This is a genomic window from Pantoea sp. AN62 (assembly GCF_050432985.1).
GTDB classification, from domain to species: Bacteria; Pseudomonadota; Gammaproteobacteria; order Enterobacterales; family Enterobacteriaceae; genus Pantoea; species Pantoea brenneri.
On the sequence record NZ_JBNPYB010000001.1, the window covers coordinates 113,766 to 169,339 of the forward strand.

60 protein-coding genes and 4 tRNA genes (2 of these 64 cut by a window edge) are annotated in these 55,574 nt (G+C 56.8%); 22 read left to right on the top strand and 42 right to left on the bottom strand.

What is annotated here, in order from left to right; all coding sequences use genetic code 11:
• The 4 genes from murJ to rimJ form a co-directional block, all read right to left on the bottom strand.
• On the bottom strand, positions 1-627 hold the 5' portion of the coding sequence (gene murJ / locus FHW04_RS00575; RefSeq protein ID WP_031376552.1) for a murein biosynthesis integral membrane protein MurJ. The gene continues 912 nt to the left of window position 1, outside the view; the window shows 627 of its 1,539 coding nt (coding positions 1-627); its start codon is at positions 625-627; its stop codon lies off the left edge, out of view.
• 122 nt (positions 628-749) lie between these two features.
• Positions 750-1,670, bottom strand: coding sequence for a Gfo/Idh/MocA family protein (locus tag FHW04_RS00580; RefSeq protein WP_089561049.1), 921 nt, complete (start codon positions 1,668-1,670; stop codon positions 750-752).
• 1 nt (position 1,671) lies between these two features.
• Positions 1,672-2,307 (bottom strand): YceH family protein, encoded by a 636-nt coding sequence (locus FHW04_RS00585; protein WP_089561050.1) that lies wholly within the window; start codon positions 2,305-2,307, stop codon positions 1,672-1,674.
• A 15-nt stretch (positions 2,308-2,322) separates the two neighbouring features.
• On the bottom strand, positions 2,323-2,913 hold the full coding sequence (gene rimJ, locus FHW04_RS00590) for a ribosomal protein S5-alanine N-acetyltransferase (protein WP_046288397.1): 591 nt from the start codon (positions 2,911-2,913) through the stop codon (positions 2,323-2,325).
• 294 nt (positions 2,914-3,207) lie between these two features.
• Here rimJ and grxB point away from each other — a divergent pair, with 294 nt between their 5' ends.
• The 9 genes from grxB to FHW04_RS00635 all read left to right on the top strand — a co-directional run bounded on the left by grxB (position 3,208) and on the right by FHW04_RS00635 (position 9,594).
• Positions 3,208-3,855, top strand: a complete 648-nt coding sequence (gene grxB / locus FHW04_RS00595) for a glutaredoxin 2 (protein WP_046288398.1) — start codon at positions 3,208-3,210, stop codon at positions 3,853-3,855.
• A gap of 115 nt (positions 3,856-3,970) precedes the next feature.
• Positions 3,971-4,534 carry a lipoprotein gene (locus tag FHW04_RS00600; protein WP_031376549.1) on the top strand — a complete coding sequence of 188 codons (564 nt, stop codon included), beginning with the start codon at positions 3,971-3,973 and terminating at the stop codon, positions 4,532-4,534.
• A 131-nt stretch (positions 4,535-4,665) separates the two neighbouring features.
• Positions 4,666-5,709, top strand: coding sequence for a dihydroorotase (gene pyrC / locus FHW04_RS00605; protein ID WP_089561051.1), 1,044 nt, complete (start codon positions 4,666-4,668; stop codon positions 5,707-5,709).
• Positions 5,710-5,771: 62 nt separating this feature from the next.
• On the top strand, positions 5,772-6,017 hold the full coding sequence (dinI, locus tag FHW04_RS00610) for a DNA damage-inducible protein I (protein WP_031376547.1): 246 nt from the start codon (positions 5,772-5,774) through the stop codon (positions 6,015-6,017).
• A 146-nt stretch (positions 6,018-6,163) separates the two neighbouring features.
• Entirely contained in the window at positions 6,164-6,436 is a 273-nt protein-coding gene (locus FHW04_RS00615; protein WP_031376546.1) for a hypothetical protein, read from the top strand.
• 249 nt (positions 6,437-6,685) lie between these two features.
• Positions 6,686-6,940 (top strand): biofilm formation regulator BssS, encoded by a 255-nt coding sequence (bssS, locus tag FHW04_RS00620; protein WP_031376545.1) that lies wholly within the window; start codon positions 6,686-6,688, stop codon positions 6,938-6,940.
• Positions 6,941-7,037: 97 nt separating this feature from the next.
• Positions 7,038-8,150: an N-methyl-L-tryptophan oxidase gene (gene solA, locus FHW04_RS00625; protein WP_031376544.1), complete on the top strand. Its 1,113-nt coding sequence runs from the start codon at positions 7,038-7,040 to the stop codon at positions 8,148-8,150.
• 294 nt (positions 8,151-8,444) lie between these two features.
• The gene (locus tag FHW04_RS00630) at positions 8,445-9,017 is read left to right on the top strand and encodes a cytochrome b (RefSeq protein ID WP_089561052.1); all 573 of its coding nucleotides are present in this window, start codon (positions 8,445-8,447) and stop codon (positions 9,015-9,017) included.
• Between the two features lies 1 nt (position 9,018).
• The gene (locus FHW04_RS00635) at positions 9,019-9,594 is read left to right on the top strand and encodes a YceI family protein (protein WP_046288399.1); all 576 of its coding nucleotides are present in this window, start codon (positions 9,019-9,021) and stop codon (positions 9,592-9,594) included.
• Positions 9,595-9,634: 40 nt separating this feature from the next.
• On the opposite strand, the gene FHW04_RS00640 is transcribed toward FHW04_RS00635, so the two are convergent.
• Complete coding sequence (locus tag FHW04_RS00640) at positions 9,635-10,684, bottom strand: rhodanese-related sulfurtransferase (RefSeq protein WP_031376542.1); 1,050 nt, start codon at positions 10,682-10,684, stop codon at positions 9,635-9,637.
• Between the two features lie 254 nt (positions 10,685-10,938).
• Between FHW04_RS00640 and FHW04_RS00645 the strand changes: the two genes are divergently transcribed.
• The 3 genes from FHW04_RS00645 (at position 10,939) to FHW04_RS00655 (ending at position 13,192) form a co-directional block, all read left to right on the top strand.
• On the top strand, positions 10,939-11,862 hold the full coding sequence (locus tag FHW04_RS00645; protein ID WP_031376541.1) for a Kdo(2)-lipid IV(A) acyltransferase: 924 nt from the start codon (positions 10,939-10,941) through the stop codon (positions 11,860-11,862).
• 545 nt (positions 11,863-12,407) lie between these two features.
• On the top strand, positions 12,408-12,674 hold the full coding sequence (locus FHW04_RS00650) for a hypothetical protein (RefSeq protein ID WP_031376540.1): 267 nt from the start codon (positions 12,408-12,410) through the stop codon (positions 12,672-12,674).
• Positions 12,675-12,790: 116 nt separating this feature from the next.
• Positions 12,791-13,192 (top strand): MysB family protein, encoded by a 402-nt coding sequence (locus tag FHW04_RS00655; RefSeq protein ID WP_031376539.1) that lies wholly within the window; start codon positions 12,791-12,793, stop codon positions 13,190-13,192.
• Here the strand turns inward: FHW04_RS00655 and FHW04_RS00660 are convergent.
• From FHW04_RS00660 to FHW04_RS00670, 3 genes are all read right to left on the bottom strand, one after another.
• Positions 13,183-13,422 (bottom strand): YceK/YidQ family lipoprotein, encoded by a 240-nt coding sequence (locus tag FHW04_RS00660; protein ID WP_069728188.1) that lies wholly within the window; start codon positions 13,420-13,422, stop codon positions 13,183-13,185. The two genes, FHW04_RS00655 and FHW04_RS00660, sit on opposite strands and share 10 nt — an antisense overlap.
• A gap of 149 nt (positions 13,423-13,571) precedes the next feature.
• Entirely contained in the window at positions 13,572-16,124 is a 2,553-nt protein-coding gene (gene mdoH / locus FHW04_RS00665) for a glucans biosynthesis glucosyltransferase MdoH (protein WP_046288400.1), read from the bottom strand.
• Entirely contained in the window at positions 16,117-17,652 is a 1,536-nt protein-coding gene (locus FHW04_RS00670; protein WP_176035886.1) for a glucan biosynthesis protein G, read from the bottom strand. Before FHW04_RS00670 ends, mdoH begins: the two co-directional genes overlap by 8 nt.
• 268 nt (positions 17,653-17,920) lie before the next feature.
• On the opposite strand from FHW04_RS00670, the gene mdoC reads away from it, so the two are divergent.
• Complete coding sequence (gene mdoC / locus FHW04_RS00675) at positions 17,921-19,045, top strand: glucans biosynthesis protein MdoC (RefSeq protein ID WP_031376536.1); 1,125 nt, start codon at positions 17,921-17,923, stop codon at positions 19,043-19,045.
• Positions 19,046-19,420: 375 nt separating this feature from the next.
• Here mdoC and FHW04_RS00680 read toward each other — a convergent pair whose 3' ends face one another.
• Positions 19,421-20,881 carry a phospholipase D family protein gene (locus FHW04_RS00680; protein WP_094106338.1) on the bottom strand — a complete coding sequence of 487 codons (1,461 nt, stop codon included), beginning with the start codon at positions 20,879-20,881 and terminating at the stop codon, positions 19,421-19,423.
• A 156-nt stretch (positions 20,882-21,037) separates the two neighbouring features.
• On the opposite strand from FHW04_RS00680, the gene FHW04_RS00685 reads away from it, so the two are divergent.
• The gene (locus FHW04_RS00685) at positions 21,038-22,201 is read left to right on the top strand and encodes a beta-glucosidase (protein ID WP_031376534.1); all 1,164 of its coding nucleotides are present in this window, start codon (positions 21,038-21,040) and stop codon (positions 22,199-22,201) included.
• Here FHW04_RS00685 and FHW04_RS00690 read toward each other — a convergent pair.
• From FHW04_RS00690 to FHW04_RS00805, 24 genes are all read right to left on the bottom strand, one after another.
• Entirely contained in the window at positions 22,189-22,362 is a 174-nt protein-coding gene (locus FHW04_RS00690) for a hypothetical protein (protein WP_162836817.1), read from the bottom strand. The two genes, FHW04_RS00685 and FHW04_RS00690, sit on opposite strands and share 13 nt — an antisense overlap.
• A gap of 38 nt (positions 22,363-22,400) precedes the next feature.
• The gene (locus tag FHW04_RS00695; RefSeq protein ID WP_167375082.1) at positions 22,401-22,544 is read right to left on the bottom strand and encodes a hypothetical protein; all 144 of its coding nucleotides are present in this window, start codon (positions 22,542-22,544) and stop codon (positions 22,401-22,403) included.
• A gap of 141 nt (positions 22,545-22,685) precedes the next feature.
• On the bottom strand, positions 22,686-24,908 hold the full coding sequence (locus FHW04_RS00700) for a TonB-dependent receptor (protein ID WP_089561054.1): 2,223 nt from the start codon (positions 24,906-24,908) through the stop codon (positions 22,686-22,688).
• A gap of 175 nt (positions 24,909-25,083) precedes the next feature.
• Positions 25,084-26,319: a beta-ketoacyl-ACP synthase gene (locus FHW04_RS00705; RefSeq protein WP_176035884.1), complete on the bottom strand. Its 1,236-nt coding sequence runs from the start codon at positions 26,317-26,319 to the stop codon at positions 25,084-25,086.
• Positions 26,316-27,047: a 3-ketoacyl-ACP reductase FabG2 gene (locus FHW04_RS00710; RefSeq protein ID WP_069728153.1), complete on the bottom strand. Its 732-nt coding sequence runs from the start codon at positions 27,045-27,047 to the stop codon at positions 26,316-26,318. The genes FHW04_RS00705 and FHW04_RS00710 overlap by 4 nt, the downstream gene beginning before the upstream one ends.
• The gene (locus FHW04_RS00715; protein WP_089561184.1) at positions 27,044-27,520 is read right to left on the bottom strand and encodes a hotdog family protein; all 477 of its coding nucleotides are present in this window, start codon (positions 27,518-27,520) and stop codon (positions 27,044-27,046) included. Before FHW04_RS00715 ends, FHW04_RS00710 begins: the two co-directional genes overlap by 4 nt.
• Positions 27,510-28,670: a beta-ketoacyl-[acyl-carrier-protein] synthase family protein gene (locus FHW04_RS00720; RefSeq protein ID WP_089561055.1), complete on the bottom strand. Its 1,161-nt coding sequence runs from the start codon at positions 28,668-28,670 to the stop codon at positions 27,510-27,512. Before FHW04_RS00720 ends, FHW04_RS00715 begins: the two co-directional genes overlap by 11 nt.
• Positions 28,667-29,239, bottom strand: a complete 573-nt coding sequence (locus tag FHW04_RS00725) for a DUF3261 domain-containing protein (protein ID WP_031376529.1) — start codon at positions 29,237-29,239, stop codon at positions 28,667-28,669. Before FHW04_RS00725 ends, FHW04_RS00720 begins: the two co-directional genes overlap by 4 nt.
• Positions 29,236-31,542, bottom strand: coding sequence for an MMPL family transporter (locus tag FHW04_RS00730; RefSeq protein WP_179420043.1), 2,307 nt, complete (start codon positions 31,540-31,542; stop codon positions 29,236-29,238). The genes FHW04_RS00725 and FHW04_RS00730 overlap by 4 nt, the downstream gene beginning before the upstream one ends.
• A complete protein-coding gene (locus tag FHW04_RS00735) occupies positions 31,529-32,137 on the bottom strand; it encodes an outer membrane lipoprotein carrier protein LolA (RefSeq protein ID WP_089561057.1) in 609 nt (202 codons plus the stop codon). The genes FHW04_RS00730 and FHW04_RS00735 overlap by 14 nt, the downstream gene beginning before the upstream one ends.
• Positions 32,131-32,544, bottom strand: a complete 414-nt coding sequence (locus tag FHW04_RS00740; protein ID WP_069728149.1) for an acyl-CoA thioesterase — start codon at positions 32,542-32,544, stop codon at positions 32,131-32,133. Before FHW04_RS00740 ends, FHW04_RS00735 begins: the two co-directional genes overlap by 7 nt.
• Positions 32,537-34,246: a glycosyltransferase family 2 protein gene (locus FHW04_RS00745; RefSeq protein ID WP_089561058.1), complete on the bottom strand. Its 1,710-nt coding sequence runs from the start codon at positions 34,244-34,246 to the stop codon at positions 32,537-32,539. The genes FHW04_RS00740 and FHW04_RS00745 overlap by 8 nt, the downstream gene beginning before the upstream one ends.
• A complete protein-coding gene (locus tag FHW04_RS00750) occupies positions 34,240-34,587 on the bottom strand; it encodes a 3-hydroxyacyl-ACP dehydratase FabZ family protein (protein WP_031377671.1) in 348 nt (115 codons plus the stop codon). Before FHW04_RS00750 ends, FHW04_RS00745 begins: the two co-directional genes overlap by 7 nt.
• The gene (locus tag FHW04_RS00755; protein ID WP_089561059.1) at positions 34,574-35,893 is read right to left on the bottom strand and encodes a class I adenylate-forming enzyme family protein; all 1,320 of its coding nucleotides are present in this window, start codon (positions 35,891-35,893) and stop codon (positions 34,574-34,576) included. Before FHW04_RS00755 ends, FHW04_RS00750 begins: the two co-directional genes overlap by 14 nt.
• Positions 35,890-36,450 carry a hypothetical protein gene (locus FHW04_RS00760; RefSeq protein WP_089561060.1) on the bottom strand — a complete coding sequence of 187 codons (561 nt, stop codon included), beginning with the start codon at positions 36,448-36,450 and terminating at the stop codon, positions 35,890-35,892. The genes FHW04_RS00755 and FHW04_RS00760 overlap by 4 nt, the downstream gene beginning before the upstream one ends.
• Before the next feature lie 6 nt (positions 36,451-36,456).
• On the bottom strand, positions 36,457-36,711 hold the full coding sequence (locus tag FHW04_RS00765; protein WP_089561061.1) for an acyl carrier protein: 255 nt from the start codon (positions 36,709-36,711) through the stop codon (positions 36,457-36,459).
• A gap of 16 nt (positions 36,712-36,727) precedes the next feature.
• A complete protein-coding gene (locus FHW04_RS00770) occupies positions 36,728-36,985 on the bottom strand; it encodes a phosphopantetheine-binding protein (protein ID WP_031377675.1) in 258 nt (85 codons plus the stop codon).
• 13 nt (positions 36,986-36,998) lie between these two features.
• Complete coding sequence (locus FHW04_RS00775) at positions 36,999-37,799, bottom strand: lysophospholipid acyltransferase family protein (protein ID WP_031377676.1); 801 nt, start codon at positions 37,797-37,799, stop codon at positions 36,999-37,001.
• Positions 37,792-38,523 (bottom strand): beta-ketoacyl synthase chain length factor, encoded by a 732-nt coding sequence (locus FHW04_RS00780; RefSeq protein WP_089561062.1) that lies wholly within the window; start codon positions 38,521-38,523, stop codon positions 37,792-37,794. Before FHW04_RS00780 ends, FHW04_RS00775 begins: the two co-directional genes overlap by 8 nt.
• Before the next feature lie 230 nt (positions 38,524-38,753).
• A complete protein-coding gene (locus FHW04_RS00785) occupies positions 38,754-39,140 on the bottom strand; it encodes a hypothetical protein (RefSeq protein ID WP_089561063.1) in 387 nt (128 codons plus the stop codon).
• A gap of 271 nt (positions 39,141-39,411) precedes the next feature.
• On the bottom strand, positions 39,412-40,806 hold the full coding sequence (locus FHW04_RS00790) for an efflux transporter outer membrane subunit (protein ID WP_031377679.1): 1,395 nt from the start codon (positions 40,804-40,806) through the stop codon (positions 39,412-39,414).
• Positions 40,803-41,897 (bottom strand): HlyD family secretion protein, encoded by a 1,095-nt coding sequence (locus FHW04_RS00795; RefSeq protein WP_089561064.1) that lies wholly within the window; start codon positions 41,895-41,897, stop codon positions 40,803-40,805. Before FHW04_RS00795 ends, FHW04_RS00790 begins: the two co-directional genes overlap by 4 nt.
• Complete coding sequence (locus tag FHW04_RS00800) at positions 41,894-43,579, bottom strand: MFS transporter (protein WP_031377681.1); 1,686 nt, start codon at positions 43,577-43,579, stop codon at positions 41,894-41,896. Before FHW04_RS00800 ends, FHW04_RS00795 begins: the two co-directional genes overlap by 4 nt.
• 2 nt (positions 43,580-43,581) lie before the next feature.
• On the bottom strand, positions 43,582-44,013 hold the full coding sequence (locus tag FHW04_RS00805) for a MarR family winged helix-turn-helix transcriptional regulator (RefSeq protein ID WP_089561065.1): 432 nt from the start codon (positions 44,011-44,013) through the stop codon (positions 43,582-43,584).
• A 145-nt stretch (positions 44,014-44,158) separates the two neighbouring features.
• Between FHW04_RS00805 and FHW04_RS00810 the strand changes: the two genes are divergently transcribed.
• From FHW04_RS00810 to FHW04_RS00825, 4 genes are all read left to right on the top strand, one after another.
• On the top strand, positions 44,159-45,004 hold the full coding sequence (locus FHW04_RS00810; RefSeq protein WP_089561066.1) for an AraC family transcriptional regulator: 846 nt from the start codon (positions 44,159-44,161) through the stop codon (positions 45,002-45,004).
• Between the two features lie 40 nt (positions 45,005-45,044).
• Entirely contained in the window at positions 45,045-45,452 is a 408-nt protein-coding gene (locus FHW04_RS00815) for a DUF2000 domain-containing protein (RefSeq protein ID WP_031377900.1), read from the top strand.
• Between the two features lie 387 nt (positions 45,453-45,839).
• Entirely contained in the window at positions 45,840-46,106 is a 267-nt protein-coding gene (locus FHW04_RS00820) for a biofilm/acid-resistance regulator YmgB/AriR (RefSeq protein WP_031377899.1), read from the top strand.
• A gap of 137 nt (positions 46,107-46,243) precedes the next feature.
• Positions 46,244-47,749 (top strand): SulP family inorganic anion transporter, encoded by a 1,506-nt coding sequence (locus tag FHW04_RS00825; RefSeq protein WP_089561067.1) that lies wholly within the window; start codon positions 46,244-46,246, stop codon positions 47,747-47,749.
• A 51-nt stretch (positions 47,750-47,800) separates the two neighbouring features.
• Here the strand turns inward: FHW04_RS00825 and FHW04_RS00830 are convergent, their stop codons facing one another.
• Positions 47,801-48,052 (bottom strand): DUF6404 family protein, encoded by a 252-nt coding sequence (locus FHW04_RS00830; RefSeq protein ID WP_227021872.1) that lies wholly within the window; start codon positions 48,050-48,052, stop codon positions 47,801-47,803.
• A gap of 137 nt (positions 48,053-48,189) precedes the next feature.
• Between FHW04_RS00830 and FHW04_RS00835 the strand changes: the two genes are divergently transcribed.
• A complete protein-coding gene (locus FHW04_RS00835; RefSeq protein ID WP_162836819.1) occupies positions 48,190-48,360 on the top strand; it encodes a hypothetical protein in 171 nt (56 codons plus the stop codon).
• Positions 48,361-48,421: 61 nt separating this feature from the next.
• Here the strand turns inward: FHW04_RS00835 and FHW04_RS00840 are convergent, their stop codons facing one another.
• Entirely contained in the window at positions 48,422-49,291 is an 870-nt protein-coding gene (locus FHW04_RS00840; RefSeq protein ID WP_089561068.1) for a substrate-binding domain-containing protein, read from the bottom strand.
• A 565-nt stretch (positions 49,292-49,856) separates the two neighbouring features.
• Between FHW04_RS00840 and FHW04_RS00845 the strand changes: the two genes are divergently transcribed.
• Together FHW04_RS00845 and FHW04_RS00850 are read left to right on the top strand one after the other, a co-directional pair.
• A complete protein-coding gene (locus tag FHW04_RS00845) occupies positions 49,857-50,132 on the top strand; it encodes a hypothetical protein (protein WP_143811569.1) in 276 nt (91 codons plus the stop codon).
• 80 nt (positions 50,133-50,212) lie between these two features.
• Entirely contained in the window at positions 50,213-50,512 is a 300-nt protein-coding gene (locus tag FHW04_RS00850; protein WP_089561070.1) for a hypothetical protein, read from the top strand.
• Positions 50,513-51,223: 711 nt separating this feature from the next.
• On the opposite strand, the gene FHW04_RS00855 is transcribed toward FHW04_RS00850, so the two are convergent.
• Positions 51,224-51,296, bottom strand: a tRNA-Arg gene (locus tag FHW04_RS00855).
• 373 nt (positions 51,297-51,669) lie between these two features.
• Between FHW04_RS00855 and FHW04_RS00860 the strand changes: the two genes are divergently transcribed.
• Positions 51,670-51,927, top strand: a complete 258-nt coding sequence (locus tag FHW04_RS00860) for a hypothetical protein (protein ID WP_031376083.1) — start codon at positions 51,670-51,672, stop codon at positions 51,925-51,927.
• 153 nt (positions 51,928-52,080) lie between these two features.
• Here the strand turns inward: FHW04_RS00860 and FHW04_RS00865 are convergent.
• The 6 genes from FHW04_RS00865 to uvrY all read right to left on the bottom strand — a co-directional run.
• Positions 52,081-52,167 (bottom strand) — tRNA-Leu (locus tag FHW04_RS00865).
• A gap of 10 nt (positions 52,168-52,177) precedes the next feature.
• Positions 52,178-52,251: transfer RNA gene (locus FHW04_RS00870), tRNA-Cys, on the bottom strand.
• 40 nt (positions 52,252-52,291) lie between these two features.
• Positions 52,292-52,367: transfer RNA gene (locus FHW04_RS00875), tRNA-Gly, on the bottom strand.
• A 150-nt stretch (positions 52,368-52,517) separates the two neighbouring features.
• On the bottom strand, positions 52,518-53,066 hold the full coding sequence (gene pgsA, locus FHW04_RS00880; RefSeq protein WP_031376084.1) for a CDP-diacylglycerol--glycerol-3-phosphate 3-phosphatidyltransferase: 549 nt from the start codon (positions 53,064-53,066) through the stop codon (positions 52,518-52,520).
• Between the two features lie 68 nt (positions 53,067-53,134).
• Positions 53,135-54,967, bottom strand: a complete 1,833-nt coding sequence (uvrC, locus tag FHW04_RS00885; protein ID WP_031376085.1) for an excinuclease ABC subunit UvrC — start codon at positions 54,965-54,967, stop codon at positions 53,135-53,137.
• Positions 54,960-55,574 carry the 3' portion of a UvrY/SirA/GacA family response regulator transcription factor gene (gene uvrY, locus FHW04_RS00890; protein ID WP_031376086.1) on the bottom strand. 45 nt of this gene lie beyond the right edge of the window, so the window shows 615 of its 660 coding nt (coding positions 46-660); its start codon lies beyond the right edge, outside the window; the stop codon is at positions 54,960-54,962. The genes uvrC and uvrY overlap by 8 nt, the downstream gene beginning before the upstream one ends.

Here is a 55,574-nt window from a genome sequence, read left to right on the forward strand (position 1 = left end):
TTTCAGGTGCGGCAGCTGATAACCGAGCTGCAGCACGCCGCCTGCCACCACCGCCCACGCCAGCGCCATCACCGGCGGATGGAAATGCGGTGCAGCAAACAGCGCGAAACCAATCATGCTGATATTCAGCAGGGTCGGGGCAAACGCCGGAACCGAGAAGCGGTTCCAGGTGTTCAGCACTGCACCCGCCAGCGAGGCGAGCGAAATCAGCATGATATAAGGAAAGGTCACCCGCAGCAGCGAACTGGTCAGCGCGAACTTATCGGCGCTGTCGGCAAAGCCCGGCGCCGTGACCATAATCACCCACGGCGCGGCGATCATCCCCGCCACCGTGACCAGCGCCAGCGCCAGCGTCAGCAGTCCTGAGACGTAGGCGAGGAACAGCCGCGTCGCTTCATCGCCCTGCTTACTCTTGTATTCCGCCAGAATCGGCACAAACGCCTGTGAGAAGGCGCCTTCAGCAAAGATACGCCGTAAAAGATTGGGCAACTTAAAGGCGACGAAAAATGCATCGGTCGCCATTCCGGCGCCAAACACCCTGGCCACAATGGCATCTCGGGCAAAGCCCAGTACGCGGGAAAACAGGGTCATGGAACTGACCGCTGCCAGCGATTTCAACAAATTCATAATTGACGGCGCATCCTGAAAAGAATCGGCAAAATGAGAGACTTAGCGCGGGCATCCGGATGATGCCCGGCGATAGTCTACTGCCACGGCGGGAAATGACCAGCACGGAGTGTTACAAGGCATTATTGTTGAGTGGCGTCACGCCACAGTTTTTCCACCACGCGCTGCGCCAGCAGGGCCTGTTCACCGCTGGTTTCGGGCATCGTCTGATTTTGCACGCACTGGATAAAATGGTGTGCCGCGCCGCTGAAACCGCGCTGCACCAGATGACTTTGCCAGGCGGGCGGCGGCGCGATCAGCAGGCCGCCTGCGGTTTCCTCCTGCCAGTCGCGCATTTCGCTGATATCGATGCATTTGCGCTCACACACCGCGCTGACCCGCTCACGCTGGCTGCCGGCACGCCGGTGCATGCTGGTGGTGATCGGCACGCCGCCCACGTTAAAGTGGTGTTCCGCGTAAAGCATCTCTCCCTGCGCAGTGGTGGTAATGCGCCCCTGCACTTCACTAAACGGCTGACCACCGAGCCACAGCGCGGTATCCACCACGTGCAGATAGTCATCCAGCAGGGTAAAACGCAGATCGTGCGGTCCGACGCTGTCGCTGCGGTGCTTTTCAATCCGCAACGAGGCGACGCTGCCCATCTCAGCTTTAAGCTGCTGATAGCGTGGAGCAAAGCGACGATTAAAACCCACCATCAATTTGCGCTGCTGCTGTCCGGCAAGCTCAACCAGCGCTTCCGCCTGATCGAGGGTTTCCGCCAGCGGCTTATCGACGCAGACATCTTTGCCGGCCAGCAGCAGCGTCCTGACCACCTGATAGTGGCTCGCGGTGCTGCTGTGGACGAACACCGCATCGCAGGCGGCGGCCAGTTCGTCAATCGAGCTGAAACAGCGGATGCGAAAACTGTCGCAGACTGGCCGGGCTTTGGCCTGATTGGGCGAAAAAGCCCCCACCAGCGTCCAGTCAGTCGCCGCCGACAACACCGGCAGCCAGGCTTTCTGCGCGATGCCGCCCAGTCCCACCACGCCAATACGTAACGTCATTTCAGCTCTCCGTTTGCAGCAGTTGGGTGAGTTGCGCCTGCAGTTGCGCCACCTGATGTTCCAGCGCCGTGACGCGTGCAGCCAGATCGCCCGGCTCTGCGGCGTCGCTCTCGTGTGGCAATTCCGCCTCATCGCTCAGCAGATGGATAAAACGGTGTTCGCGCCGACCCGGTTCCCGCGGCAGACGCATCACCGTGGCGCTGTCATCACGCTGCTGCAGCGCGTTGAGCGTCTGTTCTACCTCACTAACGTCGGTAAATTCATGCAGACGTCCGCTACGGGTACGCAGTTCACCCGGCGTCTGGGCACCGCGCAACAGTAGCAGTGTCAGCACCGCCACTTCCGCGCTGTTAAGCTTTAGCGTGCCAAAGGCGGAGTTGCAGAAGCGCTGAGCATATTTAACTACCCGCTGGCCCGATGCGCTGCTGGCGGTCACCAGATGCAATTTTTCCAGCTGATCGAGCTGATTTTGCACCTCGGTCTCGCTCAGGTTCATTACCGGCTCACGGTTCGATTTCTGATTACAGGCGCTGACCACCGCATTCAGGGAGAGCGGATACTGTTCCGGCGTCGTGACCTCTTTCTCCAGCAGACAGCCCAACACGCGCAACGCCTGCGCCGACAACGTCAATTTCATGCTGACTCCTTGTTATTATCCACGCCGATCAGACGTCCATTCCCGCCAGGTTAATGCCGTCAGGACGTGATCCTGCCAGCGGCCGTCGATCAACAGATAATCTTTGGCGTAACCCTCTTTTTCGAATCCGAGCCGCGCCAGCAAATCACCGCTGCGCTGGTTGTGTGGCATGTAGTTGGCCATGATGCGATGGATATGCTGTTGACGCTGCATATAGCGGATAGCCGACTGCAGCGCTTCAAACATCATGCCCTGCCCCTGCCATTTCTCGCCGAGTGAGTAACCCAGATAACAGGCGTGGAACGAGCCGCGCAACACGTTGCTGAAATTAGCCACGCCGCGCACCTCGGTTTCATCGCTGTCCATCAGAATGAAATAGAATGCCGATCCCTGCTTATGCATATCGGTAATCAGCCCTAGACGCGCCTGCCAGCCTGAGGGATAGCAGTGGCTTTCATCGCGCACCGGCTCCCACGGCTTTAAAAACAGGCGGTTTTCTGCGTAATAATCTGCCAGCCGCCAGGCATCACGCTCGTGAACCAGACGGACCACCAGCCGGTCGGTGGTTAATCGCACCCTTGGCGCGGCAGAACGATAGCCAAACATCCTGACTCCTGAAATCAAAGGCTGATAAAGATGAGCCGTAATTACCCTGCTTTCACTATAACCGTCGCCTGGGCTGCGGTAAAACGTTACCCGCGATCAAGCTGCAAACACCTTGATTTTGCTCTGTTATCACCATTGATTTTAACGGTGATTACCGGCCCGGACCCGCTCTGACGCCGATCGGTTCCGCATCCGGCGCGGGTGGGTTTGCCCTGCCGCTTAATCTCTTCCATACTTTTTGGCGAGTCCGAAAACAGGATGAATTGATTCATGCTGTCAACAAAGGAGATCAGGATGAAGCTGTATATCTATGAACACTGCCCTTTCTGCGTTAAGGCGCGGATGATTTTCGGCCTGAAAAATCTGCCGGTTGAGCTGGTGGTGATGCTCAATGACGACGAAGAGACGCCCAAACGGCTGATCGGTCAGAAAATGGCCCCGATCCTGCAAAAACAGGATGGCAGCGCCATGCCGGAGAGCATGGATATCGTGCATTATATCGATCGACTGGAGGGCGAACCGCTGATCACCGGCGCCCTCAATCCGGCCATCGCTGACTGGCTGCGCCACATGAACGGCTATGTTAACAAACTGCTGTTACCGCGCATCGCCGAGGCCCCTTTTGCAGAATTTGCCACACCAGAAGCGCGCGACTATTTCCGCAACAAAAAGCAGGCCAGCATTGGAGATTTCACCGAGCTGAAAAGCCATGCTGCCGGGATGATCAAAAATGTCAGCGGCGATCTGCGCCAGCTCGATAAATTAATTGTTCAGCCTAATGCGGTGAACGGTGAACTCTCTGAGGATGATTTTAACCTGTTCCCGCTGCTGCGTTCGCTGACGCTGGTTGCCGGTATCGACTGGCCGGCCAGAGTCGCAGAGTACCGCGATAATATGGCCAAGCAAACCCAGGTCAATCTGCTCTCCTCGATCGCCCAGTAACCCCTAACGGATGAGAAACCGAACGCGTTTCTCATCCCTTTCCTGATGACACCTGAGATGCATTCAGGCACGCTATGCGCTGTTCAATTAGCTTCGTCATTTAGGATGAATATCGATGAAAAAGGGTTTTTCCGGCCTTGCCGCTCTGTTACTGGTGCTGCTGGTTAGCGGCTGTAATCAACTGACGCAGTACACCATCAGCGAACAGGAAGTGAATCAGGCGCTGCAAAAGCACAATAACTATGAAAAAGATATCGGGCTCTCCGGACTGGTTAATGCCCATATCGTGCTCAATAATCTCACCAGCCAGATTGGCCGCGAAGAGCCGGGCAAAGTGACACTTTCCGGTAACGCGAAGATCAATGTTACCTCTCTCTTTGGGCCACAGCAGGCCGATATGCAGCTGAAGATGCGCGCTCAGCCGGTGTTCGATCAGCAGCAGGGCGCCATCTATCTGCGCGATCTGGAGATTGTTGATGCGCAGGTCACACCGGAAAAAATGGCCTCGATCATCAAGACGCTGACGCCTTATCTGAATCAGTCGCTGAAAAGTTATTTCGATCAGAAACCGGCTTACGTGCTGAGTACCGATCGCAGTAAAGGTGAGTCGCTGGCGAAGAAATTTGCCAAAGGCCTGGAAGTGAAACCGGGTGAGCTGGTGATCCCGTTTACTGACTGATCAACCGCCGCGCCTGACGGCGCGGATTTTCATCCGGCTGCAAAAAGCAGGTGCAAACGGTTGCCTGAATCCTTATGCTTAGACCCCGGCCTAAACGTGCCTTTCGTTTCCTTTCTGCCGGAGCCTCATTAATGACTGCACAACCTCAGCAACTTACTATCCGCCGCCCTGACGACTGGCATATTCATCTGCGTGACGATGAAATGCTTAAAACGGTGCTGCCGTATACCAGCGCGGTGAATGGTCGTGCCATTGTGATGCCCAATCTGGTGCCGCCGGTGACCAGCGTGGCGGCAGGTGAAGCCTACCGCGATCGGATTCTGGCGGCGCTGCCCGCTGACCACGCCTTCACACCGCTGATGACCTGCTATCTCACCGATTCGCTTGACCCGGATGAGCTGGAACGCGGCTTCACTGCCGGCCTGTTTACCGCCGCCAAACTTTATCCGGCGCATGCCACCACTAACTCCAGCCACGGCGTTACCAACATCGCCGCCATCGCCAGCGTACTGGAGCGGATGCAGCGACTCGGTATGCCGCTGCTGGTGCACGGTGAAGTTACCGATGCTCACATTGATATTTTCGATCGCGAGGCGCGCTTTATTGAGACGGTGATGATGCCGCTTCGCCAGCAGTTTCCGGCACTGAAAGTGGTGATGGAGCATATCACTACCCGTGAGGCAGCGGAGTACGTTGCCGCGGCCGATGAGACGCTGGGCGCGACCATCACCCCGCAGCATCTGATGTTTAACCGCAATCACATGCTGGTCGGCGGGATCCGTCCACACCTCTATTGCCTGCCAATCCTCAAGCGCAATGTGCATCAGGAGGCGCTACGCAAGGTGGTGGCCAGCGGCCATCCCCGCTTCTTCCTCGGCACCGATACCGCGCCGCACCTGCGTCACCTGAAAGAAGCGAGCTGCGGCTGCGCCGGCGTCTTCAGTGCGCCGACGTCGTTAGCGGCCTACGCCACGGTATTTGAAGAGCTGGATGCGCTGTCGCATTTTGAAGCATTCTGCTCTGAAAACGGTCCACGCTTTTACGGCCTGCCGCTCAACGACAGCCGCATCACGCTGGTACGTGAATCGTGGCAGGTGCCAGAGAGCATCGCACTCGGCGCGCATTCGCTGGTGCCGTTCCTCGCCGGTGAGACGCTGAACTGGCGTATCGCATAATTTCGCTTGCCTCCAGCCTGTTGATACTGTAAATATATACAGTATCTTATCTGGAGGCTCCCATGCGTGTTGAAATTACCGTATCGAATACCCGACCTCTTCCTGCGGGCGCGATAGAAGCGCTGAGCGACGAGCTGTCGCGCCGCATTGATGAACAGTTCCCGGACAGCACCAATCAGGTTAAAGTGCGCTACGCCAGTGCCAATAACCTGAGCGTGCTGGGCGGGGGCAAAGAGACTCGCGATCAGATCAGCGAAATCCTGCAGCAAACGTGGGAAAGCGCTGACGACTGGTTCATTACCGATTAACCGCCTCTGTGCTGTTTTTACCGGGTTTCGCCACCCGGTTTTTTTATCTTTTCTCCCCTCTCGCACTTCCCTATTCCTGCATCTAGACTCTGAATGATCAATGCCCTATCCTTGCGCTCGTCATGCATAACAGGAGGTGCGATACCATGACTACTGATAAACCGGAAGAGGCGATGACCTTTGGTGAGTTGTTAGCACTGATTGGTGATCAGCAACGTCGGCTGACGGTGCTGGAAAATGCCTTTTCCAGTCTGATTTTCTGTCTTGACGATCGTGCCAGTCAGTTGCTGGTGCACAATCTGTCGCTGGAAGCCCAAAACCAGAACCATGATGAGCAATTGCAACAGCATTTTGCCCGTCTGGCTGAAGCGCTGCAAAAGCGCGGTGGCGGCATCGCACCGGAAACTCCGGCGCTTTAACCGCAGCCCCAGGCTCTCTCCCTCGCGTTTCTGGTCCTGAAGAATCACTGATTAAAATGCCTGATCGTCAGGCATTTTATTTTTTCATCCGCCACCTTTTAAACACAAATATTCTGTGAGAAGCTGAGTGCAGGCATTTTTTCATCAGTAATAGCCCGCTTTACTGTTATAATAGTTTCGCTATTGGAATAAAAAAGCCGCATTGAACCTCATCATGCACTTCGTTTAACGAGTAATAAGGAGGTTATAATGGACAGAAGAAAAGATGTGATTCAGACCCATCCACTGGTGGGTTGGGATATCAGTACCGTTGACAGTTATGATGCCATGATGATCCGCCTGCACTCGTTATCGTCGCAGGATCAAAAAGAAGAAGAAGCGGATGTTGGCCCGACCTACTGGCTGACAACGGATGTGGCAAGGCAGTTCATCTCGATCCTCGAAGCGGGTATCGCTAAGATTGAATCAGCCGAGCAAGTAGAACGACTCCTTAAGAAGCACTAATTCCTGCCACATCAAAGAGGCGCCCTCAGGGGTGCCTTTTTCGTTTCTGTTTCTGTTATGCTTTTGATTATCTGTCTTTTTCAGGAGCAGGGTTACCATGATTTATGATCTTATCGTTGTCGGCAGCGGCTCAGTGGGCGCGGCGGCGGGCTACTATGCAACCCAGGCGGGCCTGTCGGTTTTGATGATCGACAGCGCTCATCCGCCGCATAATCAGGGTACGCATCACGGTGAAAGCCGGCTGATTCGCCACGCTTACGGTGAAGGCGAACGTTATGTCCCGCTGGTGCTGCGCGCGCAGACCCTGTGGGATGAGCTGGAACAGCACGCCGGTGAGCGTATCATGCACCGCAGCGGCGTGCTGAACCTGGCACCGATTCAGTCAGCGTTTATTCAGAACGTTATCGACAGCGCCAGGCAATGGCAGCTGAACATTGAGGTGATGCAGCCTGATGAGGTGCGCAAGCGCTGGCCGCAGATCAACGTACCCGAAGGCTATCTGGGCGTCTTTGAGCCGCAGTCGGGCTACCTCAAATGCGAACAGGCGGTCCGCAGCTGGATCAAGCTGGCAGAACAGGCAGGCTGTGCCCAGCTGTTTAACTGCCCGGTGTCCGGGATTGGGCGCGACGGCGATCTGCAACAGGTGACCACGCTCGACGGCATTTACCGTGGCCGCAAGATGCTGATCAGTGCCGGCACCTGGGTCGGCAAACTGGTGCCCAACCTGCCGGTTGCGCCGACCCGTAAGGTATTTGCCTGGTATCAGGCGGATGGTCGCTACAGCGAGAACAACAAGTTCCCGGGCTTTACCGTTGAAATGGCGGATGGCAGCCAGTTTTACGGTTTCCCGGCGGATAACAACGCGTTGAAAGTGGGACGTCATGATGGTGGCCAGTTGATGCAGCAGCCTGAAGATCGTAAACCCTTTGGCACCGTTGCGGCAGATGGCAGCGAAGCGTTTGGTTTCCTGCGTCAGTTTTTGCCGGGTGTTGGTGTGTGTCTGCACGGCGAAGCCTGTAGTTACGACTTCAGTCCGGACGAAGATTTTATTATTGATACGCTGCCAGACGAACCGAATCGGTTACTGATTACCGGTTTAAGCGGCCACGGCTTCAAATTCGCCAGCGTACTGGGCGAACTGGCAGCCGAGTTTGCTCAGCAAAAACCGTTCTCGTTTGATATTTCCCCCTTCCGGCTTTCGCGTTTCTGACTCTTGTTGCGGGTGGTATCGTCTGATAGCACCCGACTGACAAAAATTGAAGAAAATTGAATATTACTGACATTCACAGCCTGATTAATTCGCACTGAAAGTGAATTAAGCGCTTTTTTGATTGACGTATCGCGCGGTGAAAATAACTTATTCAGTAATATTGCGCATCTGTCGCGATTTTAATTCACCCTTTTCACTATCCCGACAGAAAGTTATAGAAGCGTAAGGTCGATTGCTTTTATATTTCATAATGTAGATGCTTATTTCAGATTATTTCACCTGAATAAACAGACTATGTTACGAAATACCCCTCATCAGTTTGGTCTGATCGCCGTGCTGCTGCACTGGTCGATGGCGCTGGTTATCTATGCCATGTTTGCGCTGGGATTATGGATGGTCGGACTCGGTTATTACGATAGCTGGTATCACGATGCGCCGGAAATCCATAAAAGTATTGGCGTGATCCTGTTGCTGACATTAGTGATTCGCCTGTTGTGGCGAATTATTTCACCGCCGCCTCAGCCGTTAAGCAGTTATTCCCCACCGGTGCGGATCGGGTCGATGGTTGCGCACTGGCTGCTCTATACGCTGCTGTTGGCCATCCTGCTCAGCGGCTATTTCATCTCCACCGCCGATGGCAAGCCGATTGCGGTATTCAACCTGTTTTCTCTGCCGGCCGTTCTGAGTGGCGCAGGCGCACAGGCCGATCTGGCTGGCGATATCCACCTGTGGCTGGCCTGGACGGTGGTGATCCTGTCGCTGCTGCACGGTCTGGCGGCGTTAAAACATCACTTTATCGATCGCGATACCACCTTAAAACGGATGTCAGGTTTGCGCATCCCTTTACCCGCTGAAAAGGAGAAGTAATATGCTAAAGAAGACGCTACTGGCCATGACGGGTGCCAGCCTGCTGCTGGGTTCACTGACCGCTAACGCCGCTGAGTATAAAATTGATAAAGAAGGCCAGCATGCCTTTATTCAGTTTCGTATTCAGCATTTAGGCTACAGCTGGCTGTACGGCACCTTTAAGGATTTTGACGGCCGTTTTAGCTTTGATGAGAGTAACCCTTCAGCCGATAAAGTCGACGTCACCATTAACACCAACAGTATTGATACCAATCACGCTGAACGTGACAAGCATCTGCGCAGTGCGGATTTCCTGAACGTCGGCAAAAATCCACAGGCCAGCTTCAAATCAACCTCAGTGAAAAAAGAGGGTGATGAGCTGGAAATTACTGGCGATCTGACGCTGAATGGCGTTACCAAACCGGTTACGCTGGAAGCGAAACTGCTGGGTGAAGGCAAAGATCCGTGGGGGGGATATCGCGCAGGCTTTGAAGCCGAGGGTGAAATTACGCTGAAAGATTTTAATATTACCAAAGATCTCGGCCCGGCCTCGCAAAAGGTTCAGCTGATGATTTCGGTAGAAGGTGTGCGTCAGTAAACGGCTAAACCGCCTGAAGCCGGGCTTCAGGCGGGATCACTTATTTTTTAACCGGTGACGGGATGGTCATGTTTAACAGGCCACGCGACTTGTTAAAGATCTTATTGCCGTTTTCACGCCCGGCGCGACGGGCACGCTGCTCTTCCGGCGACAGTTTTGCCTCTTCCTGACACAGCGGGCTACAGCAGTTCTCAAACTTCTCTGCGCAGCTTTTACACTGAATAAACAGCAGATGGCAGCCATCGTTGACGCAGTTGACGTGGGTGTCGCACGGCTCACCACACTGATGACAGTTCGACAGCACATCATCAGAAATCCGCTCGCCCATCCGCTCGTCAAAGACAAAGTTTTTACCTTTGAATCGGACCGGTAACCCCTGCTCACGAGCACGGCGGGCATACTCGATAATGCCACCTTCAACGTGGTAAACATCTTCAAAACCGTTATGACGCATCCAGGCGCTGGCTTTCTCACAGCGAATTCCCCCGGTGCAGTACATCACGATCTTTTTGTCTTTCTTATCCTGCAGCATATCAACCGCCATCGGCAGCTGGTCGCGGAAGGTGTCGGCCGGCACTTCCAGCGCGTTATCAAAGCGTCCGACTTCATATTCGTAATGGTTACGCATATCAACGAACACTGCATCCGGATCGTCCAGCATGGCGTTCACTTCTGCGGCTTTGAGGTATTGCCCCACATCGCTGGCATCGAACGTGCCGTCAGCAATGCCGTCTGCCACAATCCGGTCACGGACTTTCAGGCGCAGCACCCAGAAGGATTTACCGTCGTCGTCCAGCGCAACGTTCATTCGCAGATTATTCAGCGCCGGATCAAAGCCGTAAAGATAGGCTTTCATCTTTTCATACTGGCTGGCGGGAACGCTGATCTGGGCGTTAATCCCTTCATGCGCAACGTAAACCCGGCCAAACACCTTCAGGGCGGTCAGACCAAGATAGAGCGCATCGCGAAACGCTTTAGGATCGGCGATCTGGAAGTACTTATAAAAAGAGACAGTGGTGCGCGGCTCGGTTTCAGCCAGCATGCGCGCCTTCAGCTCTTTATTGGAAACGAGGTTATGTAACACTGGCATGGTGTTCGTTCCTGTCATCAATAGAAGAAATTTAGCGCGCACATGATACCTGATTTCAACGGGATGCAAAGACCACCGGCCAAATTGATCGCCGGTTGGCTGTTTTTCCCGCACTGCCGGCTCGCTTATAATACTTACCGGGTGAATTGCCGCCGACAGTAATATTTATGCGCAGGATAAAAACTGGCACAATAGTGAAAATCAACGAGATATCAGCACCGCACGGTGCGCGACGCAGGAAAAAACAATTTCACATGACCCAGTTGCCTCAATTTTCACGAGAACTGCTTCACCCCCGCTATTGGTTAACCTGGTTGGGCGTGTTCTTCCTTTATCTTTTGGTGCTACTTCCTTATCCCCTGCTTTATGTGCTTGGCTGTAATATTGGCCGTATTGGCATGCGCTTTATGAAGCGACGCGTCAACATCGCACGCCGTAATCTGGAATTAAGCTTTCCGGATATGCCGCCCAACGATCGTGAAGCGATGGTTAAGCACAACTTCGAATCCGTCGGCATGGGCTTGATTGAAACCGGCATGGCATGGTTCTGGCCCGACTGGCGGATTAACAAATGGCATAAACCTTCTGGCTTAGAGCACATTCAGCAGGCGCGCGACACTCAGCGCGGCGTGCTGTTGATTGGTATGCACTTTCTGACGCTGGAGATTGGCGCCCGTATGTTTGGTATCCATAACCCGGGCATCGGCGTCTATCGGCCGAACGACAATAAGCTGATTGACTGGCTGCAGGTGCATGGCCGGATGCGTTCCAACAAAAGCATGCTCGATCGTAAAGATCTCAAAGGGATGATTCGCGCCCTGAAGCGTGGCGATATCATCTGGTACGCGCCTGACCACGATTACGGTCCGCGCAGCAGCGTGTTTGTGCCGTTTTTTGGCGTCGACAAGGCAGCTACCACGGTCGGCACCCATCTGTTGATCCGCATGGGTAAACCGGCAGTGATTCCGTTTGTACCGCGCCGTCTGCCAGAAGGCCGTGGTTATGAACTGATGATTCTGCCTGATATTAGCGACAGCTTTACCCTGGCAAGTGAGGAAGAGACCGCTGCCCGGATGAATAAAGTGGTCGAGGAAGGCGTCTTACTGGCACCCGAACAGTATATGTGGCTGCACCGCCGCTTTAAGACCCGCCCGGAAGGGGAACCTTCACGCTATTAAGTTACCGGCGCTAAACGGTGGCAGTGATGCCGTTTAGCGCTTTTTTCGCTGTTTTCCTCCCCTGCTAAAACAATCCATTCCTCCCGCCAGCCCGCGCCGGTCCGATTACCGGTCCAGTGATTAATCAACGGCGCGCCAGAGTTTACTGATAACCGTGCGATATAATTAGCATCCTTAACCAATCCACCGGACATTATCTGCGCTGACGCCCTTTTAGCGGCCGGATAAATTAATTTCCCATTATTTTATTATATTCACTGGCGGTGCTAATTTATTTGAAAGCCAGGCCAATTCCTATTTAGCCAGGCTTAATCATTTCCCTCTGCTTATTAATCCAGTAAAATTAACTTAATTTACAAGCAATTGTAGCTACATGGCAGGTCATATTCCTTTTTACAAAATTTTAACGTCCTGATAGACCGTTATTGCATTTGAAGTTATGGGTGCTTGTCGGTAATTTCAGCTGTGACAGTTAGATGCTTAACTGCGAAGACAAAAAACATAAAAAGATGACACACAGCAACCTTCTTAGCAGGACTTATAATATGAATAACGGTCTCTACTATTATGTGACAATCAGCACCGATCAGGACAATTATCATGCGCTTCACCGGAAAGGATGCCGCCGGATGCCGGATAAAGAAGACATAATATTTATCGGCACCTTATATAATCTGAGTCAGGCATTATCGATCGCCCGCATTAACTTCAAAAAAGTTAAGCCCTGTATAAAATGCTGTATTCGCTACTCCGCACCGGTAATTCATGAATCGGTGCGCCCGGTCCTGCACTTCCCGCAAAAAGGAGTCTGACCGTGAATGGCGGGAAGTGCGTTATTTCCCGCCAATCAAACTGCCCCGCCCTTTCCCTCCGCCAGATTTCGTCTATTCTTCACTGAAATCAAATCAACCAGGCAAGGAGAAGAGCGATGAGCATGTACAGTACCTTAGAGGAAGCGATTGATGCTGCACGTGAAGAGTTTCTCGCTAACCACCCGGAACTTGAGGAAGGCGATGCATCGGTAAGCCAGTTTGGCCTGCAAAAATATGTCATGCAGGACGGTGATATTATGTGGCAGGCGGAGTTTCTGGCTGACGAAGGTGATGCGGGTGAATGCCTGCCGATTCGCAGCGGTGAAGCGGCCCAGGCGATTTTCGATGCTGACTTCGATGAGGTGGAACTGCGTCAGGAGTGGTTAGCGGAAAACACCCTGCACGAATGGGACGACGGTGAGTTCCAGCTGGAGCCGCCGCTGGATACCGAAGAAGGTGAAGCCGCTGCGCAAGAGTGGGAAGATGATAACAGCGACTCCGATCGCGGTTATTCGTAAGGACCGTGGCTGGCGTCGACCGGTAACAGCAGGGTGTCCACCACCAGCGACAGCGGCAGGTCAAGGATAGTCAATACCCGCCAGGCGCCGTCGCGCACATCCCACTGTACGCCCGGATAGTACTGATTACCGTGCCCCTGACCGGGCACGGTACGGCTGATAATACTGCCGCAGCCGCTCAGACAGATCACCGCCAGCGCTAACACACCTGTTTTCAGACACCGTTTCACCACTGATACCCGCCCTTTACAACCATTATCGTTATCCTGCGCTACGCGCTCTGTTGGCCCGATTTAGCCTGCCGCAACAGAGATCTCCCCTGCTGCTCTGACCGCAAATAACCGGCAAAAAAAAGCGGCATCGCTGCCGCTTTTTCATTTTACGCGTTTTTGACCAGCGCATTGGGGTTGAGGGTGAGTTTTTGATAACTCTCCACCCACTGATGATACTTCTCAGCGTTCTCCCACAGCCGGGTATGCACACGTGCCAGCACCACCGGATCGCTGATCAGCTGTAAGCGCTGTTCACGATTCAGTTTTTCTGGCGAATCGCTCAGCGCCTGATCGACGCGGCGATCGCGGGCATAGTCGAGCAACTGACTCTGCTTATGACGTGACGTCGCCAGTGCCGTCGCCAGCGCGTTAAACGCCGGATGGAACAGCGCGTGCATAAAGCCATTTTCCAGCGCCCGCTCACGGTTAAGCTGCAGGTAGTGATCGGTATCCACCAGCTCTTTTGGCGGCTCATACTCTTCCGGGATCAGGAACAGTCGGGCCTTCTTGCTCTTGATACCGATGGTTGCCCGGCTCGACATCACCGACACAAACGGCGACAGAATCAGCGAGAAGACAATCGGTGACAACCACCACAGGAAGTTGAGATCCAACAGTCCCATACCGATTGCCCACACCAGTCCCAGTGCCATCTGCGAACCGTGACGTTTAAACGCCTCGCTCCACGGCGTGGCATCATCGTCACGCTGTGGCGAATTCCATACCACTTCCCAGCCGAGGAAGGCGCTGACCACGAACACGGTGTGGAACAGCATGCGCACCGGTGCCAGCAGCACGGAGAACAGCATTTCCAGCATCAGCGAGATGAACAGACGGATCGCGCCACCGTAGGATTTCGCCCCCTTGCACCAGATTAATATCACGCTCAGCAGTTTCGGCAGGAACAGTAATATCAGCGTGGTGGAGAACAATGCTATCGCCAGTTCAGGACGCCACTGCGGCCACACCGGGAACAGCTGCCGCGGTTGCAGGAAGTAGGTCGGTTCCATCAGCGTATGCACCACCTGCAAGGCGGTAGAGAGCGCCAGGAACATGAACCACAGCGGTGCTGACAGATAAGACATCACACCGGTCAGGAACACCGCACGGTGAACCGGGTGCATCCCTTTCACCAGGAACAGTCGGAAGTTCATCAGGTTACCGTGGCACCAGCGACGGTCACGCTTCAGCTCATCCAGCAGGTTCGGTGGCAGTTCTTCATACGAGCCCGGCAGATCGTAGGCAATCCAGACGCCCCAGCCGGCACGGCGCATCAGCGCAGCTTCAACAAAGTCGTGCGACAGAATCGATCCGGCAAAGGAGCCTTCACCCGGTAACGGTGCCAGCGCACAGTGCTCGATAAACGGTTTCACCCGGATTATCGCGTTGTGCCCCCAGTAGTGGGATTCCCCCAGCTGCCAGAAGTGCAAGCCAGCGGTAAACAGCGGACCGTAAACGCGGGTGGCAAACTGCTGACAGCGCGCATACAGCGTGTCCATACCGGATGCTTTCGGCGACGACTGAATAATACCGGCGTTCGGGTTGGCTTCCATCATGCGAACCAGACCGGTCAGACATTCACCGCTCATGACGCTGTCGGCGTCCAGCACCACCATGTAGCTGTAGTTGCTGCCCCAGCGACGGCAGAAGTCATCGATGTTGCCGCTTTTACGCTTCACACGACGACGACGACGACGATAGAAAATCTTGCCCGCACCGCCGACGTCACGCACCAGCTCCATCCAGGCTTTCTGTTCGGCGATGGCGATATCGGCGTCGTAACTGTCGCTGAGGATATAAACGTCGAAATGCTCAGCGTTGCCGGTCCGCACCACCGATTCCCAGGTGGCACGCAGGCCAGCGTAAACGCGCTCAACATCTTCGTTACAGATTGGCATGATCAGCGCGGTACGGTGCGCAGGGTTAAGCGGCTCATCCCCCACGGTAGAGTAGGAAATACTGTATTTGTCACGACCAATCAGCAACTGCAGGAAGCCCATCAGCGCGGTCCAGAAACCGGCCGAGACCCAACAGAACAGAATGGCGAACAGGAACAGGATGCCGGTCTGCAACACGTACGGCAGGATCTGCATCACCGACTGCTGCCAGTTCTGATTGATCATCTCCATCGGATCCAGCAGCGTCCAGCCCTGATACGGCAGAATGGTCTTCATGTACCAGGTGGCAACCACGGTCTGCATGATGGTGAGGATCAGCAGAATATAGCGGCGAATCGATCCGACATGACGCCATTTTTCTTCGGCACGCTGCTCTTCCGCGTTAGCGTAGCGCGGCACCGATTTATGGCCACGCAGTGAGTCCCAGGCGCGAGCGACCGGGTTGGTCCGCCAGGCTTCCGGGAACATCAGGGAGCGTTTGACCTTCGGCATCGCCTTCAGCGTGGTACGATCCAGGTCATCTTTACCCAGCTGCTGACCATTGGCGAGCGAGTCGGGCCAGGCCATTTCGACCCGCGATGACACCGATTTTAACGGTGCATCGTCGGGACGATCGCTGGCGGCCACATCCTTGCCCAGCGCATCATGAATGAAGTGAAACGCTGCAGCATGCTGCAGCGAGGCGCTAAGGCGCGCCTTCCCCGCCGCATCCAGCGGCAGGGATTCCACGTAACGTTGAGGTGTAAAAGTCGATTTATTCATTGGCAGGTAACTGATAGCTCCAGGTTTCCGTCAATGTCTTGTCGCCGCTAACCAGCGCCGCACGCATTTCGGTGGGCTGCTTGTTGTCTTTCACACGCAGACGCAACACCAGACGCCAGCCTTTAGTGACCGGGTTATAACGTACGCTCTGCTCAACCACGTCCGCGTTTTTACCCACGCTGACCTGCGGTGCCACCTGACTGTTCTCCGCCATCTTGCTCATGTCTTTACCCACGAAGTCGATGGTGAAAGCCACGGTGCCATCTGGCTGACGCACCAGATTAGACTGCTTCACGTCACCTGCAGAACGCAGGGTGTTTTTCACCCATGCCGTGTCGTCAGAGTGCAGTTGATTTTCATCACGTGAGAAGTGCAGGCGATATTTGAAGTTCATCTCTTTGCCCGGCTCCGGCAGCGTCTCCGGGGTCCAGAACGCAACGATGTTGTCGTTGGTCTCATCAGCCGTTGGGATCTCAACCAGTTCTACCCGGCCTTTACCCCAGTCGCCTAATGGCTCAACCCAGCCGCTTGGGCGCAGATCGTAGCGGTCGTCGAGATCCTGATAGTTGTTGAAGTCACGCCCGCGCTGCAGCAGACCAAAACCTTTTGGACTCTCGATGGTGTAGGTGCTGACCGCCAGATGACGCGGATTGTTCAGCGGACGCCAGATCCATTCACCGTTGCCGCTGTGAATCGACAGACCGTCTGAGTCATGTAATGCCGGACGGAAGTTGTTCACGGTAGACGGCTGGTTCTGACCAAACAGGAACATACTGGTCAGCGGCGCAACGCCCAGCTTACCAACGTTGTCACGCAGGTAGACTTTTGACTGCACATCAACGGTCGACGCCTGGCCCGGACGCAGCACAAAGCGATAGGCACCCGCCGCACGCGGCGAATCGAGCAGTGCATAGATCACCAGCTGTTTATCCTGCGGCTTCGGACGCTCAATCCAGAACTCTTTGAAACGCGGGAACTCTTCACCGGACGGTAGCGCAGTATCAATCGCCAGGCCACGGGCTGACAGACCATACACCTGGCCGGCACCGATCACCCGGAAATAGCTGGCACCGAGGAAGCTGGCGATCTCATCGTCTTTACCCTTGCTGTTTAACGGGTAGAGCACTTTGAAACCGGCAAATCCGAGGTTTTTCACCGCGTCGGCATCATGTTTTACATTGCCGAAATTAAAATAGTCGGGGTTATATTTGATCTCACGCACCGCGTTAGCGGTCACTTCATTGATTTGCACCGGGGTGTCGAAATACATCCCCTGATGGTAAAATTCCAGCTTGAACGGCGTGCGCAGCTTGCCCCAATACGCTTTATCGTGGTTAAACTGGATCTGCTGGTAATCAGCAAATTTCATTTCACGAAATTGAGAGGGTAAATTGCTTTTTGGCGCTTCGAAGCTTTTCCCTGCCAACGCTTTGGCTTGTCTGGCAACATCATCGATGTTAAACGCCCAACTGTTATTGGCGTATAACGCCAGCAGAACCGCAGTACCAATCCAGCGTACCTTCATCAGTCCGGCTTTATTTTTTTCTTTAGTCAGCACATCCCCCCCTTTCGTGTGCTTAAATCAAACCCGCTTATCTTAAAGGATTATTCGGTTTTCCGACAGCTTATGCGCAACTTTGTTCCCGCATTTCGTCAGGCAAAGAGCCGCTTTTAGGACAATTAAACACTACGGATTCCACTGATAGTATACCTTGTTTATCGCAGGTAGAATTCCGCCCGAGCATAATCCGGTTTCAGGGCGAAACCGGTCAAACGTACTAACGAACTGGAACTTTATGAGTACAGCAAAACCTGAACGTGAATACTTCCTCGACTCAATCCGGGCGTATCTGATGTTACTGGGGGTGCCGTTTCACGTCTCCCTGATCTACTCGACGCAGAAATGGGCAGTCAACAGCCAGGAAGCCTCGCTGTGGCTGACGCTGTTCAATGATTTTATTCATGCGTTTCGTATGCAGGTGTTTTTCGTCATCTCGGGCTATTTCTCCTACATGCTCTATCTGCGCTACCAGCCGCGACGCTTTCTGAAGGTGCGGCTGGAGCGGGTTGGCATCCCGTTACTGACCGCTATTCCGCTGATTACCCTGCCGCAGTTTTTTATGCTGAAAAACTGGACCAGCAAGCTGGCCGACTGGCCGCGCTTCAGCCGGTATGAAAAATTTAATAACCTGATGTGGGAGCTGATCTCGCACCTGTGGTTTCTGGTGGTGCTGGTGATGCTGACCACGCTGGGGATGGTGACGTTCCGCTGGTTGCGCGATCAGCACCGCAGCATTGATTACAGCCGGGTCGGCTGGGGTTCGCTGGCTGCCGGCGTAACGGCCTGGGCGTTGCTGTGGTGTCTGTTCCGCCGCCTGATCTTTCTGTTCCAGCCAGCCTGGCTGATGGATGGCCTGTTCAGCATTATCGTGATGCAAACCCTCTTCTACCTGCCATTCTTTATGCTGGGCGCGCTGGCGTGGAAACATCCGCCGCTGAAGCAGTTGTTTGTCCGTTTCAATCCGCTGATGTGGGTCGGCGCGGTGGTGATGTTTATCGCCTACTGCGCTAATCAGCGACTGAGCAGCGGCGAAGGCTGGCTGTATGAGCTGGATGCACTGATTTCAACGCTGATGGGATTGTGCATGCTGAGCGTCTGCTTCTGCTTTGGCCACAAGCTGCTGAATGCACATTCGCCGCGTATCATGTACCTGGTCAATGCGTCGTTGTTCATCTATCTGGTGCACCATCCGCTGACCCTGCTGTACGGCATCTACGTGACCCCGCGCATCGAAAACAACACGCTGGGCTTCTTCCTGGGCCTGCTGATGGTGTTCGGAATCGCCTTCCTGCTGTATGAGATTCATCTGCGGATACCGCTGCTGCGCTTCCTGTTTTCCGGTAAGTTTGAGCGCAAATAACCTGGCGTCAGGTGATCGATGGGTTTGGCTTCCGTCTGCTGACGAGTTCAGGCGATTGATGGGAGCAGGCCCCCAATAGTGTTAGCCAAAGATAGCTGACAAACATAAAGCGATGGGAACATACGCCAGTAGCAAAGCATAGCGGACCAGGGACAAAAACGCCGGGAGCGTTTTTGAACAACGCAGAGCGTTGGCCCGGCGACGGGCGCACCTCAGGAATGAGGTGCGTAACCGTCCGCGCTGAGCCCGCCAGGGGTGGCGGGTTTCGCGTTTTTGCGCACGGCGTAGGCTCCCTGAGCCTGAGCCTGAGCCTGAGCCTGAGCCTGAGCCTGAGCCTGAGCCTGAGCCTGAGCCTGAGCCTGAGCAGCGTCCAGCTTACAGCAGCCACTCAATCGGCAAGCGCCACACCAGCCGCACCTGCAGCCGCTGCCACCACGAGCAGCCGGGCTCGTGCTTATGCACCACCTGCTGCGCTTCATCCGGATACTCCAGCCAGTTGACCCGTCCCCACTTATCCAGCCGCAGCGTCCAGGCACGATCGCGCATCGACAGGCTGAAACGCTGATGGGTTTCCTTCGCCAGCGTCTCGCTCTCAATCACCAGCCCCATTTCGGTATTGAGTACCGCCGAGCGCGGATCAAAGTTGAACGAGCCGATGAACAGCGTTTGCTGATCGACCGAAAAGGTTTTGGCATGCAGGCTTGAGCCGGAATTACCGGTTAAACCGCGGTCGTGAGGCGCATCCTGCAGCGCCGCCTGCGGCTTCAGTTCATAGAGGGCGATGCCGTGCCGCAGCAGCTTCTTGCGCCATTTAGCGTAACCGGCATGCACAATCGACACATCATTGGCGGCCAGCGAGTTGGTCAGAATGGCAATCTTCACCCCTTTGCGCTTCAGCGACAGCAGCTGCGCCACGCCCGCGCGGGTCGGGACAAAATAGGCGGAGATGATGTCAAACTGCCGCTGCGGCGTACCGATCACCTCCAGCATCCGTTGTGGCAACAGCGTTTTCCGACGCGCTTTGCCCAGCCCTTTACGCGGATCGTCACTCAGCAACCGGGTTCTTGCCCAGGTCAGCGCTAACCTGCCCTGCTCCAGCTCCTGGAGCAGCGAAGCGCTTTCAAGGCGCTGCAGATAACGCTGCACCGCCTCGCTGTGACGCCACTCGGCCGGCAGGCTGACGCTGTCTTCCTCCAGCTCATGCTCGTCCAGCACCTGCTGCAGCGGCGAGACCGGGCGGCTGTTCCAGTAGCGCTCAAAATCCTGTGCTACCTCATCGACCACCGGGCCAATCGCCAGCACGTCGAGATCGGCAAACAGCGGCTCATTGCCGGTACCGAAATATTCATCACCGACATTGCGCCCGCCGACCACCGTGGTGACGCCATCAACGGTGAAGCTTTTATTGTGCATGCGGCGATTCAGCCGGGCGAAGTCGGTCAGGTAGCCCAGCGCCCGCAGGGTGCGAAATGAGAAGGGATTAAACAGCCGCACCGCAATATTGGGGTGACGGTTGAGCTGAGCCAGCGTTTCATCCAGGCCCGGCGTATTATTGTCATCCAGCAGCAGGCGAACTTTAACCCCGCGCCGCGCCGCCTCCAGCATTGCGCTGAACAGCAGCCGGCCAGAGAGGTCGTTTTGCCAGATGTAGTACTGAATATCGAGCGAACGCTCCGCTTTTTGCATCAGCAGATAGCGCGCCGCAAAAGCGTCCAGCCCGTCGCTGAGCGGATAAATCCCGCTGAGTCCTGGATGGCGCTGGCACTGCGGCACCAGCTGCGCTTCCAGCCAGCTGGGCTGTTCGGATTGCTGAGACAGCTCAAACGCTTCGGTCATGACCATTCCCTGTAAAATGCAGTTATTTTTATTATTCCCCGGCCCGTGGTCTGACGCTATACGATCCTTCCGACTTCGTAAAAACGCTGCGACAGTTTTTTAGTCTAGACTTAGTCGGACGATCTGTGACCGGCATCGGCCCGGCAGGAGAGGAATATGTCACATCAACCCCTTACAGACGCCCGCCAGCGCCATCATCCCAGTCTGTTCCGCAGTTTTTTCCAGGGCAGTTTTCCCTGTTCCACCGCCTGCCGCACGCCGGGAAAACGACTCGACATGGTGATCAGCAGCGGCCACGATATGCTGCTGGAGAAGGATTACGCCGCCCTGGCAGAACAGCATCTTTTCACCGCGCGTGACGGCGCACGCTGGCACCTGATTGAAAAAATTCCCAATCAGTACGACTGGCAGAGCTTTCTGCCGATGATCGCCGCGGCGCAGCGCCAGAATTTACAGATTATCTGGGAACTGGCGCACTTCGGCTATCCCGATCATCTTAATATCTGGAAAGCGGAATTTGTTGACCATTTTAGCCGTTTCGCCCGCGCGATGGCGCAGCTGATGCGCGATGAGGGCATCGAACAGCCGTTTTTCACACCAGTTAATCAAATCTCTTTCTGGTCGTGGGCCGGTGCCGATGTCGCCTGGTTTAATCCACACGCGGCGGGACGCGGCAAAGAGCTGAAGCGTCAACTGGTTCGCGCCTCGCTGGCGGCCATTCATGCCATTCGTGAGGTCTACCCGGATGCGCGCTTTGTGCTGACCGATCCGCTGGTGCAGATTGCCCATCATGCCGACAATCCGGACAGTAAACCCTACGCCGACGCCCAGCATCAGGCGCAGTTTGAAGCCTGGGACATGCTGGCTGGCCGCCTCGACAAAGAGTTAGGCGGCAGTGAAGATTGTCTCGATATCCTCGGTCTGAATTACTATCCCGATAATCACTGGTTCTTCCCCGATCGGCCGATGTCACTCGACGATCCGGCGCGGGTGCCGCTGCATATTTTGCTGGCACAGTGCTGGCAACGCTTTCAGCGGCCGATGCTGATTGCCGAAACCGGTGCCGAAGGCGAGGCGCGTGCGCCCTGGCTGCAGGAGATCAGTGAGAATGTGGCGGTGGCGCTGGATCAGGGCATTGCGGTGGAGGGAGTGTCGCTCTATCCGGTGGTGGAATACCCGGCCTGGGCTGACGATCGGCGTTCACCTGGCCCGCTGTTCGGCCTGGCCGATCCCAACGGTAACCGTAATCTTCATGAGGCGCTGGCGCTGGTGTTGCGCAGTCAGCAGATCAAATTTACCCGGCGCGATCAGACCGGCTGAGACGGTGGTTTTTTCGGGTAACAGGACTGGACATCAAGGGAAGGATCGGTGGGATGGCGCACATCGGTTAACCAGGTCATGGTGAACAGAAACGTGACGCCAATCAGACAGGCCGCCAGCAGGCCGATAATTGCGATCAGTTTGTCATCTCTGGATTCCATCGCCTTCTCCTTTTCCATTCCCTTGAATTACGCCGGGGTCAGCTCATCCAGAGCGTAATCAACAGGACAAAGATTATAAGCGTAACTGAGGTCACCGCAAGCACCACAATCGCAAAGTGAGCATCGTCGAGCGACTGGCGAATTGGCTCATCCTGATCGTCGGGTGGCGAAGGTAACGACATGGGCTTCCTGTAAAATTCGGTGAACGGGGCAACTATGCAGCGCGTCACAGTGTAGATGAAAGCTTGTTTTTCGTCCGGTTCTTTCGCCCGAAATAAAAACGGAGCGCGTGCTGCGCTCCGTTATCCTTTCAGCCACGCCGATCAGAAGTCGTAGGTGACCCCGACTTTCAGCGTGCGGCCATCGCCCTGCGACAGATAAGTGCCGGTATCGTCAACGTTGGCCCAGTACTTCTCATTGGTCACGTTTTCGACCCCGACGCGCCACACCATCTCATTCTGGTTAAGCCGGGTGCGGTAACGCAGTCCGAGATCCAGCGTGGTATAGCTGTCGATTTTTTTACTGTTCGCCGCATCAGCCCACTGTGAACCGGTATGGGTGATCAGCGCGGTAGCGGTCAACCCGTCCAGCGGTTTGATATCATATTCGGCTCCCAGCGTGTAGTTGTCACGTGGCACCCCCACTGCCTGTTTGCCGTCATAGGTGCCGCCGGAGGTTTTGGTCATCACCGGATCCAGCCAGGTAGCGCTGGCGTTAAGGCGGAAGCCTAATACCGGCTCGCCAAACAGGTTGGTTTCAATGCCGCGATGTCGCTGCTCCCCGTTCATGCCATACGCCCCATCCGCGCCAATCATCCCCGACGGTTTTTTAATCTCAAACAGCGACAGCGTGCCGCCGATTCGACCGAAATCCCCTTTCACCCCAACTTCATTCTGTTTTGAATGGGCGATGCCGGTGATGGCACCCGGATTGGTTACCGTATCATTACGCGGCGCGACCGCGCCTGGCTGCAGCGCTTCGGTATGGTTGGCATACAGTGAAATCGACTGCCACGGCTTGTAGACCACGCCATAGGTCGGCATCCAGCGGCTATTGGTGTAGCGTGACGCGGTATCCTCTGCACCGCTGTTGTAGTTGTAGTTACGCACCCACACTTTCTGATGGCGCGCGCCGACCGTCAGCAACAGCGAATCATCAAACAGGCCCAGCGTGTCGCTCAGCAGATAGCCCTGGGTGCGCGAACGTGCAGTGGTCAGCGGATCGGAGAAGTTTCCGCCGGCAAAGTTCGCCGGCGGCGCGGCAACGTCATCCGGATGATAGATGTTGGTGTTCGCACTGGTCAGCGACATGTTGTAGGCATTTTTCGCATTGGTGGTCAGCGCGGAATAACCAACGTTGACCTTGTGCGAAATAAAGCCGGTATCGAAATTGCCGCGTAGCCCTGCCATACCGCTCATGTTGTCCTGCACGCGGTTGGTATTGAAGGTACTGATGGTGGCGTCGCCTTCACGGTTAAGCAGCTTTGGCGTGCCGTAGTTACCGGTTTCATGGGCATGCTGCGCGCCTAAACCGGCATACGCGGTCCAGCGATCGCTGAGATCGTATTCCGCCCGGGCAATACCAAACTCCGACTCCATGTCGCTGTAGACCCATTTCTGGCTGTAGTTGCGCGAGTTGGACGGCACGGCGGGAAGAAAATCGACGCCGCTAATGTTGATGCCCTGCAAACCGTCATGGAAGGTCTTTTTCTGGTAGCCAACATCCAGCGAAGTGCGTAACCGGTCACCGTGGTAGTCGAGGCCGATTGAGGCGGCGGTAGTGCGCTTTTTCTCATCATCCACCCCGGTTTCACCCTCACGATGTACCAGGTTAACCCGCACGCCAAACTGGTCGTTATCACCAAACCGGCGTCCCGCATCCACCGTTGTGCCGATCTGCGCATCGGAAGTGTAATCCACACCGACTCGCGCCTGCGGCGTAGCGCCGGCATGTTTAGGCTCAAGGTTGATAATGCCGCCGACACCGCTGCTGGCCGCGCCGTTCAGCAGGCTGTTAGCGCCTTTGAAAATTTCGACCCGATCCACCAGCGAGGCATCCATCACCTGACGCGGCACCACGCCCGGCAAGCCGCCATAGGTCATATCATCGCCATCCAGCAGGAAGCCGCGGATACGATAGCTTTCGGCGAAGTTGCCGTAGCCTTTGACGTTCTGCACGCCGGCATCATTCCGCACCACATCAGCGATAGTTTTGGCCTGCTGATCCTCAATCATTTTTGCGGTAAAGCCGATAACGTTGAACGGCACATCCATTGCCTTTTGCTCACCCAGCATGCCCAGCCGGCCGCCGTGGGCAACCTGCCCTTCCAGATAAGCCGGGACCGGTTGATCGCCGCCCGGCGTAAAGTCATCGTCGGCGCTGGCGGTTACCGTCATGGTTTGTCCGCTTTGGCTGGCGTCCTGCGCGGCATCACGCGGAGCGGCAGATGAGGCCGGGGTTGCCGCCATCACGGGCAGACAGCTGGCACCGATCAGCATTGCCAGCAGTGTCGGTTTACATCCTGGGGTTAAAAGGCGCTGACGCATGGTTGTTCCCTGATTTGAATTAGACTGAGAATCATTATTATTGCGGTTTGCGATTATGCGCAGGGCGTTGCCAATTGCAAGCAAAATCAGCAGTCAGCCCAGGCAATAAACAGACGGGAACAGCCGCGGTATGGCGAAGGCAGAATGCCCATGCCCAAGCGGCATGGGCAGCGGATCAGACGCCGCGCCAGCGTTTGAAGATCAGAGAGGTATTGATGCCGCCAAAGGCGAAGTTATTGCTCTGGATGTAGTCAGTCTCAATCTGCCGTGGCTCAGCCATGATGTAATCCAGCGCGCCGCAGCTGTCAGCCGGTTGCGAAAGATTAAGCGTCGGGGCGAACCAGCCCTCACGCATCATCTCAATGCTCATCCACGCCTCCAGCGCGCCACAGGCTCCCAGCGTATGGCCGAAGTAGGATTTCAGTGATGAGATCGGCGTGGTCGCGCCAAACACCGCGGCGGTCGCCAGGCTCTCGGCCATGTCGCCGCGCTCGGTCGCCGTGCCGTGGGCATTGATATAACCGATCTGAGCTGGCTCAATCCCGGCGCTTTGCAGCGCCCGCTCGATGCAGACCTGCATGGTTTCACGCTGCGGCTGGGTGATGTGGGCCGCGTCGCAGTTGGTGTGAAAGCCGGTCAGCTCAGCGTAGATGGTGGCACCACGCGCCTGGGCATGCTCCAGCGATTCGAGGATCAGCGTGCCAGCACCCTCGCCAATCACCAGGCCATCACGCTGTTGATCGAACGGCGCTGGCGTGGTGTGCGGCGCATCATTGCGCTGGCTGGTGGCAAACAGGGTGTCAAACACCGCCGCTTCCGACGGACAAAGCTCTTCCGCCCCGCCCGCGACCATCACCGTCTGGTAACCGTGACGAATGGCCTCCCACGCATAGCCAATCGCCTGGCTGCCGGAGGTGCAGGCGCTGGAGGTGGGGATCACCCGACCGCGCAGGCCGAAAAACAGCCCGGCATTGACGGCGGTGGTGTGCGGCATCATCTGCACATAGGTGGTGCCGGTAATATTGTTGGTATGCTTCTCGGTCAGCATGGTGGCGAACTCACTAACCGGGCCGGTGCTGCCGGTCGAGGAGCCGTAGGCGATGCCGGTATCACCGCTGGTTAATACCGGATGATCGATCAGCCCCGCCTGGGTCAGCGCCAGCTCGGTGGCGCGCGTCGCCAGCAGCGAGACGCGGCCCATGGCGCGAATGCGTTTGCGGGTGTAGTGCGCAGGTAGCACAAAGTCATCCACCGGTGCGCCTAATAATGTATGCAGGCCCTGATAAATCTGCCATTCCGGCATAAAGCGCACCGCATTGCGGCCAGCGCGAATACGCGCCGAGACCTGCGACCAGCTTTCACCAAAGGCGGTCACGCCGCCCATGCCGGTTACCACTACGCGCTGGATCACAGCATGCCTCCATTAATTGAGATCACCTGTCGGGTCACATAGCCGGCGATGTCAGACATCAGATAACTGGCCAGCCCGGCCACCTCTTCTGCTGCGCCCATCCGCTTCATCGGAATGATCTTCATCGCTTCATCGATCACCTGCGGTTCCAGTCCCTCCATCCCGGTATCAATCAGGCCTGGGGCGATGCAGTTGACGGTAATCTTGCGTTTCGCCAGTTCGATTGCCAGCGCTTTGGTCGCGCCGATAATGCCAGCTTTGGCCGCGCTGTAGTTGACCTGACCGCGATTGCCCATCATCCCCGACACCGACGAAAGCGTGATGATACGCCCGCCGCGCCGCAGTCCGATCATCGGCATGACGCAGGGCTGAATCACGTTATAAAAACTGTCGAGGTTGGTGTGAATGACGCTGTCCCATTCATCATCAGTCAGCGCGGGAAACGCTGCATCACGGCTGATACCGGCGTTGCTGACCACGCCGTAATAGGCACCGTGCTGTTCGATGTCGCTCTCCAGCGCGGCGCGAGCCGCCTTCCGGTCGGCTACATCAAAGCCCAGCAGTCGGCCGCTGCCACCCGCCGCCGTTAGCTGTTGCAGCGTCTGCTCTGCCCCCGCCCGATCGCGGTTAAAATGTACGATGATCTGATAACCATCCCCGGCGAGGCGCAGCGCAATCGCGCGACCAATGCCTTTACTGGCGCCGGTCACCAAAACGGAAGCTGTCATGGCTGTTTTCCTTGTGACATCAGTTGCTGTAACTCTGCTTCATTGGGTTGATATGTGTTGAGACGCCCGCTGGCTAATCGCTGTGCGCCGTGGCAAATTTCGCCCTCAAAACTGCCCATGCGATCGTCGCGCATCAGCAGGGTCATGGTGATATCCAGCGTGGCGTCAGCCGGAAAGCGAGGCTGATGCGCTTTCCAGCCGCGTCCGCCCAGCAGCATACCGGGTGGGATCAGGGTGACGCCGCGCTGGCTGGCGTGCCAGCCCGACCATACGCCAACCGTCTGGGCCATGATTTCGACGCCAAACCACGCCGGTAATTCACCCTGTGGCGTCAGGAACGGCGCCAGTACGCCGGTGCGGCAGGTCGATACCTGACAGTGAACCTGCTCATCAGTTACCGCAATCAGCTGATCAAGCAGCATCATCGGCGAACCGTGCGGCAGCCAGACGGCGGCAGGTGAATTAATCAACATCATGGCGTCCTACTATCAGACAGGTGTTATTGCCGCCAAAGGCGAATGAGTTCGAGGCGATCACCGGCCGCTGCAGCGCCTGCGGCTCAGTCAGCAAACCGCAGTCAGGCAGCGTCTCATCCCGCGCGGCACAGCTAAAGTCCTGCGCCGGCAGCAGCAGGTTTTGCTGCAGTATCAGCGCACTGAGCGCAGCTTCACAGACCCCGGCGGCTCCCAGGGTATGGCCGGTCAGGTGCTTGGTCGAACTGCAGGGCACGCTGTTGCCCGTGACACGCTGGATGACTGCCGCCTCCATCTGATCGTTCAGCGGCGTCGCGGTGCCGTGCAGGTTGATGTAGCCAAGCTGCTGCGGCGTGAGGCCGGCCTGTTGCAGCGCCATGCGCATTGCCCGTTCCGCCCCTTCCCCCTCCGGATGCGGGGCGGACATATGCCAGGCATCCGACGATTCGCCCGCGCCCAGTAGCGCCAGCGGCTGAGGTTCACGCGTCAGCAGCATCAGTGCCGCGCCTTCTCCGATTGAAATCCCATCGCGGTCCCGGCTAAAGGGCGCGCAGCGGCGGCCGGACAGCGAGGCCAGGCTGTCGAATCCATTAATCGGCATCCGGCTCAGCGAATCGGCACCGCCGACCAGCGCCACATCAGCCAGACCGGCGGCAATCAGCCGTTGTCCGCTGATAATGGCGCGGGCGCTGGAGGAACAGGCGGTTGAAATGGTGTAGGCCGGCCCATTGAGCGCCAGATAGTGCGCCAGAAAGCGCGACGGATCGCCCAGCTCCTGCATCTGGTAATGGTACGCAGCCAGTTCGCCACGCACCTGACGATCACCTTCGTCGACGCCGGAGGTGCTGGTGCCCAGTACAATCGCAACCCGCTCGCTGCCGTAACGCGTTATCGCCAGGTCAAGTGCCGGACGGATCTGCGCCAGCGCCGCCAGTAGCAGTTGATTATTACGGGTGTTGTGGGCACTGAACGCCGACGGCACCGCTGGCAGCTCGCCGTCGACCCGGCCGAGCCAGCAGGCTTTGTCGCCGTTCAGCCAGCCGTGACACAGCTGCATACCCGGCGCAACGCCGTTGCTGAGGTTGGCGGCAATCTGTTGGTTGTCATTACCCAGGGCGTTAAGCATGCCCATAGCAGAGATGTAAATCATGAAGCGTCCAGATGTTGAATGCGGATCAGATAGCCAAACGCATGCTGCTGAATAGCGATCGGCTGACGCTGGTTGCCGCGTTGCAGATAATCAATTTCGGTCACCAGCTGGTTATCGGCATCCCTGAGCTGGCGCTTTAACGGCTGATCCTGCAGGGTCCAGCCTGGCGGCAACTGTTTACGCCAGGCCTCAATCGGCCAGTAGCTGAGCATGATGTCCGCCAGCACCTGACTGGCGGGCGGCAGCTGTGGCAATGGCATCAGCTGCTCGGTGTGAATACCCTGGCCATCGTAGCGCAGGCTAAACAGACGAATCCCGACCGACGATAGGCCCGCCAGCTTAATCTGTTGTTGATCGGCGCTCAGCAGTACCAGCAGCGACTGGCTCCGGCCCTTTACCTGACCGGTCAGCAACTGCTGCTGCTGAAAAGCGGGCTGAATGCCGGGCGGCGGCAGCGTAATCTGCACGCCCGGCTTGAGCCAGGCGGTAGGACGGCTGTTGTCCGGTGCCTGCTGCGCGCAGGCAGTCAGCAGCAGGCTGGTCAACAAAATCAGGGCGGCGCGCATCATCGTTTGCTCCTCGATCGGGTGGGTCGCATCGCCAGCGGCGACAGCAAAAAGGCGGTAAAAATGCCGCTGCACAATACCGTACCAAAACTGGCAATCGCACTGGTGCTGCTGAAGACCAGCATGCCCAGAGTTAATAAGGTGGTGATCATCGCCAGCGAGACCGCCAGTAAGGAGGTCAGCGGCGTGCCCTGGGGGTTGCTGAAAAACAGGCTGTAGTTAATTCCAATCCCCAGCACCAGAATCAGCGCCAGTAGCGCAAACAGATTGAGCGAGGCCCCAATCCAGCCGAGCGTCGCCAGTGCCGCCGCCAGCGATAGCAGCGAGGGCAGCGCGCTGCGCAGTCCTGCCCGGAGCCCAAGACGCAGCACAAAACTCAGGGCGATTAGCGCCAGCGCCAGCATCAGCAAGCCACTCAGCAGGGTGCGCCAGAAGCTAAACAGCGTATCGTAACTGGCTTTACGGTCGATCCAGCTCACGCCGGTGTGACGTTGCGCCAGCGCATTGAGCGCGGGGCTGTTTTTTACCCCGCTGGTCGGTATCAGCACACCGCTGCGTCCGTCAGGCAGGGTCAGCCACAACAGACGCCAGCCTTCGCTTAACGGACTGGCGAGCCAGGCTTGTGGCGTAACCGGCATTGCACTGAGATCCGGCGCGGGCAGCGTAATCCCCGCCTGCTGCAGCCGTGTGGCGATAGTCGGCACCGCCTGACGCAGCAGTTTCAGATCCTGTTGCTGCTGCATCAGCGAAGGTAAAGGTAACAGCCGATAGCGCTGCAGCCAGCCCTGCTGCTGCGCCTGTTGCAGATCCGGTGCCAGCCGGGCCAGCCGTTGCAGGGTCTGCTGCGCGTCGTCTCCCCAGACCACAAACCAGGTCTGGTCGGCGCGCTGACCGGTTAAGACTGCCAGCTGACGATCCTGTTCCAGCAGACGCGCCGGGGCGCTTTGCAGGTGGGCGATATCATCATCAACCCGCAGCTGCGCGATGCCCGTCACGGCAAACACCGCCACGGCCAGCGGTAATCCAACCCGCAATCCGCGCTGACGTCGCCACGCCGCCAGCCAGCGGGCCAGCGGTACCATCAACGGCACCGGACGCACCGGCAAACCGCGCACCAGCCACGGATAGAGCAGGATCACCGTCAGGCAGGAGGCGGTTAAGCCGCTGGCGGCAAACACCGCCAGCTGACGCAGGCCCGGAAACGGGGCCAGCAGCATCAGCAGCCAGGCGATAGCGGTGGTTGCCAGCGCTAACAGTAAGGTGCCGCGCACTTTGTGCAGGCTCTGCCACGGCGTCTGTTCACCGCCGTGAACCATCCGTTCAGTCAGATAGTAGAGCGTGTAATCGGCCGAGATACCGACGATGCTCAGGCTCATTACCAGCGTCATCAGGTGCAGTTCACCGAAACAGATCAGCGTGATGACCGTTCCCGCCATCGCCCCGATCGCGACGGAGGTGATGCACAGCAGCAGCGGCCGCAGCGAACGGAACACCAGCAGCACCAGCAGCAGTACCCCGCCCAGCGTCAGGCTGCCGAGGGTTTTTACGTCGTGCTGCGCGCGCTGGCTGGCGTCATCGCTGAACAGTACCGTGCCGCGGGTCAGTAATTTCGCCTGCGGAAAGCGGCTTTTCAGCTGCTGCTCCAGCGCATTGAGCTGGCTGACCAGCGCGTGACTTTGCTGCAGGCTGAAGGCGTTAGTAGCCAGTTCGCCATGCAGAAAATACCAGCGCTGTCCCTGCCGATCCTGCGCCGTCAGCCAGCCGTTATGGAGCATCATGCGATCGGCATTCTGCTGCAACGCCAGCTGCGATCCGCGCACCAGCATCAGCGGATCGCCCTGCAGCTCTTTGCTGCCGACGCCGGAAAAGGCAGAGAAGAGCTGCGCCAGCTGCCAGTCCGCCTGGGCGTTGCCGCCGTCCTGTAGCCGGTTGCGGGTCGCGTCATCGATCAGGCCGTTACGATGTTGCCAGGCAAAGCGTCCCCACTGTTGCTGCTGCTGCGCATCGAGATCGCCCTGCACCTGTTTCAGTGCCGGCAAGGCGCGCAGTTGTGACAGCCACCATGCCGCCACCTGCGGATCGTCAGTCGGACCCGGTGACACCAGCCACACCAGCTGGCGATCCAGCCGCTGTAAAAAAGCCTGCTGTAGCGCAGGCGGGGCCGCGCCCAGATTCTGCTGTGGCAGCAAGGCCAGCACGCTGCTGTTGAGCTGGCTGCGCGGCAGCAATAGCGCCAGCGCCACCGCCAGCAGCAGGCAGAACGCAATCCACAGTGCGGCCAACCGGCGTGCGTTACGGCCCGGCAAAACGCGCCTGCTCCTCATCGCTTAACTGCGACGGCTCAATCCGGGTATGGCTTAACAGGATCTGCGTCCGATCGCCCTGCTTATCATCAAGGTCGATCCGCTCCAGATACTCGCTGCCCGCGAGGTCGATGCGGTTGAAAATTTTGTTCAGCGGCGCGGCTTTCGGCGTCAGGCTCAGCGTCCAGTGGCCGTTACCGCCATCGCTGAAATCGACCCGGAAGTTTTCATTCAGCACCTTCTGGTCGGCCTGAAACAGCGCGCGCAGCAAATGGTTAAACTGGAACATCTGCGGATTGCTGTCGGCCGTGATGACCTGCGGCGGCTGACCGCTCAGGCTCTGCACCATGCGCTTATCATCCAGCAGCAGTGTCATCACAAACGGCGTCTGCTGATGCCACCACAGACCCTGTTGGCGGGCGATCAGCATCTGTCCATGCGACACCAGCGGCTGACGCATCCCGGCAATGTTTCGGGTCTGGGTAAAATCGGCACGGATCACCGGCTGGCTGGCAAATCGCTGCTGCAGCTGGTCGAGCGTCACCGCGCTGGCAGCGCTGGCCCACAACAGCAGGCCGGTAAGCATTACTTTTAGCATCCCTTCACTCCTAAACGTTCCAGTAAAATGTCTGGTGAGACAAAGCAGAGCGCCTGGGTTGCCTGCTCCACCGCCACCTGCAGCGTATGTGCTTTGGTGGTGATCTGACCGGCCGCGTTACGGACCTCGTAGTCAATGCGCAGGCGATTTTCATACTCAGTAATGCGCGCGCTGACCGAGATGGTCTCTTCACAGCGCAGCGGCTGACGGTATTTCACCCGGGTATCGACCACCGGCCAGACGTAGCCGCTGGCGGCCATCTCGGCGTAGCTGTAGTTGATGCTGCGCAGTAACGCTTCGCGTGCCTGCTCAAAATAGCGAAAGTAGTTACCGTGCCAGACCACGCCCATCGGGTCGCAATCGTGAAAGGAGACGGTCAGCGCTATTTCAGCACGATGTTCAGGCATGGTCGGACTCCTTGTGGCAGGTCTGCGAATCAGGCAGCGTCCAGAAATCGAAAAAGTTAAACCAGTCAAGCGGGGCCAGCAGCGCGTAGTGCGCCAGCCGCGCCGCATAGCGATCGACCGCCTGCTGCAGCGCCTGCTGTCGTTGTGCCCGCGGCAGCAGCAGCGGGTCAGCGAACGCTTCGCAATGAATGCGCAATTTACCCTGCTGACGCAGGGCAAACATCAGCAGTACCGGGCAGCGTAAAGCGGCAGCCAGCACAAACGGTCCCTGAGGAAACGGCGCAGCCCGGCCAAGAAACTCACTCCAGATCACCCGGCGTTCGCCACCGCGCTGGCGATTAACCGCGGTGCGATCGCCGACAATCGCCACCCATTCGCCAGCATCCAGCTTTTGCTGCAGCAGAATGGCGGTATCCGGGCCGATATCGCTAACCGGCATCAGGTTTACTCCGGCCTGCGGTGCAATGGTTTCCAGCACCGCGCGAAAGCGCTGAGCATTGTCGGTAAACACCAGCGCATTGATGACCAGCCCGCTCACCTGCTGAGCCATGGCGCGACAGGCTTCAATGTCGCCAAGGTGCGAGGCCAGAATCAGCTTGCCCTGCGGCGACGGCATGCGGATCACCGCTTCGGCACCGGGTGCAAAATCGATATCGCGTCCCCAGTGAAGATCGCCCCGCCAGCTGGCAACTTTATCCAGCATCGCCCCGGCAAAACGCAGAAAATGACGGTAGCTGTTGAGCGGCGCAGGCAGGGAAATCTGCCGCTGCTGCGCAATCAGACGAACCTGGCTTAGCCACTGCTGCGAGGCGCGACGGGCACGCTGTCCACTCAGCCAGTAGACCGCCACCACCGGCCATAACAACAGCATAAACGGCAGGCGGCCGCCGTAGCGATAGACCGCCAGCATCAGACGTAATCCCCACTGCCCGCGGCGTTCCGGTTCGGCCGACCAGTGAGCTGTCTGCCGGCGCATCGCCAGCAGACGCGGGATTCGCGGCAGCATGCCGAAAAAGAGTCGGGTATGCATCCAGGAGATGCGCAGGTTGTCATAGAGCGCATCAAAGTGCGACAAACCACTGGCCGGATAGGTCACCCGGGTGGAAATAAAGCGGCTGCGGGTGCCCTGCCAGTAGAGCCGGACCATGATCTCGGTGTCGAAATCCATTCGCTGGCCGATCGCGCGGCGATCGCACAACGCCAGCGCCGGCGCCAGCGGGTAGACGCGGAAGCCACACATGCTGTCGCGGATCGACAGCGACAGCGTCTCAACCCAGACCCAGAAATGGGTGATGTAGCGGCCATAGAGGCGTGATTTGGGAATCGAATCGTCATACAGCGGCTGACCGGAGATCAGCCAGTCAGGATAGCGCTGCGCTTCGGCCAGCATCAGCGGCAGGTCTTCTGCCTGATGCTGGCCGTCAGCGTCGATCTGTACCGCGTGGGTAAAGCCCCGTGCGGCGGCGGCACGCAGGCCGTGGATCACTGCTGCGCCTTTACCCTGATTGCTGTCGAGACGCAGCACGCTGAGCTGCGGGGCGTGCAGCGTCGCCAGCTGGAGCTGAGTGGCGGCATCGCTGCCGTCATCAACAACGATCACCGGTAAATTAAACGGTGCCAGCCGCGTCAGCACCGAGGCCATCATCGCCCCGTGGTTGTAACACGGGATCACCACGCAGGGAGAGAATGTCGCCCCTAACACAGCGTAATTTTCCCGCTGCTGGCGCTCTGCTCCGTGCCCTCACCCAGCAGACTGTAGCGAAAACTGAGGCGTGATTTTTCCGCATCCCAGTCAAGACGCAGTTGCAGCAGCGAATCGGGCGGCACCGGCTGCTGGAATTTGATGTTATCAATGGCGGCAAACTGTTTGCCGGGCGCCAGAATGCCGACGCCGTAGTGCATAACCCAGTCGAGCTGGGCGACACCGGGCAGAATCGGTAAGGTGGGAAAATGGCCCTGAAACCAGAACAGGCTGGCATCAATCTGTAGCGTCAGCGTGACGCTGTTATCCTGCAGCAGGCGATTGCGTTCAATCGGCAACATCGAAAAGCTCCTCAATTTGCAGCCAGGCGCGTTTGCTTTGGCTGGTCACCGGAATGGCGGCGACCACCCGCCAGTAGCGCGGTATCGCCAGCGGTTCCAGCCACTGCTGCAGCTGTCGTTTCCACTGCTGCTTGTGCTGATGCAGCGCGGCGTCATCCAGCACAGCGTTGAGCGCCACCACCACGCCAATCGCCTGTCGTCCCTGTCGCGTCACCGCCAGCGCCGCCGCATCAGTGATTTCCGGCAGGCTTAACAGACGCCGTTCAACCTCACTCAGCGAGACGCGCTTATCGCCGATTTTGACAATCCGATCGTGGCGTCCCGCCAGCTGAAACTGGCCGTCCGGCTGCATCAGCAGACGATCGTCAAGCCGCCAGCCGTCAGATCCGGCGATCAGCGGCGACCAGACCTGCCAGCGGTCGGGCGTGACGGCTGCCAGTCTGACCTGGGGCATACAGCGCCAGGCCGCGTCGGGCCGGTCAAACTGCCGTGCAGCGATCACCCCGGTTTCGGTGCTGCCGTAAATCTCGCTGACCGGGCAGCCGAATCGTTGCCGGACGCGTGCGGCATCAGACCACGGCAGTGCGCCACCGGCCGAGACGATCAGCGCGCAGTCGGGCGCATCGAGTCCGTCATCCAGCCGGGATAAAAACGCCGGGCTGCTGATAAAGGCGTAGCGCCATTGACGCGTCAGTTGCGCCAGTTGTTCGCCATAAAACACCGGCTGCGCGGCAAACGGCAAGCCAAGCGCCATCGGCAAAAAAATGCGAAACGATAAACCATACAGATGCTGATGACTGACCGAGGCGATAATCCGACACTGCTGCAGAGGCGTGCCCCACAGATCGATCAGCCAGCGGGTTTCCTGCTCCATTATCGCTAGTGATTTCACTACCTGACGTGGCGCACCGGTGGAGCCGGAGGTGTAAAGCACCAGCCCGGCCTGCGCCGACAGCGGTGGCAGGATGCCTGGCGCTTCCGCATCGTCGCAGTGCCAGAGCGGCAGGTCGAGGCTCAGCGGCATATCGGCGATAACGCCATCCAGCCGATCGCGCATCTCATTGAGCAGCGCGGCGCGACAGTGCCCCGGCAACACCGGGGTTTTACCGGCGTACCAGCAGGCCAGCAGCGCCACGCAAAAACGGTAGCTGTCATCGAAGCAGAGCGCCCAGCGCATCCCGGGGTCGGCGGCCAGACGCTGACTCAGCGCCCGCACCTGCGCACGCATAGTGCTGAGCATTAACGGCCGATCGCCGCGCCACGCGACTTCGCGTTCGGGCCCGCTCAGCCATTCGGCTACCTTCATGCTTTTCGCCTCACCCGCTGACGCACCAGCCACTCCCCCGCCATCAGGGTGCCGATCAACAGGTAGCTGATCGCGCCGTTCCACAGCGTCCACAGCCGCAGATCGCCCAGCAGGCAGGTCACCAGCGCCATGCTGCCGTTGCCGATAAAAAACAGGCACCACAGTTGGGTAACACGCCGGGTGTAGCGCACCGCCGCGAGCGGCAGATGCGGTTCACGCAGCCGCGCGATGCGTTCCACCAGCGGCATGGCACTCCACAGCGAGGAGCCAAACACCAGCAGCATCGCCAGATTCACCGCCAGCGGATACCACAACAGCAGATGCTGACTGCGCAGTAACTGGCTGCTGATACACAGCAGCGCGCCCGCCAGCGCCAGCCAGCCCATCACGTGACTCAGCGCATTGTGCTGGCGACGCAGCACCTGCCAGCGCAAGCCAAACAGCAGCGCCAGCAGCCAGAACAGCCCTTGCCAGCGCGGTTGCGTCAGCGCCAGCCAGACCAGCAGCGGCCAGGCCAGCAGAGTGAGCAGATTCAGCAGTCGGAGGGCGGCAAGCACGGCGGATCAGGCGTCTTCGCGCATCAGTTGTTCAACCGCATCCACCACATCCTGCACGGTACGCACCGCGCGGAAGGTTTCCGGTTTAATTTTACGGCCGGTACGTTTCTGCAGGTGAACCACCATATCAACCGCATCAATGCTGTCGAGTTCGAGATCTTCATACAGACGCGCCTCCGGATGAATGTCAGCCGCATCAATTTCAAACAGGCTGGTCAGCAGTGACGCAACTTCCTGGTATATCTGGTCTTGGGTCATCATAATTTTGTCTCAGCGTTCAGGCGCGTTGTTGATCAACAAACGCGGCCAGAGAGGCAACAGAGAAGAAGTGCGCGCGCAGGGTTTCACTCTCGGCGGAGAGGGCCACACCGTAACGATTTTTTACCGCCAGACCGAGTTCAAGCGCATCGATTGAATCCAGCCCCAGCCCCTCGCCAAACAGCGGGGCCTCGGTGTCGATATCATCGGGACGGATATCTTCCAGGTTGAGGGTGTCGATAATCATCTGTTTGATATCGTTGATTAATGAGTCCATACCGGTTTTCGTATTACCTATTCAGGGGAACCAGCGCCTGTTGTAAATGGCGGGTCAGGCGACGCGCGGCCAGCGGCTGTGCATCTTGGTTGCTTTCGCAAAACGACTGGCTGTCGATTCGCGCTTGTACGCGCACGGTAAACAGCGGTTTAACCGGCGGAATTTGATACCAGCGACTCTGTTTATCGAGCATACGCTGGCTACAGGTGATGTGAACCACCCGCAGATCGCACCCGGCACGGACCGCGATATTGGCGGCACCGCGCTGCAACTTCAGCGCCTCGCCATAGCGGGTGCGGGTCCCTTCCGGGAAGATCAGGATGTTGTCGCCGCGCGCCAGTCGTTGCTGGCTGTCAGGCAGTAAGGTTTCGGCTTCGCTATTGATCAGATAATCGGCGGCGCGGATCACACCCCGTAAGAACAGGTTGTTTTGCAGATCGGCTTTCACCAGACAGTCCATCTCCGGCAGCACCGAGGCGATCATCACATAGTCGATCAGCGACGGATGATTGGCGACGATCAGGCAACCGCGATCCTGCTGCAGCAGTTCTGCCCCTTCAATCCGGTAGTCGTAGACGCCGACGCCGCGGCAAAAGCGCAGAAAGCAGCGGAAGCTGCAGGCAATCGCGCGTCGGGCCAGCTGGCGGCGACGCAAGGTGTCACGCTGCACCAGCAGCAGCAGATTAAAGCCGATCAGCGACAGCAGCAGGCCGCCGAGGCTGAAAAGGGTAAAACTGACCGCCGTCATCACCAGCCGCCAGTAATAGTTGATGCTGCTGCAGCGCGGCTGCGCCGGTTGTGAGCAATCAGCCATGATTTTTCTCCCAGTGCCACTGCAGGCGCTCGCCTGGCAGGCTGAACTGCGTCGTTCCAGCGAGAGACTGTTGCAAAAAGCAGAGACTTTGCGGCAACGCGGCGGGGATCATCTCGCCGGGCTGAGGCTGACTGTGGCAGCGCCACTCATCGCCAGCGGCTAGCAGCAGCGCCACCGCATACGGCGCGTTAAGGGGGTTTTTGGCTAACCACGGCAGATAATAATCGGGCAGCAGACCCTCGAAATCGACCAGCAGTACCTGCTGATAGCCCGCCTGATGTAATGCACTGACTTCAATCAGCCCTTGCTGAAAAGAGTCGATCCCGGCCGCGATGGAGGTCGATACCAGCGGTGCTTTCGCTGCGATAGTGAGGCTGCCAACGGCAGAATTGTGTACCGACATCGCAAAATCAGTGGGCGACAGTGGCTGCTGACTGGCCAGTGCGGTCAGGATACGCAGATTACGCTCCAGCTCGCCGTGACGGCTGGTGAACACCACTGCATCCACCGTCTGACGTGCCAGCAGTGCCAGACCGCACTCAACTGCCGCACGACTGCCGCCGCTCAGACGACGCGCGGTCATCATCGGTAAAAATTGCGGCTTTGCCATGGACTGGTTGGGGTCGATTACCGCGCCCTGTAGCGCCCAGCGTTGCCAGTCATCGTGTCCGGCCAGCCCGGGAGCCAGCGCCTGCCAGTCGACCAGAGAGTAAGCGAGTCTCATTTCAATTTTCTTTTAGCAAAACGGGTGGCGTTGCGTCCATCAGGTCGTCAACGCCTTCCTTGCGTTAGCAAAGATTCATCCCTGAAATATCTGCCGACCCGGCTATTGCCGATCACGGTAGTGGTTTAGCCGGCGATGCAGCAATAGCAGGTCATCTGATTTGTCGGCCGGCAGCGAAAGATCTTTATTTTATTGTTCAATACCGACAGATAAGTGCGACAACGCGCGGCTTATTTTGCCGCCAGCGCTGACAGGCGTAGCTGAATGTCCTGATCGAGGTTGGTGATCCAGCGGTTATAGTTATTGTGGATCTTGCCCTCTCCCGCTTTCAGGTTTTCGCTGCTGAGATAATCGATGCGGTAACTCTGGCTGGTGTAGGAGATGCGAATGTTGGCTGCGAAACCACGCTGTGCCAGTCGACCGTTGATAACACCCGGCAAAACCGGCGTCATCACCCACTTGCGGCTGATGCCCGCTTCGATGATCGCGGTTTTCATCTGATTATCACTATAACGCTGTGAGAGTGTCTGATTCACATTGTGAATCGGCGCAGTACGGGCACAACCGGTTAATAAAGCTGCGGTCACCACCAGTGTAAAAATTAACTTTTTATTCATCACGATTCCCTTTTATTCCCCTGTGTTATCAGGCGGTTAAAAATACAACTCGCCTGGCGCAGCATAAACAATCCGTGCGCTTTTCCATCTGGCCAGTCTAAAACCCGCGCATGATACCACCTAATGTAAAGACAGGTAAGCGGAAGTATGCGGGGCTTATTTAACCGATAACGGTGTCAGGCGGAACACAGCGGCGCGGGACGCAACAGCGCCGATCCGGCGAGCAGAATCTCTGACTGCTGCTGGATCGGAACCGTATGAAGGGAAAGGGTTATTCAGAAGATGACGTGGCGTTTGCTGACCAGCCGCCACCCAGCGCACGATAGAGATCAATCTGCGCCAGCAGCAGATTATTTTTCACCGTCACCAGATTTAGCTGAGTTGTAAACAGGGTACGCTGGGCATCCAGCTCATCAAGATAGGAGGCGTAACCGTTCTGATAGCGGTTACTGGCGATGCGCAAGGCTTCAGCTACATAGTTCTCCTGCTTTTGCAGCTCTTCCAGTTGTGCCTCACCCTGCCGGATCGCATCCATCGCATCGTTCACTTCTGAGAAGGCGTTACGCACCACTTTCTCATAGCCATAGAGCGCCTGGTTACGGGTGGCCATTGAGACATCCACTTCTGCGGTCAGCGCTTCACGGTTGAGCAACGGCGCCAGAATACTGCCGCCGACGCTCCACAGGCGGAACGGATTATCAGCCAGCTGATGCAGCACCGAACTCTGTAACGTGCCGGTCGCAGTCAGGTTGAGATTGGGCAGTAGCTGCGCTTTGGCCGAAGCCAGACTGGCATCGGCGGCCAGCAGCTGGCGCTGCGCCTGAACGATATCCGGTCGGCGATTGAGCAACTGGGACGGCAGCAACGACGGTAACTGCTGCGGCGATATTTGATCGAACTGCTGTCGGCGAGCAATTTCGCGTGGATTCATCGCCACCAGGATACTCAGCGCATTCTCCTGCCGGGCAATCTGATGCTTAAGCTGCGGTATCTGTGCTTTGGCTGACTGGTACTCCGAGGCCGCCTGCATCCACTCCAGCCGTGAGGTGTAGCCGGTTTCAAACTGGCGCTTCGCAAGGGTCAGCGAATTATTGCGGGTGATCAGCGTCGCTTCGGTAACGCGCAACTGCTCATCGAGAGCACATAAGTTGAGATAACCCGAGGCCACCGAGCTGGCAATGGTCAGCTCCGCCGCCGAGGCTGCAGCCTGTTGCGCCGCCAGCGAGGCTTGCGCAGCGTCAATCGAACTGCTGCGCGCGCCCCACAAATCGACATCGTAATTCGCCTGCAGCAGGCCCTGAAAAACGTCGGTTTCATAAGGCTGGCCGGTAACCGAGGAGAGCGTACGTTCACGGGTTGCCGCCACGCCGGCGCTCAGAGTCGGAAAATTATCGCCCTGCGCCGCACGCAGCTGAGCGCGATACTGATCCACCCGTGAACGCGCGGTGAGAATATCGGGATTATTGCGCAACGCCTGCGTCACCAGCCGGTTGAGATGCGCATCGCCAAAGGCGCGCCACCAGCCTGCTTCTGGCGGAGCAGCCGGCCCGACCCGATCGCGCCAGGCAGGCGGAATCGGCAGTGACGACGGTGCTTTTTCAACCTGGGTCGCGCAACCGGCCAGCGTCAGTGTCAGTGCGCCAATCAGTAAACGGCGGACGATCATGGTGCGCCCTCACCTGCCGGCTGTGCGGCGGTATCGATGCTCACTTCCACCGACATGCCGGGTCGCAGTTGCTGCATATCCTGCTCGTCGATGCGGATACGAACCGGAATACGCTGAGCAATTTTGACGAAGTTACCGGTGGCGTTGTCAGGCGAAATGGCGCTGAATTCCGACCCGGCAGCTGGCGAGATAAATTCAACCTGACCGGTAAAGCGTTTGCCATCCAGCGCATCGACCCGGATGGTCACTGGCAGACCGGGCCGGATCCGCGCCAGCTGCGTCTCTTTCAGGTTGGCGATGACCCACTTGTGGTTAGGTACCACCGAGGTCAGCCGCGTTCCGGCCGTGACATAAGCGCCGGTTCGCACCGACAGCTGGCCGAGCTGACCATCATCCGGCGCGATAATCCGGGTGTTGGCCAGATCGATCTCCGCCAGTTCCAGTGCCGCCTGCGCACTGGCGACGTCTCCTTCCAGCGACGCACGGTTGACGATTACCGTTTGCAGATTTTGCTCTGCGACCGCGATCTGAGCCGCAGCCTGACGGACCTGCGCCTGTGCCTGCGCGTTAGCCGCGCGGGCGGCATCCCGTTCGCGCACCGACAGCGAGCCGTCAGCGGTCAGGTTCTCTACGCGTTTCAGGTCAAAGCCGCTTTTCAGCGCCTGTGCTTTGGCGTTTTCCAGCACCGCTTTATTACTTTCAATCGTCGCCTGGGCACTGCGTCGCTGTTGCAGGTTATTGCTGAGCGCCGCCTGCTTCATCGCCAGTTGTGCCTGGGCCTGATGCACCCGCTGATGATAGATACGATCGTCGATGGTCATCAGCAGCTGACCCTTTTTTACCGGTTGCAGATCGATGACTTCAACCGAGGTCAGATAGCCGCTGACCTGCGGACTGATAAAGGTCACCTGGCCGCGGACATAGGCATTTTCAGTAGTTTGCACTGCGCTGGTAAAGGGCCAGAGTTGCCAGGCGTAGAGAATGACTAATACGCCAATCACCACAATGCCGCTGCCGGCGGCAATAGAAAGAATACGGCGGCGGTTCGCACGGTCGCGTTCGGCTGCCTGAAGTTCGTCCTGCTGACTCATTGTTTCTCCGTGTTTTCCTGTAATGCGGCCAGCTGATGCTGCTCACGCAGGTTAAATTGCGCCTGGCGCCAGTCGAGATAACGCCGACGCGTTAATCGCCAGATCACCCACATCAGGGTGATCAATGCCAGCGCCGCCGTTAACAGATAGGTGTCGTTATAGGCCAGTACGTTGGCCTGTAATGTCGCGACAGTTTGCAGCTGGCTGCTGCTTTGCGCGCCGAGCAGAATGTTATCGCCGACCAGGCTATTGAACAGCGCATTGTACTGGCTGAGACGTTCGTTGACGTTGGGGTCAAGCAGCGAGAGTTGATCGCTGAGCAGGCTGGAGTGATATTTTTCCCGCCAGGTCTGAAAAGTCCCGAGGATCGCCGAACCAATCAGTCCGCCAAGGTTCTGGCTCATGCCAAACAGCACCACAAAACTCACCAGATTTTTCGGCTGGGTGACCACGCTGCCAATCCCCATCAGCATCGCTGGCGCCATAAAGAAGGCGCTGCTGAAGCCCAGCAGAAACTGGCTGAAGTACATATTGTTGGCGCGGGTCAGCGGACTGGAGTGCGCATCCATCAGCGACGCGATAATCATCACCACCAGTGAGGTGACGATTGGCCAGTTGAGGTGGTTAGGCTTGATGGTGAGCGCACTGGCGGCGATACCGACAATCACGCCGGCAATAATCGCCAGCGCCAGCCCGCGCATCTGATCGTTCTGTAAGCCAATCTGCTGTAAAAAACCGACCGCGCCGGTGTTCTGTTCCGCCAGTACGATGCGGATCATGATCATCACAATCCCCAGCCGGACCATCATGCCGCTGCTGAGCCAGCGGGTATTGATTAACGGATTGCGCCGGTTGTGCTCAATCACAATCGCGGTCACGATCAGCGTTAATGCGATGGCGGTGCAGATGCCGAGCCACGGCGTAGTAAACCACCACTCAATCCGCCCCAGTGACAGCACGCCGCACAGCAGCGCCATGCCCGGAGCCAGCAGCATAAAGGTGACGAAATCCATTTTTTCAAAGGTCTTGATGCGGTCGCCGGGCGGCAACTTGACCAGCAGTACCCCGCCCAGCGCAATCATCGCCAGGCCAAGCTCAAACAGATAGAGACCGCGCCACTCGTTAAGCTGCAGCAGTTCCGAAGAGAACAGACGCGCCAGCGGAATCGCCAGTTGCGACACCGTCAGCCCAATCACCAGCGCTTTCAGACGATGCTTCGCCGGCCATGCCTGCACCTGGTAGTAGATACCCAGCGAGCTGAGCGCTGCCGCTACCATGCCGTGCGCGGTACGCACGATGATCGCCGAACTGAGGTCGTTGGCGAACAGATGAAAGAACGCCACCAGCACATACAGCACCAGAAACGCTTCGGTGAAGGCACGCAGGCCAAACTGCTGACGAAATTTCACCAGCAGCAGGTTGATGGAGATATTACCCATCACGTAGACCGCCGGCAGCCAGGCAATCTCATTCGAATAGGCGCCGAAGGTGCCCTGCAGATTGATCAGATTGGCGGTAACCAGCGCATTACTCAGCGCCCCGGTCAGCGAGATCAGCAGGCCGATCAGACCAAACGCCACCCGCTTCGGCAGCGGATGCAGCGGGGTCGAGGGTGACCCAGGCAGCATCGGTTTTTCATGCGGTAACCACTCGCGCGCGGCATAGGGATTGCGCTTCGCCACCTTTACATGCTTCCCATTCGCGTCAGTAGTTGCTGTAACACTCGCTCGGTCACGGCCAGGTCCTGCGGATCGATGTCCGCCAGCATTTCACTACGCAGCGCGTCGGCCTGGTTTTTTACCTTAGCGAACGCCTGGTTGCCCTTTTCAGTCAGCACCAGATGGCGTTTTCGCCGATCTTCCGGCGGCTGGACCCGCGACAGCAGCGATTGTTTGACCAGCCGATCGACCAGCGGCACCATGCTGGCATCTTCCAGTCCCAGCAGCTGCGCCAACTCGGTCTGGGTCATTCTTTCAGGTTCACTGGCAATCAGGCCAATCGCCATCCAGCTGCTCATGCTCAGACCGCTATCTTTCAGATGGCGATCGACGGCCAGGCGCCAGGCGTGCGCGGTCAGATGCAGGAGATGGGTAAATGTACGAGTATGCGATAACAAATGTTAGCAACCTAATTGTTAGACTTCTAATTAAATGAAGGCGTTATTATACGCAAAGCCAAACGCGATTGGAAAGCGCCCGATCTGTTAAAAATTAGTGGATCGCGGCAGAATGTCCAGAGGCCGCAACCGGGAGTCGAACACCATGATAACAGCTGCGAAAAACTGGGTGGATTTGCGCCGTGATGCTGCCAGCGGTATTGAGTCGCTGCGCGCCCATTTTACCGGACACGCTTACGATCCGCACTGGCACGACAGTTACCTGATTGGTGTAACTGAGCAAGGTGTACAGCAGTTTCATTCGCGACGCAAACAGCATCAAAGCCGACCCGGTACGGTGTTTATGCTGGAACCGGAAGAATTACATGATGGCGACGCGATCAATGAGCAGGGCTTCACCTACCGCATGCTCTATCTTTCACCCCAGCAGATTGAGCTGCATCTCGCTCCGCTGCTGGCGGAGGGACCAGAGCAGCGTGAGTTAGGCTTCGCGGATACGCTGCGCGACGACCGGCCGCTGGCTTATGCGGTCTGGCACGCCTTCGACGCGTTGTGGCACGATCATCCGGCATTAATCAAAGACGCGGCACTCGACCGACTGTTTGGCCAGCTGACGCAGCACCGGTTGTGGCGCGCGTCCGGGCCGGTTTACCCGGATGCCCGGCTGGCGCTGCTGGCGCGGGACTGGCTGATTGCTCATCATGCTGAAAATCCGGGTTTACAGCAGATGGCGCTGAGTCTGAAACTGGATCGCTTTCGTCTGTCGCGGCTGTTCCTGGCCCACTGGGGATTGCCGCCTCACGCCTGGCTGGTGCAGTGGCGGCTGAGTCAGGCCCGGCGGCGACTGGCTCAGGGCCAGCCGGTGGCCGATGTCGCCGCCGCGCTGGGTTTTGCCGATCAGAGCCATCTCGGCCGCTGGTTTAAGCGCGCCTGCCAGCTCAGTCCGGCACGTTATCAGCGTGCCTGCACAAATCTTCCAGACCCGGCCTGATCCGCCTGCCACAATGCGCTTTTTAGTCAGGAGAAGCGCAATGCAGGACTTACGTTGTGTCATGATTTTGAATGCCAGTTTGCCGCCGGGCAAAGCAACCAATGCCGCTGCCGTTATGGCGTTAACCCTCGGCCAGCGTCATCCGGCGCTGGTCGGCGAGGCGCTGGAAGATGCCAGTGCCCATCCCTGCCCCGGCCTGATCCCGGTCGGTATCCCGGTACTGGCGGCTACCACCGATCAGCTCAGCCTGCTGCGGGAAAACGCCGAACAGGCTGGCTGCGATATGGTGCTGTTTCCGGAAGAGGGCCAGTCCACCACCGACTATCAGGCGCTGAGTGACGCGATGCGGCAGAAGCCACGTCAGGAGTGGCGTTTGCTGGGCATGGCGGTGGTCGGTGAGAAAAAAGCCCTGCGCAAGCTGACCGCCAGACTCGCACTTTTCAGTTAAGGTTAACGCGGGAAGTTGTCGCACGCTTTCCGCATCATTTAAGTCAACTTTCCAGGCTGTACACATTTTCTGTACAATTTTGTTCTCGGAATATTCCTTATAAACCCCTGTTAATGCTCAAATAGCACATTTTGCTTAGGAATCCGATTGTACAGATTGGACTTCATTGTATAACTTTATCCCCACGAGTTGTTTTGCGACTCTGTAACGAATGATGCACTTGCGTCGCCTCTGAAGGTGTCAGTGGATTTCCACCTTCAGAGGTTATTTTTTTATCCGTTTATTTATGACGTTGGGTTCCTTCGCATCTGTCCATGCGGAGGTTTTTTTAATGTCTTTTTGTCCTGACATCCGAAAGGGAATCGGGCTGTTTTGAAGGGCTTACACATGCAAAATCAGAATAGGGTTCCCAGAACCGATCAGGAAATTGCCGACTACTTTAATGCTGCCGCCAATAAACCGGCCAGTGATATGGAGATGCTCGGCTTAGTGGTCGCGGAGATCCTGCAGTCCGGCATGCCGGTCAGTAATAAGGCGATTATTTCTAAACTGATTCATCGTCTGGAACTGGAAAGCAACCGGGAGTCGCTGGAAATCTATCGGCAACTGCTTGAGCTGGTCGTCCACAAAACCCCGGATGATTTCTCGTTATAATCCCGACTCCATGGAGGGAGTCAGCCCGCCTTTTTCTGGTATCTTCGCCCTGCGCCCGGTAACATCTGCCCTCACTTTTATCCCGACTTTCTCGCCCTTCGTGCGGGAGCAAAACAAAAAAGAGCCTGCAATCCTTTATGACTCAATCGAATGATGTCGCTGCAACGCCGGTTGTGGCGAGTGATATTAGTGTCGGACGCGTATTACGCTCTCCGGCGCTGCTGACCCGCGAATGCCTGGCCGGGGTGATTACCGCGCTGGCGCTGATCCCCGAAGTGATCTCTTTTTCGGTTATTGCCGGCGTTGATCCTAAAGTCAGCCTGATTGCCTCGGTGGTGCTCTGTCTGACGCTGTCGATTCTCGGTGGCCGTCCGGCAATGGTGACCGCTGCCGCCGGTTCAGTGGCGCTGGTGATCGGTCCGATGGTGCATCTGCATGGCGTTAACTACATTTTGCCCGCGGTGGTGATGGGCGGCGTGATTCAGATCCTGTTTGGTCTGGCCGGGCTGGCACGCATGATGCGCTACATTCCACGCTCGGTGATGCTGGGATTTGTGAATGCGCTGGGCGTGCTGATTTTCTTTGCTCAGGTTCCGCACGTATGGGGACAATCATCGCTGGTGTGGATCTTCTTTGCCGTGACGCTGGCGATTGTGCTGCTATTGCCGCGGCTGGTGAAAAGCGTTCCCTCACCGCTGGTGGCGATTGTGGTGGTAACCGGCGTTGCCCTGCTGATGGGCTATCGCATGCCTAATGTTGGCGACGAAGGCCCGATGAGCCCTGGCCTGCCCGGCTTTAACAGCCTGATGGTGCCGCTGAATCTGCAGACGCTGCAGATTATCTGGCCGACCGCGCTCAGTATCGCCTTTGTCGGGCTAATGGAGTCGCTGCTGACCGCCAAACTGGTGGATGACCTGACGGATACGCCGTCCAGCAAACGTCGGGAATCCTGGGGACTGGGCGTGGCAAACATTTTTGCCGGTTTTTATGGTGGTATCGCCGGTTGCGCGATGATCGGCCAGACCATCGTTAACGTCGAGCTCGGCCGGGCGCGTAGTCGGGTTTCTACCGTGGCTGCCGGACTGGTGCTGCTGCTATTGGTTACCGGTCTGAGCCAGATTATGGCGCAAATCCCGATGGTGGTTCTGGCAGGGATCATGATGGTAGTGGCGGTGAAAACCGTCAACTGGCACAGCCTGCAACCGGCTACGCTGAAGCGCATGCCGTGGTCTGAAACGCTGATTATGGTGCTGACCGTGGTGGTGACCGTGTGGACGGGTAACCTGGCGCTGGGGGTGCTGGCCGGCGTGATTGTCGCCATGATGCTGTTTGCCCGCCGCATTGCCCACGTCATTCACGCCGAGCGTCAGTTGAGCGAGGATGGCGAATCGGTACGTTATACGGTGCGCGGGCCGCTGTTTTTTGCGAGCAGCAACGATCTGTTTGAACATTTCGATTACGCCCACGATCCGAAAAACGTCATTATCGATTTAACGCATGCGCAGATCTGGGACGCATCAAGTGTGGCGGCGCTGGATGGCATTGAATATCGCTATCAGCGCTATGGCGCGCAGGTGAAGATTGAGGGACTGGATAACCGCAGTACTGATTTTCATCGCCGGTTAACCGGTAATTTCGGCTAACCTTGCGATTTATTCTGGCTGACCGGCGGCCTGCGAAGCTGCCGGTCAGGCTCAGGCCTGTTGCCGGCGCGCTTTGTAGCGGGCCACCATCGTCATTAATGCCTGATAGATCAGACCGGCGTAAAGACTGGTCAGAATCGCCAGCCCTATCTCTTTGCCCTGCTGCTGCCATGACATAAACCACATGAACACGCCCCACAGAACAGAAAACACCAGCCAGCCGCGGACGAACTTCACGATGCCATTCATAACCACTCCTCTATAATGATGCGCTACCTTAGCGGGGTTCAGCACAAAACGCATTGCTGGCACGCCGGAGATGAGAGGCGTTTCAAATAATCGGCCGCAATTTCTGCTCTGGCCGGCACAAGACGGCGTATCAGGTGATTCCACCCGACTTTTCTATACTAAAGGCACCGTTAAACTTTCAGGATACCTTGATGAAACGTTGCGCCTTATTGCTGTCAGCTTTTGCCGTTATCACTACCCTTTCCGCCTGTGCGCCTCAGTCGCCGGGCAGAGATGCGCCGCCGCCGCCGTCACCGCCAGGCGGTCAGCAGCCGGTCGGTGCGCCTGGCGGCAGTGGCCCGGTTGGTCAGCCACAATCCTGAACCTCTAGCCCTGAGTTCAGGATCTCCCGCCCGGATCACGATGCATCTGTCGCCGGGCGGACTAGTGCCGATGGGCGCACCCGCACTCAGACATCTCTCCCGGTCGCTGTTTGCCTAAATGGGAGTGACGACGCTTTAATCCCCCTTCGCCGCCCGTTTCACCTTGTGCTGCACAGGGTCCCAGCAGGCGGTTCAGCGCGTCGTTAATTGCCCGCTCGATATTGACTGACCAGCTGGTCAGATGCCAGGTTGAGGATTGTGCTTCATCAAGATCACCGAACCCGACTACCGCTACGTGCGCGCCCTGACCAAAATCCCGGATTGCCTGCATCGCACCAAACGCCAGCAGATCAGATTCACAGAACAGCGCCTGGATGCGCTCGGCGGCGCGGGTCTGTTTCAGATAATCGGTCATCGCCTGCCAGCCCTGTTCACGATCGTTGCCGCCCGCCACCAGATCGACGCAGATCGCTTGATCTGCCGCCATCAGGCTGGCGCTGTAGCCTTGTTTCTGTGGCGATGCCCCTGCCTGGCTCTGCAGATAACCCAGCCGCTGATGCCCTTCTGCCAGCAGCAGAGGCCCGATCGCTTCGCCCGCCAGCCTGGCATCCGTCTGCATTACCTGCTCTGCGTCAAGCTGCAGCACCGGCAGCGAGGCCGTGGTCAGGATGCTTGCAGGCGGTGAGTCACTGAACGCACCCGGCAACAGCAGTAAACCACGCAGCCCGAGCGGGGCCGCCTGAGTCAGTTGTGCTGCGAGCGCCTGTTCAGTGGCGGCATTCAACAGAAGCATCAACACGCCACGCGCGTTGAGCTGGTGCGTCAGTTGATGGAGGATTTTCTGCTGCCATGAATTCAGTAACGGGCTGGAGATTACGCCAATCATCGGCGGAAATGCGGTATCAGGCTGCTGGTCAGTGGAAAGCGTCATTATAAAGGGTCCCGACTTCTTTTGCGGCTGAGAATAGATTGAAAACACCGGCTTTGCGCCGCTGGCAGTGGTTGTGCCGGCCGTACTTAGCCAATCTTTGCTGCAGGTTGTGGCTTACCCGTCTGCTAACGGATACCGGCAGCAACCCTCTACAGCCTAAATGATCCACTTCGCCAACAGAATAGATTTGTGTACAGACAGGGATGGTTTTCAATCTCAGGCAAATGCACAGAATCATGACCACTCACTACGCTGGCCGTTAATTCAGATAATAGCTGTCACTCAAAAATCGGGTCGCAATGGATGAGTCATACCAGCGTAATAGTGGACATATGATTGTCACTGTTTAATTTCTGACAAATGAAAGACACCGTGATTTTTATCGTTTTTCATTAATTCACGCTTCATCCTGAGCTTACATTTTCCATATAACCATTTTGCAATCCAATCACCTCAGTAACCACAACAATATGGACCAATTACTATTTAATCTGCATCTCGACCGACACTATAATCCATCTCACCACAATAATGGTGGCAATAAACTTAACAATAAAAGGAATTGATGATGAAAGAACTTAACCAATATGAAATTAGCTGTGTTTCTGGTGCAGGTTTGCAGGAAATGTTTGAAGGGGCAATCATTGGCGCGACGACCTACGCGTTTATTGGCGGTAAGTGGGCTATGGTCTCCGGCATCACTACTTTTGGTATTTCACAACTGGTGGGCGTAGCCCTGGGCCTGATTGTAGGCGGAATCGGCGGCGCATTATATGGCGCAACGCATACCTCTGAACAGGTTGAAAACTTTTTCAATAGCATAATGGAACACGCTGGATAAAACCGCCAATAATAAAAAAGAGTGCCAGGCCGAATGCCCTTCGAATGCTGGCGCTCTTTTGTTTTATATAAGAAGGTATTATGAGAAACCTAAGCAGTCAGGAATTATACTTTGTAGCAGGCGGCGCTCCGACCGCTACAGAAGTTGAAGATTTTGGTGAAGCGGTCTTAAATGGCGCGGTCATTGGCGCGACCACACTCGCGTTTAGCTTTGGGAAATGGGCAAGTTTTGCCGGTCCTTTTACTTTTGGTCTGTCGCAGCTTGTCGGGGTCTTCGTTGGTCTCGCCGTTGGTGGCATCGGTGGCGCAATTTATGGTGCGTACCATACCCCAGCCGAGAGCGAAGCCTTTTTTCTCGATATCGTGAAATATCTGGGTTAACCATATTTTCGATAAGCAGAGTATTTGCTGGGCCGACATAATCAAAATTAACGCTTGTGTAAATTATGATAGTTGCACCTCAAACCAGCACATTTACAGTTTGTCTGTTTTTAAAATTATAAGCTGTTAAAGATTAACCTTTATTTCCCAATAACCATTCGGTGTGACACCTTTCAACTACCTTCACAGCGTGATTTTATCGTCAGCCGGGCCAGCACTTAATGTGCTGGCCCATAAGCAGTGGACACACCCACTATTAAGTCAGGATTATGGGTTACCACTCCTTTTTTAGCTATTCCTTTATCCACAGAATATGCTGTCAAAACGCATCCCATCCTGGTGCAGACTCTTCACAAAACTAACAGCATCACGGCATTGACCTGTGCGTTGATACTTTCTACAACGGCGAATTGATTCGGCTATCCGCTATTAAGGCTTATATATTCCACCACAACGAGCAGCCATTAAGCGTTTTTTAAACATATCGCCCTGCGCGGCGTAACAGACACACGAATATCCGTAAACGGGTAAGCCGATACAGCATGAAATTGTTCTGTCAACGTAAAGCAGAATAGCGTGGCCAGCCGACGGGTTAATATAATAATTTCAAATATCGGCTCATCTCTAAACTGATTAACTATTCAGCCGGATTATTTCCGGCAGGCTAACCCCGGCTACGGTTATTTTTATCACCGGGCAGATAGCAGCAGGACCGGGCAGCAGGAGTTGAACCTGCATCGGCAATCCCCGAAGAATTGCAATAATACCGTTATACTATGCCCGTGTTTCCCCGCCCGACACCTCACCCTGCCTCGCGTAACCCTTTGCCACAGCGCGCTGCCCGTTGCCTTGCTTAACCAGCATTCAGGCTGCCTGCCCGGCGTAATCGACCGCCTTCCCCTTCGAAGATCTGCCCGTCACCTGGCGGGATATTTCAGCCTGGGTACTGCAGTAATAACGGCGGATTAAAGTAAGGGTAGTGCCGGCTAATAAGGCTGCAAGCGCAAGCGGTGAATATTTGATAAAACAGCGGAAACCATAAAAATAGGTTGCTAATGCTTTTAATCACGCATTCTTCAGCTAGCCTTAAAAGCCAGACTGTCGGGGGAAACGCTTCCGGCGTTCAGCAGACTGAAATAAGCGAAGAGGTAATGACTATGCCCTCAGGACAATTTTATATTCTTGATCATCCGGATCTGACATTCACCGCCAGTTACCATATCGATACGGTGAATGAAAAGCCCTTTAAATCACGCATCGTGCTTGAGATCCAGAAACAGCTGCAGCCTACCGAGGCATTTGATGCTGTCAGTATCGGCCAACAGGTGACCTTTGTCTCATCCAGCGGTGAAGCGCAGCGAATGTATCTGATCAGTAACGCTGACGACCAGTTGGTTTTCAGCTCGCGCGCCTGAGGCCGGAATTTGCAGAGAAAGGGGGGAAGGATAATCGAGCACGAGGGCACGGTCTGTCTGACCGTCGTCTTCGCCACCCTACAGAAACAAAAAAACCACCTTTTGAGGTGGCTTACGACATTGCTTACTGCTTGTTTTTATTCGGTTTCAATATGGTGCCCGGGGCGGGACTTGAACCCGCACAGCCTTACAGCCGAGGGATTTTAAATCCCTTGTGTCTACCGATTTCACCACCCGGGCAGGGTGTAACTGGAGGCGCGTCCCGGAGTCGAACCGAGGTACACGGATTTGCAATCCGCTGCATAGCCACTCTGCCAACGCGCCTTAAACTGATGTGCCGCCAGGTTAACCTGACCTGCGAATCTGGAGCGGGAAACGAGACTCGAACTCGCGACCCCGACCTTGGCAAGGTCGTGCTCTACCAACTGAGCTATTCCCGCATTTCAGCAACTGCATCGAACTTGCTGATTTTATTTATCTTCTGGCAGGCTGGCTGCCGTTCGATGCGATGCATTCTACTGACCTGACGCAGTGAGTCAATAAAATTATCCTCACTGTGTGTCTGTTTGCTGCTTTTTAAATCGCATCGATCACGGTTCGAGCAGATCGCCGCGCGCCGCGCTTAAATACTGAAACATTGACCAGAAAGTCAGCACCGCAGCAATGTATAACGCCACCACGCCAATTCCGACTACCGTGCTGTCAGGACGCCACAGCAGGGCAAACAGCGACAGCATCTGGGCGGTGGTTTTCACTTTGCCAATCCATGAAACCGACACGCTGCTGCGTTTACCGATCTCAGCCATCCACTCACGCAACGCAGAGATGATAATCTCACGGGCAATCATGGTGGCGGCGGGCAGCGTAATCCACCAGGCATGGAAATATTCTGCCACCAGCACCAGCGCCATCGCGACCATCACTTTATCGGCCACCGGGTCAAGAAATGCCCCGAAGCGGGTGGTCTGTTTCCAGCGGCGCGCCAGAAAGCCGTCAAACCAGTCGGTGACGGCAGCGAAAATGAAGATCAGTGCAGTAGCCAGCGGTGCCCAGTGAAACGGCAGATAGAAAGCCAGCACGAAGAACGGGATGAGGACGACTCGGAACAGGGTGAGACACGTCGGGATGTTAAATTGCATATGCCGGTAACTGTCTGGAATGGGTAGAATTTAACGTATGTTCCTACATTGCCCCCCCCGTTTCAATGCTAGTGTTTCAACGAGTAGTATATTTTTTCTGCCAGGGCGTGTGAGATACCCGGTACATTGGCGATCTCCTCCACTGATGCATTCATCAGCGGTTGCAGGCCCCCCATGTACTTAAGCAGTTGCTGACGCCGTTTCGGCCCCACTCCTTCGATGCTTTCCAGTGCGCTGGTGTTCTTTACTTTAGCGCGTTTTTTACGGTGGCCCGAGATTGCATGATTGTGAGCATCGTCACGAATATGCTGAATTACATGCAGCGCCGGGGCATCCGGCGGCAGAGAAACGCCCTCGCCTTCCGCTTCAAAGAACAGTGTTTCCAGTCCCGCTTTACGATCGCTGCCTTTGGCTACGCCCAGTAAAATCGGTCGGGATTTATCCCACGGCACATCCAGCTCGGCGAATACCTGTTTCGCCTGGGCAAGCTGTCCTTTGCCGCCATCGATCAGGATCACGTCCGGGATCTTGTCCTCTTCGATCGCTTTACCATAACGACGGCGCAGCACCTGGTTCATCGCGGCATAGTCATCGCCGGGCGTAATACCGCTGATGTTATAGCGGCGGTAGTCGGCACGCAGCGGACCGTTCTGATCGAACACCACGCAGGAGGCGATCGTCTGCTCACCCATGGTGTGGCTGATATCGAAACACTCCATGCGCGTGATCTTGTCGAGCTGAAGAAACTCCGCCAGAGCTGCCAGACGCTGATGAATCGTCGAGTGTTGCGATAACCGGGTGGTTAATGCGGTCGCGGCATTGGTTCGCGCCAGCTTCAGATAACGGGCGCGATCGCCGCGCGGTTTGCTCTGAATCGAGACCCGACGACCAGCCAGCTCGCTCAGCGAGTCGGCCAGCAATTCGCGTTCTGGCAAGGTAAAGTCGAGCAGGATGTCGCCCGGCAAGGTGCGCGCTTCACTGCCCTGCAGGTAGAACTGTCCGACAAAGGTTTGCACCACTTCGGCCAGATCGGTATCCGCCGGCACTTTCGGGAAGTAGCTGCGGCTGCCTAACACTTTACCCTGACGAATAAACAGCACGTGCAGACAGGCCATACCCGCCTCGTAAGCCACGCCCATCACATCCAGGTCATCGCCCTGATTGGAGACAAACTGTTTCTCAGTGACCCGCCGCACCGCCTGAATCTGATCGCGCAGGCGGGCCGCTTCTTCAAATCGAAGTCCGACGCTCGCCTCCTCCATCCGCTTCACCAGCAGATTGAGGACCTGATCATCTTTGCCCGCCAGGAACAGGCGCACATAATCGGTTTGCTGGGCGTACTCCTCTTCACTCACCAGTCCGGCCACGCACGGCCCCAGACAACGACCAATCTGGTATTGCAGACAGGGACGTGATCGGTTGCGGTAAACGCTGTTTTCGCACTGACGGATCGGGAAGACTTTTTGCAGCAGTCCGAGGGTTTCGCGTACCGCATAGCCGTTGGGGAACGGCCCAAAGTATTCCCCTTTCGCGTGTTTAGCACCACGGTGCATCGCCAGTCGCGGATGGGTGTCAGCGCTCAGGAAGATGTAGGGATAGGATTTATCATCGCGCAGCAATACGTTGTAGCGCGGCTGATACAGCTTGATGTAGTTATGCTCAAGCAGCAGCGCTTCGGTTTCGGTGTGGGTTACGGTGACGTCGATGTGCTGGATATTGCTTACCAGCGCTTCGGTCTTGCGGCTGCCGACCTGAGTGCGAAAATAGCTGGTCAAACGCTTTTTCAGATCTTTGGCTTTGCCAACATAGATGACGGTGCCTGAGGCGTCATACATGCGGTAGACGCCGGGCTTACTGGTCACCGTACTCAGAAAGGCTTTGGAATTAAAAACGTCACTCACTACTGATTAACGGCTCCGCATTATAGAGGCCATGTCGAATGGCCAGATGCGTTAACTCTACGTCACCGCTGATGTTCAGCTTACTGAACATACGATAACGGTAGCTGTTAACGGTTTTAGGACTGAGATTCAACTGCTCGGAAATTTCCGTCACCTTTTGTCCTTTGGTGATCATCAGCATAATCTGCAATTCCCTTTCCGACAAACAGCTGAAAGGTGATTCGGCTTTCTGCGGCTCAATCTGGCTCAGCGCCATCTGCTGCGCAATGTCCGAGGCGATGTAGCGTTGTCCGGCGTTAACCGAACGAATCGCGTTAATCACTTCCTGCGGCGCTGCCCCTTTACTGAGGTAGCCAGCGGCACCGGCCTGCATCACTTTGGCCGGTAATGGATTCTCGGTATGGATTGTCAGCATGATGATTTTGATGTCGGGATTGTAGCGCACGATCTTGCGTGTCGCCTCAAGCCCGCCAATGCCTGGCATGTTCATATCCATCAAAATCACATCGACCTGATTGGCACGACACCATTTGGCCGCGTCCTCACCACAGTTAACTTCTCCGACTACCACCAGACCTTTGACATCCTCCAGGATGCGGCGGATACC

Excerpts from the sequence above, each read along its gene's own strand:
- FHW04_RS00580 (WP_089561049.1), bottom strand. The coding sequence starts at position 1,670 with ATGACGTTACGTATTGGCGTGGTGGGACTGGGCGGCATCGCGCAGAAA.
- FHW04_RS00585 (WP_089561050.1), bottom strand. The coding sequence starts at position 2,307 with ATGAAATTGACGTTGTCGGCGCAGGCGTTGCGCGTGTTGGGCTGTCTG.
- rimJ (WP_046288397.1), bottom strand. The coding sequence starts at position 2,913 with ATGTTTGGCTATCGTTCTGCCGCGCCAAGGGTGCGATTAACCACCGAC.
- grxB (WP_046288398.1), top strand. The coding sequence starts at position 3,208 with ATGAAGCTGTATATCTATGAACACTGCCCTTTCTGCGTTAAGGCGCGG.
- FHW04_RS00600 (WP_031376549.1), top strand. The coding sequence starts at position 3,971 with ATGAAAAAGGGTTTTTCCGGCCTTGCCGCTCTGTTACTGGTGCTGCTG.
- pyrC (WP_089561051.1), top strand. The coding sequence starts at position 4,666 with ATGACTGCACAACCTCAGCAACTTACTATCCGCCGCCCTGACGACTGG.
- dinI (WP_031376547.1), top strand. The coding sequence starts at position 5,772 with ATGCGTGTTGAAATTACCGTATCGAATACCCGACCTCTTCCTGCGGGC.
- FHW04_RS00615 (WP_031376546.1), top strand. The coding sequence starts at position 6,164 with ATGACTACTGATAAACCGGAAGAGGCGATGACCTTTGGTGAGTTGTTA.
- bssS (WP_031376545.1), top strand. The coding sequence starts at position 6,686 with ATGGACAGAAGAAAAGATGTGATTCAGACCCATCCACTGGTGGGTTGG.
- solA (WP_031376544.1), top strand. The coding sequence starts at position 7,038 with ATGATTTATGATCTTATCGTTGTCGGCAGCGGCTCAGTGGGCGCGGCG.
- FHW04_RS00630 (WP_089561052.1), top strand. The coding sequence starts at position 8,445 with ATGTTACGAAATACCCCTCATCAGTTTGGTCTGATCGCCGTGCTGCTG.
- FHW04_RS00635 (WP_046288399.1), top strand. The coding sequence starts at position 9,019 with ATGCTAAAGAAGACGCTACTGGCCATGACGGGTGCCAGCCTGCTGCTG.
- FHW04_RS00640 (WP_031376542.1), bottom strand. The coding sequence starts at position 10,684 with ATGCCAGTGTTACATAACCTCGTTTCCAATAAAGAGCTGAAGGCGCGC.
- FHW04_RS00645 (WP_031376541.1), top strand. The coding sequence starts at position 10,939 with ATGACCCAGTTGCCTCAATTTTCACGAGAACTGCTTCACCCCCGCTAT.
- FHW04_RS00650 (WP_031376540.1), top strand. The coding sequence starts at position 12,408 with ATGAATAACGGTCTCTACTATTATGTGACAATCAGCACCGATCAGGAC.
- FHW04_RS00655 (WP_031376539.1), top strand. The coding sequence starts at position 12,791 with ATGAGCATGTACAGTACCTTAGAGGAAGCGATTGATGCTGCACGTGAA.
- mdoH (WP_046288400.1), bottom strand. The coding sequence starts at position 16,124 with ATGAATAAATCGACTTTTACACCTCAACGTTACGTGGAATCCCTGCCG.
- mdoC (WP_031376536.1), top strand. The coding sequence starts at position 17,921 with ATGAGTACAGCAAAACCTGAACGTGAATACTTCCTCGACTCAATCCGG.
- FHW04_RS00680 (WP_094106338.1), bottom strand. The coding sequence starts at position 20,881 with ATGACCGAAGCGTTTGAGCTGTCTCAGCAATCCGAACAGCCCAGCTGG.
- FHW04_RS00685 (WP_031376534.1), top strand. The coding sequence starts at position 21,038 with ATGTCACATCAACCCCTTACAGACGCCCGCCAGCGCCATCATCCCAGT.
- FHW04_RS00690 (WP_162836817.1), bottom strand. The coding sequence starts at position 22,362 with ATGGAATCCAGAGATGACAAACTGATCGCAATTATCGGCCTGCTGGCG.
- FHW04_RS00695 (WP_167375082.1), bottom strand. The coding sequence starts at position 22,544 with ATGTCGTTACCTTCGCCACCCGACGATCAGGATGAGCCAATTCGCCAG.
- FHW04_RS00700 (WP_089561054.1), bottom strand. The coding sequence starts at position 24,908 with ATGCGTCAGCGCCTTTTAACCCCAGGATGTAAACCGACACTGCTGGCA.
- FHW04_RS00710 (WP_069728153.1), bottom strand. The coding sequence starts at position 27,047 with ATGACAGCTTCCGTTTTGGTGACCGGCGCCAGTAAAGGCATTGGTCGC.
- FHW04_RS00715 (WP_089561184.1), bottom strand. The coding sequence starts at position 27,520 with ATGTTGATTAATTCACCTGCCGCCGTCTGGCTGCCGCACGGTTCGCCG.
- FHW04_RS00720 (WP_089561055.1), bottom strand. The coding sequence starts at position 28,670 with ATGATTTACATCTCTGCTATGGGCATGCTTAACGCCCTGGGTAATGAC.
- FHW04_RS00725 (WP_031376529.1), bottom strand. The coding sequence starts at position 29,239 with ATGATGCGCGCCGCCCTGATTTTGTTGACCAGCCTGCTGCTGACTGCC.
- FHW04_RS00735 (WP_089561057.1), bottom strand. The coding sequence starts at position 32,137 with ATGCTAAAAGTAATGCTTACCGGCCTGCTGTTGTGGGCCAGCGCTGCC.
- FHW04_RS00740 (WP_069728149.1), bottom strand. The coding sequence starts at position 32,544 with ATGCCTGAACATCGTGCTGAAATAGCGCTGACCGTCTCCTTTCACGAT.
- FHW04_RS00750 (WP_031377671.1), bottom strand. The coding sequence starts at position 34,587 with ATGTTGCCGATTGAACGCAATCGCCTGCTGCAGGATAACAGCGTCACG.
- FHW04_RS00755 (WP_089561059.1), bottom strand. The coding sequence starts at position 35,893 with ATGAAGGTAGCCGAATGGCTGAGCGGGCCCGAACGCGAAGTCGCGTGG.
- FHW04_RS00765 (WP_089561061.1), bottom strand. The coding sequence starts at position 36,711 with ATGATGACCCAAGACCAGATATACCAGGAAGTTGCGTCACTGCTGACC.
- FHW04_RS00770 (WP_031377675.1), bottom strand. The coding sequence starts at position 36,985 with ATGGACTCATTAATCAACGATATCAAACAGATGATTATCGACACCCTC.
- FHW04_RS00775 (WP_031377676.1), bottom strand. The coding sequence starts at position 37,799 with ATGGCTGATTGCTCACAACCGGCGCAGCCGCGCTGCAGCAGCATCAAC.
- FHW04_RS00780 (WP_089561062.1), bottom strand. The coding sequence starts at position 38,523 with ATGAGACTCGCTTACTCTCTGGTCGACTGGCAGGCGCTGGCTCCCGGG.
- FHW04_RS00785 (WP_089561063.1), bottom strand. The coding sequence starts at position 39,140 with ATGAATAAAAAGTTAATTTTTACACTGGTGGTGACCGCAGCTTTATTA.
- FHW04_RS00790 (WP_031377679.1), bottom strand. The coding sequence starts at position 40,806 with ATGATCGTCCGCCGTTTACTGATTGGCGCACTGACACTGACGCTGGCC.
- FHW04_RS00795 (WP_089561064.1), bottom strand. The coding sequence starts at position 41,897 with ATGAGTCAGCAGGACGAACTTCAGGCAGCCGAACGCGACCGTGCGAAC.
- FHW04_RS00810 (WP_089561066.1), top strand. The coding sequence starts at position 44,159 with ATGATAACAGCTGCGAAAAACTGGGTGGATTTGCGCCGTGATGCTGCC.
- FHW04_RS00815 (WP_031377900.1), top strand. The coding sequence starts at position 45,045 with ATGCAGGACTTACGTTGTGTCATGATTTTGAATGCCAGTTTGCCGCCG.
- FHW04_RS00820 (WP_031377899.1), top strand. The coding sequence starts at position 45,840 with ATGCAAAATCAGAATAGGGTTCCCAGAACCGATCAGGAAATTGCCGAC.
- FHW04_RS00825 (WP_089561067.1), top strand. The coding sequence starts at position 46,244 with ATGACTCAATCGAATGATGTCGCTGCAACGCCGGTTGTGGCGAGTGAT.
- FHW04_RS00830 (WP_227021872.1), bottom strand. The coding sequence starts at position 48,052 with ATGCGTTTTGTGCTGAACCCCGCTAAGGTAGCGCATCATTATAGAGGA.
- FHW04_RS00835 (WP_162836819.1), top strand. The coding sequence starts at position 48,190 with ATGAAACGTTGCGCCTTATTGCTGTCAGCTTTTGCCGTTATCACTACC.
- FHW04_RS00840 (WP_089561068.1), bottom strand. The coding sequence starts at position 49,291 with ATGACGCTTTCCACTGACCAGCAGCCTGATACCGCATTTCCGCCGATG.
- FHW04_RS00845 (WP_143811569.1), top strand. The coding sequence starts at position 49,857 with ATGATGAAAGAACTTAACCAATATGAAATTAGCTGTGTTTCTGGTGCA.
- FHW04_RS00850 (WP_089561070.1), top strand. The coding sequence starts at position 50,213 with ATGAGAAACCTAAGCAGTCAGGAATTATACTTTGTAGCAGGCGGCGCT.
- FHW04_RS00860 (WP_031376083.1), top strand. The coding sequence starts at position 51,670 with ATGCCCTCAGGACAATTTTATATTCTTGATCATCCGGATCTGACATTC.
- pgsA (WP_031376084.1), bottom strand. The coding sequence starts at position 53,066 with ATGCAATTTAACATCCCGACGTGTCTCACCCTGTTCCGAGTCGTCCTC.